Here is a 57,671-nt window from a genome sequence, read left to right as displayed (position 1 = left end):
AAGAAAATTTTGAGAAAGTATGGCGCAAAAAAGCACTACCCGAGAGGTAATGCTATCTACATGGGAAATGGCTATTTCTCCAAGTACGGTCTTGCTACTACGGAAAAGATATATGCAGCAATATATACGATTAGTATGATGATGTATTTGTCCATGGTGCCCCAATAAAAGATTGTATACTATATACGTAGTAAAAGAGCTATAAAGATTACATAAAATTGCTTAAAATCATTGATTTTGAGACAATTTTATGATAAAACAGGTTGATTTATAGGGTTTAACATCTTTTTAAGGTGACAACCGCCATATTTCATTCCGAAAAATAGGAATACATTCTCTCTAGTAAAAAATTACAATTGTACTAATCGTTTTTCAATTGATTTCGTTTGAAATAATGAAATGCCAGCTTTGAAATTAACATGAGTGCAGCGTAAGTAATAAGTAGGTATATGTATGAGGTCATATAAGAACAACGGTTCTTGTTTGCTTCATCTTATGGCTTTAGTATGTAGAACGTCGAAAAGTGTCAAAAAAATCGTTAAAACGCACCATTTGCATTCCTGTTACGATGAAATACATCTCTTACCCAACCAAATGCTAGTTTGCAAAATAAAATAGTCCCTATTCAAAATAGGGACTATCTAATATTAAATACTTCAGTCTTTATAGAAATGAATCTTCTTGTATATAAGCATCTATAACGGCTTGCTCGCCAGCTTTTCCATCTTTGGAGTTACCATGTTCCATACCCAGAACACCATCAAATCCTTTTTCATGAATCCATTTAAAGACATTTTTATAATTGATTTCTCCCGTGGTAGGCTCTTTTCGCCCGGGGTTATCACCAATTTGAATGTATGCAATTTCATCCCATGTTAATCCCATATTGTGGATAAGGTGACCTTCGGTCTTTTGCATATGGTAGATATCGAACAATATTTTACAGGCAGGACTATCAACACCTTTGCAGATCATATAGGTTTGATCTGAATTTTGAAGATAAAGGTCCGGCGAGTCTGATAAGGGCTCCAGAACCATCGTGAGACCGTGGGGTTCAAGAATTTCCGCTCCTCTTTTCAAGGCTTCAATAACATTCCCGTCTTGTACGCCAGTAGGTAGTTTTCGCTGAAAGCCACCGGGAACAACGGTCATCCATTTGGCATTTACACGTTTCGCTACTTCAACTGCCCTTTTGCATCCATCGGTAAAAATATCAATGTACTCTTGTTTTCCTTCGGCAAGAGAGTTTTTCATGTTTCCGCCTTTGTCTATAACAAAAACACCCATTGTCATACCACGTTTGGCAAGTGTTTCCCCTATTTTAGTTTGCAGGGCAACATCTCTTTTCATCATGCCGTTATCTTCAAAAGCGGTGAAACCCTGGTCTGCCATAAAGTTGATCTGGTCAATAGGGTCTTTGCCTGCCAACTCTTTGAACATACCTAAATGCGGGGCATATTTTAGATTGAATTTATGAGGTTTTATAGAGTTGTTGCTTAGATTGGAATAGGCAAAATTAGTTCCTAAGGAAATAGCGCCGCCTGTTAATGCTGTTTTTTGAATAAAATTTCTTCTTTTCATTTTTGAGTATAGGTTGGGATGAGTAATCGTAAAATAAAAAGAGCTGCCAGCAAATTCTAATTTACCAACAACTCTTTGTTTTATAGGTTTTGCTTTATATTAAAGTGACCAAGCTTTTCCGCCGGTCAATTCATTTGTATCTGCACAAGCAATATATTCACCAGGAACAGGTAAGTAAGCCAATACCTTTTCACCTACATATTCAGAGGTCTTATAACCCCAGATGGTCAATCCCCTAAGGTTATTTGCAAAAGCAAATCGGGCAATACCATCATCAAGAAGAGCTTCTTTGCCTTCGGCTACAGCTTCATGATACTGTCTGATGGACTTAAAGTTTTGAACTTCGTCTTCTTTTGTTTTCTTTAATGCTTCAGCAAGAACAGGCTCTAACTCCTCAGCAGTTAAGTCTGCCGCTTTTTCTTTGCCAGCATCTTTCAATGCTTTTTCAATAAAACGATCCATAGACATTTTTACAAAATCCTGTTGATCCTTTTCCATGACCTCATCGGCAAACCGGTCAATAAAAATGTTTACTTGTGTTTCTGAGGCAGAAGGTGTATCGGTTTTAGGAATAATTATATCCACCAATTTGGTCAATACCGCTCCTTGATCTTTAGAGAAAAATTCTGGAGTCCATTCAAGTACGGTCTCATTTTTACAACTTTGAACAATACTTAGCAAAGTTGGGGTGGCAACGGTGTAACCCAATGCCAATCCCATATTTTTGAGTGCTTTTCTTCTATCCATTATATATTTCCTTTTTTGAGTTGTTTTACAGCGTGGTCTGCTGCCCTTGCCGTAAATGCCATATAGGTTAATGACGGGTTTACACAACTTGCAGAGGTCATAAACGAGCCATCTGTTACGTAAACGTTAGGCACATCATGTATCTGGTTGTTTCCGTTTAAAACAGATGTTCTACGGTCTCTACCCATACGAGCGGTACCCATTTCGTGAATTCCAAGACCTAAACCTGTTTCACGATCATGGCCTTTAACATCTTTTACACCCGCTTTTTCTAACATGTCTATAGCAGATTGCATCATGTCCTTACGCATGTTCAATTCGTTCTCTTTAAAACCGGCATCAAATGTAACTGTAGGTAATCCCCAGTCATCTAACTTGTCATAATCAAGGACCATTCGGTTATCTTCGTAAGGCAACACCTCACCAAAACCACCTATTCCGATAGTCCATCCACCTGGTTTCAATATCGCATCTTTCAAATCTTTTCCATAAGATAGCTCGGCAACCAGCTCTTGCCAATCACCCCTACTTGCGCCACCTTGGTAACCAAAGCCACGTTTGTAGTCTTTTCTGTCCGTGTCACCACCTAAGTTTCTAAACCGTGGTATGTACACACCATTAGGTCTTCTACCTTTATAGTACTTATCGTCAAAACCATCAAATTTACCGGAAGCGCCCACACCTAAATGGTGGTCCATGATATTACGTCCCAATTGGTCAGAGTCGTTACCCATACCATTTGGGAAACGATCAGATTTTGATTGCATTAATATAGACGTTGAAGCAATGGAAGATGCACAAAGGAAGATAACCTTTGCTTTAAATTCGTAAGCCTCTTTGGTCACTCGGTCAATAACCTTAACGCCTGTAGCTCTTTTTGTTTCCGGGTCATAAATTACCTCGTGAACAATAGAGTCTGGTCGTAGTGTCATGTTACCTGTAGCTTCTGCGGCAGGTAATGTAGACGAAAGGCTACTGAAGTACCCTCCAAAAGGACACCCTCTAATACATCTATTTCTGTATTGACATTTTGTACGGCCGTCAAAGTTTTTAGTACCTGTAATATGAGCAACTCTACCAACGGTTACGGCACGACCGTCAAACTCTTCGCCAACTTTTTCTTTAAAGTGTTCTTCAACACAATTAAGCTCCATTTGTGGAAGAAAATTACTGTCCGGTAATTGCGGAAGGTTTAACGCCTCGCCACTAACACCTATATAATCTTCTACCTTGGCATACCAAGGTGCAATATCCTTATAACGAACTGGCCAATCCACAGCGATGCCATCCTTTTTGTTTGCTTCAAAATCAATGTCGCTCCAGCGGTAGCTCTGGCGGCCCCACTGTAATGAACGTCCACCTAAATGATAGCCACGCATCCAGTCAAAACGTTGGATTTCGTTGTACGGATGCTCTAGATCGTTTACGAACCACATTTTACTAGCGGCATTGGTCGTATAGCCGGTTCGGTTTTGCTTTTCTTGTTTTGCGATGTCCTCTTTTGTAGGCTTTCCTCCGTTAGGAAAATCCCAGGGGTCCATGTTCGCAGTTTCATAGTCTTCGATGTGCTTCACCATACGTCCGCGCTCCAGCACCAAGGTTTTTAGTCCGGCCTCGCACAGCTCTTTTGCTGCCCAGCCTCCACTGATACCTGTACCCACTACAATCGCGTCGTAAGACTCTTGCTCTTCGTTGTAATAAAATTTGCTCATGTACAAAATTGTTTAGTCCATAAATTTATTAAATATTAAATTAATTTTCTACATTTATTCGCTATACATCTTGTTAAGGCTGCATATTTGTATGTATTACATCTCCAAATCATTAAAATTCAATAAAATAATATCATATAATGAAAAGAAGAAACTTTATAAGAAATAGCTCTCAAGCCGGTTTGGCACTTTCTATTTTAGGTCTCGCTTCGTGCAAGGAGACTAAAAAAGAAGAAAAAATGACCAGCGCAAGCGCAGAAACTGCCGAAGCGGCTGCCGAACCGTTCTTTAAACTATCTCTAGCGCAGTGGTCTATTCATAGAATGATAAGAGAAGAAGGTGTAGATCCGTATACGTTTGCCGAAAAGGCAAAAAATTGGGGTTTTACCGGATTGGAATATGTAAGTCAATTGTATAATCCTGAACTGGCCGATGCCGATTATTCGGAAGAAGCTATGGCCGCATTTGTTGAAAAGTCGAATGCAGAGGCTAAAAAACACGGTATGGAAAACGTACTTATTATGATCGATGGTCAAGGAAATCTAGCCGTAAATGATGAAAAAGAACGTGATGAGACTGTAGAGAAGCACAAAAAATGGGTAGATGCCGCCGCAGCAATGGGCTGCCATGCTATACGTGTAAATCTTAGTGGAAGCAATGATCCACAGGAATGGATAAAAAATTCTATAGACGGATTGACCAAACTAGGTACATACGCAAAAACTAAGAATATTAACGTTTTGGTCGAGAACCACGGCGGACTGTCTTCAAACGGTGCTTTGCATGCGGAAGTTATGAAAGCGGTGACATTGGACAACTGTGGAACGCTACCGGATTTTGGCAACTTCTGTATTACCCGTAAAAAGGATAGTCGCGAGTGTGAGGTGATGTACGATATTTATCAAGGTGTAAAAGAATTGATGCCTTATGCCAAAGCGGTAAGTGCCAAGTCTCACAATTTTGATGCTCAGGGTAATGAAACCGAAATTGACTATGTGAAGATGCTTCAGATGGTAAAAGATAATGGTTATACCGGTTTTGTTGGCGTGGAATATGAAGGGAGTGAATTAAGCGAACCTGATGGTATTCTGGCCACTAAGGAGCTATTGCTTAAAGCTGCCAAAGAAATTAGCTAAACTTAAAACCATCCGTTGCCGTGAAAGTCTTTTTTAACCAACTTTTCGACTATAATTTCTATTGCAACAAAAAAATCATTGAAGCTGCCGCTGAACTGGATGTTGTGCCAGAGAAAAGCATTGCGCTGTTCTCTGAAATTTTAAACAGGCACCACATTTATAATGAGCGAATTGCTAAACGTGAACCCAAATTTAAATTTGGGCAAATGCATGATGTGAGTACTTGGGGCGATATTCATTATGAAAACCAACGGAATACTTTTGATATTACTTCTGAGGGCGAAGATTTTGAGAAGCGAATTGACTATGAAAACAGTGAAGGTCAATTACGGATATATACTATGCAAGACATGCTTTTTCATATCATAAATGAGTCTACCCACTACAGGGCGCTTATAGATGTGGACTTTAAAGCGAATGGACTGGAGTCTCTTAGAACCAATTACATTATCTATAAACAGTAACACTTGCCAATGACTCCAAAGATAAAGACGCAGCTTTCTATAATGATGTTTTTAGAATTCTTTATTTGGGGCGGTTGGTTCGTTACTTTAGGTATTTATCTTCCAAATACACTAGGTTCTACAGGAAGTGAAATAGCATTGGCATATTCAACACAATCATGGGGCGCTATTTTGGCGCCCTTTATTATTGGTCTCATTGCGGATAGGTATTTTAATGCCGAACGGATATTAGGGGTATTGCACTTAACGGGTGCAGTACTTATGTACGCCATGTATCAAGCAACAGATTTTACGGGTTTTTTTCCGTATTTATTGGTTTACATGGTTATGTACATGTCTACATTGGCCTTGGTAAATTCGGTTTCTTTTAACCAAATGAAAGATCCGGCCAAAGAGTTCTCGTTCGTGCGGGTTTTTGGAACTATCGGATGGATTACTGCCGGTCTCCTTATAAGCTTTTTTAATTGGGATTCGCAACAAGGCATTTCGGAAGGTTTTTTACGAAATACATTTCTAATGGCTTCCATATCATCGGCCTTGTTAGGAATATTTAGTTTCACTTTACCCAAAACACCACCAACGGCAGATAGGTCTCAAAAAATTAAGTTGGCAGATATTCTAGGGCTAGAAGCTTTAGCTCTATTGAAGAACCGTAATTTTTTGATTTTCTTTTTGGCGTCGGTGCTTATCTGTATTCCGCTGGCGTTCTATTATCAGCATGCCGGACAGTTTTTGGGAGAGATCGGGGTGGCCAACCCTGCGGGCAAAATGACAATTGGGCAGATTTCGGAAATTCTGTTTCTTTTGCTTTTACCTTTCTTTTTTAAACGGTTTGGTTTTAAGATGACCATTCTGGCGGCCATGTTAGCTTGGGGGCTCCGGTATCTTATGTTTGCCTATGGCGATACGGGCGAACTTGTTTTTATGCTGTTAACAGGCATTGCGTTGCACGGTATTTGCTATGATTTTTTCTTTGTTTCCGGACAGATTTATACGGATAGCAAAGCGGGAGCCAAATATAAAAGTGCAGCGCAAGGGCTCATAACTTTGGCAACCTACGGAGTAGGAATGCTAATCGGTTTTTGGGTAGCGGGAGCCATTACGGATAGTTACATTTTAGAAGACGCACGGCACGATTGGAATACAATATGGTTGTATCCGTCTGCTTTTGCGTTTCTGGTGCTACTACTGTTCGTCATTTTGTTCAAAAATGAAAAAATAGCCTATAAATCATAGTTATTTTATTAAATTCAAACTCTTAAAAAATAAGGAACACAAAAAGCCTGTAAGAAGGTTTTTTATTAATTAAAAGGATTACAAAATGCCAAAGAAAATCAGACTCGGAATTTTAGGTGGAGGTGGTGACTCCCTAATAGGTGTGTTGCATCGTGTAGCATCTCATATAAATGATAACTATCAAATTGTTGGGGCTGTATTCAACCCAGATTTTGAGCAAAATATGGCTTTTGCCAAAGAAATAGACGTACCTACAAATCGTATTTATAAGGATTTTGATACGTTGATCGAGGAAGAAATGAAATTGCCGGAAGATGAACGTATTCAAGTATGTTCTATTCTTACGCCAAATTTCCTTCACTTTCCAATGGCGTTGAAATTATTGGAAAACGGTTTTAGCGTTATTTGTGAAAAACCGATGACAACCACCTTAGAGGAAGCCAAAAAATTACAGGCGGCCCATGAAAAGGCCGGTACTGTTTTTGCCTTAACGCATACTTATACCGGTTACCCAATGGTACGCCAGATGCGTGAAATGATCAAGAACGGAGAGCTTGGTAAAATTCACAAAGTAGATGCAGTGTACTATCAAGGGTGGATAAATGAAATTATTCATGATCAAGAAAAACGTTCTTCGGTTTGGCGTTTGGATCCTAAAAAAGCGGGAATTAGCTCTTGTATAGGTGATATTGGGGTGCATGCCTTCAATATGGTAGAATACACCACAGGTTTAAAAATCAAATCTATTTTGAGTGACTTCAACTATTTGTATGAAGACAATCAGATGGATGTAGATGGAACAGTGCTTATTAGAATGAGCGACCATGTTAAAGGTGTGATTAGAAGTAGCCAAGTTGCTACCGGTGAGGAAAATGGTCTTGGGATTGCCATTTATGGCGAAAAAGGAGCTTTCAGATGGGAGCAAGAAAATCCGAACTATTTGTACGTAATGAGCGATACAAAACCAACACAGGTGTATAAGCCAGGTCACGCATATAATAGCGAACTTTCTTTAGGTGGAACAAAACTACCTCCAGGACACCCAGAAGGTATTTTTGATTCTATGGCCAATATCTACCTTGGGGTAGCAAAAGCTATTAGGGGAGAGCAATATGACAGCGGTGAATATCCAACCATGACCGATGGTGTTCGGGGCATGAATTTCATTGAAGCCACTGTGGAATCTCATAAAAATGGTAATACTTGGGTAGAGTTGGAAGACTAATGGGTCTGAAGAGTTTCTCATATATAAATAAAACAGCCCGAAAGTATTTATCTTTCGGGCTGTTTTATTTTAAATCTAATTTTGAAAGCGATAAATACTCTTATTTCACCGGCTGTATCATAAAGCTAAATGATAAATCTTCTGGTTTAATTTGATATGCTTCGTGAGGTAATAGCCCCCAACTATTATCACCGCCAACGCCCATTTGGCTATAATCAATGTTTATGTTAATGAGGTCTCTTTGAGGAATATCATAGGTGTGGCGTTGTTGCTTTTCCATGCCTTCATCAAAGTCGGAATTATATTGGTTGTGAGCACTAAAGCCGAACAGCTTTGGAGAAGAAACCTGAATTCCTTTGCCATTTGTATTTAAGAACGATACCGTGCGGATATCCGTTCTGTACCCATTTTCTTGTGGACGTATGTATTCAAAATACAGGTCCTTTACTGTTGCATCATATTTGCACACCAATGCCGAAGTTTTTCGGTCTTGGTAATTTTCATGCGGCCCTCTACCGTACCAGCTCACATTATCGTATGCCGAGTCTATGATAAAGTTGTTTCCAAAACGTGGCACAATAGGAAGGCTTTCCTTAATGTTAGAAAGGTCGGTACTCACTAAAATTTCGCCCTTGTCGTTAATCGCATAGGTCACCTTGGCCTCACCCTGTACAGAAGGCAAGCTGTACGTAGCCGTAAGCTCTAAATCGTTTTTTATTTTAAACGGATTATTACTCAATTTTACGGCATCTATAACCTTCTTGCCATCGTTGGCGTTCAGCTGAAAGCTAGTCAGTTTTTGCGTTTTTGTTGCCTCTTTCCAGACCTGCAAAATTTTGGGCATGTTGTACCCGTAGTCATTATCGGTGGGTGCTCGCCAGAAGTTGACACTTGGTCCTGTTTTAATCAGGTTGCCTTGGCCGTAATCTAATGTGGTCAAGCTACCATCAGTACCATTAAAGCCAACTTCAAAACCTTCGCCTTTAATAGTTACTGTGCCATCTACATTTGTAACCGAAAGCCCTTTGGTATCCATTTCAAAAACGTTTGGGGTGTAATCGGTAAGCTGAAATTGCTCATAAGCTAATAAGTAATCTTGAGGTATAAGGTCATCTCCATTTTTGGTAGATGCATACACATTCAAGAAATATTCGGCCTCTGAGTCCGTCAAATCAGGTAAAGCAATTTGAATAACCTGGGATTCATAAGGTGCTATCATTACATCATCGATTTTTCCTGTTTTAACTTCAACACCGTTTTTGAATAGTTTCCAAGCGAAGTTATATTCGGATAAATTGGTAAAATCATACTGGTTGGTAATTGTAATTTTACCTGATTTAGGGTCGTTGGATGTAAACTTCACATATTGATAGACCTTTTTCACCTCGTGTAAAGCAGGATGCGCAGAGCGGTCAGGGTTTACCAATCCGTTTAGACAAAAGTTATTGTCATTTTGAAGATGCGATGCGCCAAAATCACCACCAAAGGCATAAAATTCTTCCCCGTCTTCATTTTTGGTTTTCAGGCCTTGATCTACCCAATCCCAAATAAAACCACCTTGTAACACATCATACTTTTCAATTACGTCCCAATAATCCTGAAGATTGCCTACGCTGTTTCCCATGGCATGTGCATACTCACATTGGATAAGTGGTCTTTTTGGGTCGTTTTCGGCATATTCAATAGTCTGTTCAATAGTAGCGTACATTGGCGCTTGAATGTCCGTATTCGCATATTGGGTGGCTCCTTCATACTGAACAGGGCGTGTATCGTCATGTTTTTTAAGCCATTCATACGTGGCAAAGAAATTATCTCCGTTACCCGCTTCATTACCTAAGGACCAAGTAACAATAGAGGTGTAGTTTTTATCGCGTTCGTACATTCTTTCAGTGCGATCCAAGTGCATGGCCTTCCATTCCGGTCTGTATGCAGGGTGTATTTTCTTAGCCTCTTCATCAGTATCAAGACCTTGGTTGGTAGTTCCCATACCGTGGATTTCAATATTTACTTCATCAACCACATAAAAACCATATTTATCCGCCATGCGGTAGAAGAATTCATTTTTAGGGTAATGACTGCAACGTATGGCATTTAGGTTATTGCGTTTCATTACTTTCATATCCTTAAGAGTAACCTCTTTGCTGATAACATGCCCCGTAGTTTCATCATGGTCATGAAGGTTGGCTCCTTTAATAAGAACAGGTTGACCGTTAACCAAAAACTGATTGTTCTTAATCTCTATTTTTCTGAAACCTATTTTTGAACTTACCGCTTCAGAAACTTCACCTTTTTTATTTTTAAGTACGAATAACAAGGTATAGAGATTAGGTTTTTCAGCATTCCAGGTTTTGATGTTCTGTAATGATTTTTTAAAATCAATTGTGGCAGAACCATTGTTGAAACTCACTTGTTTTTCTTCGGAATAGAGTTCTTTTTCACCATCTAGGAGCTGTACGGTGGCGGTATAACCTTTTGCTCTTTTGGCAGTATTTTCAAGTTCTAGATTTACGTTCAGAAGTCCGTCTGCATAGTTATTTTCTAGATCTGCAGTTGCACGGTAGTCTTTAAGGGTTGTTGTATTGGTGGCATATAGATAAACATCTCTATCCATACCGCTCAGTCGCCAAAAATCTTGGTCCTCCATATAACTGGCATCGGACCAACGTAAAACTTGAACGGCCACGGTGTTTTTTCCAGACTGTATATATTTGGAAATATTAAATTCTGCAGGAGTTTTACTGCCTTCGCTATAGCCCACTTTTTGCCCGTTTACCCAAACATACATAGCGCCACTAACGCCTCCAAAGTGTAAATAGATGTTCTTGCCGTTCCAGTCCTCAGAAATATCAAAATCACGCTTGTAGCTTCCTACCGGGTTTTGATCATGGGGAATAAAAGGTGGGTTCTTTGGAAAAGGATAAACAATATTCGTGTAAATAGGAGTGCCATACCCTTCAAGTTCCCAGTTGGAAGGGACAGTAATTTTATCCCATGCAGATGTATCATAATCTGTATTCTGAAAATCTACAGGTCGTGACATTACATTTTCGGCATACTTAAAAAGCCAATTTCCATTTAAGGATTGATAAAAAGGAGAGTTTTCCCAGCTATCATTTTTCAATGCACTTTGGGTGGTTTCGTAACGATAGAAGGAAGCTGTTGGCGCTTCGCGATTCATCTGGAATATTTCCGGGTTCTCCCATTCCGGATTTTCCCATTTAGGAGCTTGCCCTCGTACGGAAATACATAAAAGGAAAGTAAATAGAGAAAGAGTTAAGCCTAGAAGGGGCTTTTTTGGCGTTGAGATGCACATAGTTGAGTTTGTTTACATTGATGCCGTACAAGGTAAACAAACTTTGGAATAAAGTGGGGCAAGTATCACAATATAGCATAGGGTGTTAATGAATAGATATGCCAATAGTGAAGAGCGCCCGTTGGGAAGCTAATTTTGTTTGAATTTTAAAAATTGGTCGGGGTGTTTATTTGGTGTTATCTGTCAAACACTTTTTCGAATTCTTGGCAGACAATAATCATGCTTTCGTTGGGTTTACGGTCAAAAGCCGCCAATTCCTTGGTGTAATAATCCCAATGTACTTTTTTCCAATAGGCTAAGCTCTTATCTCCCTCACCTTCCAATCGGGCATATGCCTCGTCTACACTAAAAAAAGGTTTAAGTTTTACCGTTGTGGTTCTAACAATGCATTTTGCTTCACCTTCCCAATCCGTTACAATCATAAAATCACCTATTTTAGGTAAAGGTTGCTTGCGGTATTGTAGGCCTAATAAACTAGGTGATGTGGCACGCTTAATGCCTTTTTTAACCAATGCAGCGCATTCGTTGGCATCCATTTCATTATTACAAAAGTGAACCACTTTGGGTGTGTCTACAAAAGCATGTTCTAGGTGCTTATCTAGATAATCTCCCCATAAATTCCGGGCTGAAGCGTTTTCCATATAGTTATTTCGGTTAGCTAATTTATCACTTTTACGGTGAGAAATATAAGTCAACAAGATACAAACGATGAAACTAATTTATGTGATATTTTAGAACATCAGACGGATTTCTCGGTCGTTATACTTAATTATGAAAATTTTCCGCCCTTTAATTGTTCTGCGGCATGGTTTGAAGCTCTGGCGGTAAATGCCATATAGGTCAGAGATGGATTAACGCAGCTTGACGAAGCCATAAATGCACCATCCGTTACATACACATTTGGTACAGTGTGGATTTGGTTGTTGTTATTAACTATGGAAGTCTTAGAACTGTGACCCATGCGCGCTCCGCCCATCTCATGAATGCCTAAACCGGGACCTGTAGTTTCGTCATAAGACTGAACATCCTTAAATCCTGCCGCCTTAAACATTTTAACAATCTCTTTTTTGATGTCTTCGCGCATATTATACTCATTTTCTTTAAACTCTACATCAAAATCTAATTGAGGGAGTCCCCACTTGTCTTTTTTAGTTTCGCTCAAGGTTACGCGGTTGTCATCATACGGCAAGAATTCACCAAAACCGGTAACTCCAATTTGCCAATGACCAGGTTTTAAAATGGACTCCTTAAGTTCTTTGCCATAATTCATTTCGGCAATGGAAGCGGACCAATCTTCTCTACTGGCACCACCTTGGTAGCCAAAGCCACGCAGGTATCCTTTGCGTTTGGTTTCCTCGTTGAGGTTAACAAATCTGGGTATGTAGAATCCGTTTGGCCTTCTACCCTGATAGTATTTGTCTAAATGGCCGTCTACTTTGGCGGAGGCGCCCAGTTTGTAGTGATGGTCCATTATACCACGACCAAGTGCATCTGAATCATTGCCAAGGCCGTTAGGAAAACGCTCACTTTTAGATTGCAAAAGAATGCCTACGGATGCCATTGCAGAAGCACAGAGAAAAATCACTTTTGCCTTAAATTCTATTTTCTCATTGGTTTCCGCATCAATGATTTTAACGCCCGTAGCCTTTTTGGTAGTGTCATCATAAACCACTTCATAAACGATGGAATTGGGGCGTAAGGTCATATTTCCGGTACGTTCGGCAGCAGGAAGCGTGGAGGAGTTACTGCTAAAATACCCTCCAAATGGACAGCCTCTCCAGCATCTATTCCTGTTTTGGCAGGTTCCCCTGCCTTCAAAATCGGCTTCGGGGTCAGTAATATGCGCTGCACGGCCTATGGTAATCAATCGGCCATCTTCAAATTTCTCGGCAATTGAAGCTTTAAAATCCTCTTCAACACAGTTTAAGTCCATTTTAGGTTGAAATATACCATCGGGCAATTGGGGGAGTCCTAAATTCTCACCACTTACCCCAATATATTTTTCAACTTTATCATACCAAGGTGAGATGTCTTTATAGCGCACCGGCCAGTCAACACCAATACCTTCTTTTTTATTCGCTTCAAAATCAATATCGCTCCAGCGGTAACTTTGCTTGCCCCAAGTTAAAGACCTACCGCCTACTTGGTAACCTCTGATCCAATCAAAACGTTTGGTCTCTACATAAGGGTGCTCGAGGTCGTTAACAAAAAAATGTTTTACATCTTCTTTTGGAGCCCAGCCTACTCTAGACTGTACATGGTATTTTTCTTTGTCTTCTTTTGAAAGTTCTCCTTTTAGCGGATAGTCCCACGGGTCGTCATTCATGGTTGGGTAATCTACCACGTGTTTTACCATGGGACCACGTTCGAGTACCAAGGTTTTTAATCCGTTCTCACATAATTCTTTAGCAGCCCAGCCGCCACTAATTCCAGTCCCGACAACTATAGCATCGAATATTTCTTCCTTATTCACGGTGGTATTTCTTGTTTTAAACGCGTTGTATTCCCTATATTTATAACTTCTCTAGAAGATCAGTTTTGAGATAATTATAAAATTAAATATAGGGCTTTTCTTTAAAATAATTTAAAAAAGGAATAGCCGTTACTCAATTCAAACAACAACAACATGAAGACAATTAAAGGGCCTGGCGTTTTTTTAGCGCAATTTGTAGACAGTAAAGCACCGTTCAATACGTTGGATGGAATGTGTAAATGGGCTGCAGATTTAGGCTACAAAGGTATTCAAATCCCAACTTGGGAGAGTTTTTTAATAGATTTGGACAAAGCTGCCGAAAGTCAGGATTATTGTGATGAGCTTAAAGGAAAAGTGAATTCTTATGGGCTTGAGATTACAGAACTTTCTACACATTTGCAAGGACAGTTGGTGGCTGTGCACCCTGCTTACGATTTAATGTTCGATAATTTTGCGCCAGATGCCGTAAAGAACAATCCGAAAGCACGAACGGAATGGGCCGTAGATGTGGTTAAAAAAGCGGCTACTGCAAGTAGAAGACTAGGGCTTAATGCCCATGCTACTTTCTCCGGAGCTTTACTTTGGCATACATGGCACCCATGGCCACAAAGACCTGCTGGTCTTGTAGAAATGGGTTTTGAGGAATTGGCTAAAAGATGGATGCCAATATTGAACCATTTTGATGAACAAGGTGTTGATGTTTGTTATGAAATCCACCCAGGAGAAGATTTGCACGATGGTGATACTTTTGAGCGCTTTCTTGCCGCAACGGGTAACCATAAGCGTGTAAATATCCTTTATGATCCAAGTCACTTTGTTTTGCAACAGTTGGATTATATTGAGTACATAGACCATTACCACGAGTTTATTAAATCTTTTCACGTAAAAGACTCTGAGTTTAACCCAACAGGAAAGAAAGGTGCTTTTGGAGGTTATAACGATTGGGGCGATCGTGCCGGTAGATATCGTTCTTTAGGCGATGGTCAAATCGACTTTAAAACCATTTTCTCTAAACTTACGCAGTACGGCTGCGATGTTTGGGCAGTTATGGAATGGGAATGTTGTATTAAGAGTCCTGAACAAGGTGCTCGTGAAGGCGCTATCTTTATCCAAGATCATATTATTGAAGCTACAGAAAAAACTTTTGATGATTTTGCAGGTTCGGCAATCGATAAAGAAATGCTTAAAAAAATATTGGGTACCTCTTAAAACGGTATAACAATAGAAGTGAATGACATGAAACGGTTCTTTTGTTGGTAAAACAGGAGAATCGTTTTTTTTAAATAGTAGAACAAACTAACTTAAAACAACAAGACGCATGAAAAAATTAATGGTAATCGTTTGTATGGCGATAGTAGCCTTTGGGTGTAAAGATAAAGCTGAAAAAACGCAGAAAGAAATGGAAAAGGAACGTATTGCGGAAGCCGAGGAAGCAGCTCCACCACAAGAGTGGACGGTTCTTTTTGACGGTTCTTCTTTTGATGGCTGGAAAGAATATAACAAAGAAGGTGTTTCCGATAATTGGAAGCTGGAAGATGGCGCCATGGTTTTTTACCCGCCAAAAGAGAGAGCTAAAGGAGAGGCTTTTAATCTAGTGACTGAAAAGGAATACACCGATTTTATTCTGTCTTTGGATTGGAAGATTTCCGAAGGCGGTAATAGTGGCGTATTCTGGGGAGTTAATGAAAAACCGGAGTTATCTGAAGCGTACCAAACGGGCCCCGAAGTGCAAGTTTTGGATAATGAAAAACATCCGGATGCTAAAAATGGAACTACTCATCAAGCAGGGTCTTTATATGATATGGTGGCGCCGTCCGAAGATGTAACAAATCCGGTGGGCGAATGGAATACCATGGTAATTACAATCAATCATAAAGAACAAAAAGGCAGTATTTCTTTAAACGGAACCGATATTGTAGATTTTCCTGTAGGAAATGAGATGTGGGATGTTATGGTGTCTAAATCAAAATTTGCAGACTGGGACCATTTTGGAAAGTTCACCACAGGAAAAATAGGTCTGCAAGATCATGGTGATCAGGTAGCTTTTAAAAATATAAAGATCAAGGAGCTTTAGGTTCAGGCAAAGTCCAGAATAAGGTCATTTTCAGGCTAATTTTTTTGTATACGGGCAATTTAAGTATTTTTTAAGCTTAAGTTGCCTGTGTTTGGTTTATAGAATGCCAATCTTCCAATTAGTAGCTTCAGTTATGCGAAATCAGACGCTGTACTTTCTGTAATTACGTTATATTTGCCAAAATTCATAGCAATTTATGATTCAGTCCATGACCGGTTTCGGAAAGCACGTTATACAGCTTCCAACCAAAAAGATTACCGTAGAGCTTAAATCCCTTAATAGTAAAAGTTTAGATTTAAATGCGAGAATGCCATCTGCATATCGTGAAAAGGAACTAGAACTTCGTAAAACTATTGCAAGTTCATTGATGCGGGGTAAGGTAGATTTTGGACTGTACATTGAACTTACTAGTGGTGAGACTTCGGCAGAGGTTAATGAAGCTGCAGTTAAGAACTATATGAAGCAATTAAAGGCTATCGCGGATGGCGACGATCTAAAATTGCTTGATATGGCGCTTAGAATGCCGGATTCCCTAAAAACCGAGCGCGAAGATATAGACGAAGCGGAGTACGAATCTATAAAGCTTGCGGTTCAAGAGGCGTTAAAAGAAATTAATACATTCCGTTCGGAAGAAGGTGAGGTACTGGAAAATGATTTTCTAGAACGTATTACCAATTTGCAAACTCTTTTGGAAGAAGTTAAGGCGATGGATCCGGACCGACAATCTGATGTGCGCGAAAGACTGAACAAAGCGGTTAGTGATCTTAAGACAGAATTGGATGCCAATCGTTTTGAGCAGGAGCTTATTTACTATCTTGAAAAGTATGACATAACAGAGGAAAAAGTCCGTTTGGCAAATCACCTTAATTATTTCTCCAGTACATTAAAATCTGATGACTCCAATGGTAAAAAATTAGGTTTTATAGCTCAGGAAATTGGACGCGAAATTAACACTATTGGCTCTAAGGCCAACTATGCGCCAATGCAGCAATTAGTAGTGCAGATGAAAGACGAACTGGAGAAAATAAAAGAGCAAATGCTCAACGTGCTCTAAACTATCCAATCAAACTATAAACTCATGAAAGGCGGTAAACTCATTATATTTTCGGCACCTTCTGGAAGTGGAAAGACAACCATAGTACGTCATCTTTTAAAGCAACCTGAGCTTAATCTTGCGTTTTCCGTTTCGGCCACCTCTAGACCACGTAGAGCTAAGGAAAAACAGGGCGAGCATTATTATTTCATCTCTATCTCGGAGTTTAAGAATCACATTAAACATGATGATTTTTTGGAGTGGGAAGAGGTATATCGAGATAATTTTTATGGCACTCTAAAAACGGAGATAGAACGACTTTGGGCCGAAGGTAAAAATGTGATATTTGATATTGATGTGGCGGGTGGCTTACGAATTAAACGCAAATTTCCGGATAAGACATTGGCGGTGTTTGTAAAACCACCAAGTGTAGATGAATTGAAAATCCGTCTTAAAAAGCGAAGCACGGAAAGTGAGGATAAAATTAACATGCGTATTGCTAAGGCATCAGTAGAATTGGCAACGGCCCCGCAGTTTGATAAGATTATAAAGAACTACGATTTGGATACCGCTTTGGAGGAGGCCCATCACTTAGTTGCGGATTTTGTGGGTGCTAAAATTGAAGAGTAGTTTTCTTAGATGTTTAAATTTCTTCGGTATTTTATGAAAAAAGTCGGTCTCTATTTTGGTACGTTCAACCCTGTACACATAGGGCACATGATAATTGCCAACCACATGGTGGAATTCTCCAACTTGGATGAGGTTTGGTTCGTGGTCACTCCACAGAGTCCGTTTAAAACTAAAAAAACCTTGCTAGCCGACAATCATAGATACCAAATGGTATATGAGGCTACGAAAGACTATCCTAAGTTAAAGCCCAGTAAAATAGAGTTTGGACTTCCACAACCCAACTACACAGTTAATACTTTGGTACATTTACGTGAGAAGTATGGTCCCGATTATGACTTTGCATTAATTATGGGAGAGGACAATTTAAAAGGTCTTCATAAATGGAAAAATTATGAGGTTATTTTGGATGAGTATAGTGTGTATGTATACCCAAGGATATCTGAAGGTAGGATAGAGCACCAATTTAAGGGACATACTAAGATTCATAAGGTATTGGCTCCTATAATGGAGATCTCCTCCACTTTTATCCGTAAGAATCACAAAGAAGGTAAAAATGTCCGCCCGCTACTACCTGATGCCGTTTGGAAGTATATGGATGAGATGAATTTCTATAGGTAAATTATCTCTTTAGTATTTTTCTACCGTTTTCGGAATAGATTTTTTTGAGAGTTTCGTCATTAAGATTTAGCCCGTTTAATGGCCAATGATAAGAAAATAGGTCCCAAGTATAAAAGTGTTCATCTGCACTCTCTAAAATTCTAAAAGTAGTTTGGTACATGGTTGCATCCATGCCCATATCCGTACCATACACTAATCGATTTTTATATTTTTCAAAGAAAGCTTTTGTTCGCCGGGGGACGGGAGCTACCTCGGCATAACGTGCTGAGATATCTGCATAAAGATTAGGATGTTCATCCAATAATTTGCCCAGAATACTTAAATCATGGCTGGTATTGGCCAAGTGACAGGCAATAAACGTTGTCTCTCTATTGTTTTTAACTGCGTTGGACAAAGTTGCAAGTAAATCTTCATGAGAGAGTATACCCTCTTTTGAGGTGTCTATTTTCCAAGTGTAAGCATTCATTAAGCCATCATTTTTCTCGTTCATTGGTAAATACATCCAATAGGGGTCGGCAACGTGAACGCTGATTGGCATGCCTAGTTCACCACATTTTTTTAAAAGTGGTTGTATACGAGGGTCATCTATATGGAGTCCTGGTGCTTCGGAAGGTTTGGAATAGAACAGTCCTAACCCCTTATCTCCAAGTTCACCCACCCCTTTGGCACCTTTGTCAAAACACCTTTCAAGTTCCTTGATCGCTTTTTTTGTCCATCCCTTTTGATTATACCCAGTATAGTCAAAACCACACCAAACCTCAATTTGGTCATCATATTTGGCGTACATGTCGTAGATACTGTCAAAGCGTTCTCCTGTTGAATAGGTCAGAATAATTGATTTTTCTATGTTCTGTTTTCGCATCGTAGCTACCCAATCTTTAATTTCCTTTTCCGATTTGGCATACGGATGTGAATGAAAATCTATTACTGGATATTTGGCTTTATGAACCTCGGTTTTTGGTGTGTTATAAATGCTAACGGGTCTGAAATCTTTTAGCAAGAGGTTTTCTTGGGCAGATGTGTAATTTAAGCCAAGAAAACACAAAAGCAGTAGAAGTGAACGTTTTTTCATAGTGGTATAGATTAAGGTAAATTAAAATATACTGGTATTTAATTTTCACAAAATGACTAAAATGAATGTTGTGTTGTACAATATAAGGCACTCCTGTTGTTTTATCAGGAGGAGAGATAAGCAGTAATTATGTGAAAGGTAAGATTGGGAAATGGAGCTGTAGGAAGCAGAAAGATATGAACGAAAAGGGTTATTGGTCTTGCTCTTCAATATTTTTTATGGCCCAGACATAGGCTTCATCAAGCTTATGAAATACACCAATTGGTTTTTTTATGAACATTTTTTCTAGAGTGGCTATCATTCGCCTATATTTATTCTCTGAAACAATAGCCATACCCATTAGATTAGGAAACATATCAACTATTTCCTTATAGCCCATGGGGTCCATTGAATAGGAATTTTTTCTATTTGAAATGTATACAAATGGCGTGGTCCTCCCATAGTATCGCTTTACATATCGTATGGGGCCTAGGGAATTCTCTTTGCTTACATCAGCGCCTTCAGCAAATTCGCCCACTAGAAAATTTGGATAGAACCAAAATTTCGCAAACACGAAATCATGTTCGGCAATTAACTTATGCGTGGTCGGTGCAGGTGTTTCCATATCGTATCTGAGATGTTAAGATACAATTTAAAGTTACGAAAACGACCATATTGTTATAAAAGAAACAAAAAGTAATGTTTGTATGTGGGTTACTGAATTTTAATGCGGGGTTTAATTATTTGGATTAAAAAGAGTTACGCTATACTCATGCATTTGAGCTTCAGAATCCACAATTACATTTTCAATGTTAATGATAAAGGTAGTGTCTTCGGTTAAGGCATTTGTGTTTATCTCAGGTTGCCAGACAATGGTATTGTCTCCGTAGATTCCTGTAAGTTCCTCTATTTGTAATGGAACCGTGCTTCCTCCCTCAACTTGCATTGAGATTTTCGTTTCAGAGAAATCTGCATTGGCAATAGAAAATGACCATCTAGAATAAGCTAATTGAGCTGGTAAGTATCCTTTTGGAGGCCACGCAATAAATTCGGGATTGTCTTCTGGTATAGCTCCAGGATTACCTAGTACCCACAAAGCGTTGTACCCACTGGTATTTCCTATACCTATTTCCTGTAACCTAGGCCATAATAACCATCTTCTGTGCCCTACAGGGTAGTTTTCATTACCATGATCACGAATATAGGAATCTATTGCCGCAGAGTTTTTTGTAGATGTTAGTAGCGCATTACCAGCCGCTTCTTTGCCAGCGTTCGTAAAGCATTTCCAACTTTCAGGTGGGTTATGGTTCAAAGTTGTGTTGGCGTGCATCATAAGTGCTGCTTGTTGCGACTTTGTGCTTTTTGTGGCGTTCTCTTCTATAACGTTGTTTAATCCTGCGGCTTTTCGAAAATACTGTAATCGCATGAGTATTTTCTCTGTTATTTGGTCAGGAACCGTACCGGGGTCACAGGCTTCTTCGTTGCCGGTCCAAGCAACCTCGGAACTGAGGTTACTAGAAGCTATATAATAATCTTCATATAGTTTTTTTGCTGTGGCTCGCGCACTGAGGTCAATAGTGGCGGTCAATTCTTCTTCTTGTTCTTCTTGGGTAAGGCTTGTGCTGTCTTTGCTACAAGAAAGGAACAAAGAAATGCAGCAGATTACAGGTGCTAAATAATTTGTGAAACGCATTAGATAAAGATTTGGGTATCTTTTTACTAACGGCTAAATCTATGGAAAGGTATTTTTTTTCGATGAAGTGAAGAGAACGGGAGCATGATTCCTAGCTGCAAATAGAAGAAGGTCTTGAAATTATACCTTGGTATTGGCGTGTTGATCGTAAGTTTCAAGAAGATTCATTGTTGCCACTAAAAGATCTTTGGTTTCTAATAAGAGACTAAAGTATAAAGCGGTGTTCTTTGGACTGGATTCATCCGTTCGCGTGCGTTCCACTTGTTTGTGAATCTTCATGTCCACTTTTGCAAATAGCTCTTGCTTGTGTATGATAAGCTCCGTTAACTTTAAGAAATCCTTCGTTTCAAAAATTGTCTCTATTTCTGTAAATAGCTCATTTAGGTAACCATCAGTTTCTTTTAAATCTTTAATCTGATTGAACCTAAGTTTCTTGTGGTTGTTGTGAACATGTTTGTGACCGGCCTTGGCAATGTATTCCAAGGATTGAGTCATGTCTTGCAGGTAACTGAGAATTGAAATATAAAAGTTACTGGTGCTAACGCTAGATTCGTCCAGGTTTTTGATAAAGTAAAAAATATTATCGCGTAAATCTTCTACCTCTTTATCAAACTTACTAATGCCTTTCTTACTTCTTTTAAGGGTGTCTATATCGTGTTTTGCTAAGCCGTCTATACTTTGGGTATAGATTTTATTGGCTCTTTTTATAGCTAGCGAAATATTAGCGGCACTTTCATCAATAACACCAATAATAGAATTGCTTTCCGCTCTTTCTAGCTTCTGCTCCAACTTGGTCTCTTTCATTTTTTTAGTATGTGAAAGATAATTTTTCCCTATTAAGAAAAAAGCGATGAGTAATAGAACTCCAATGGCGTAAATACCTCCTAAATGTATGATATATGCGATAATGGCTGCGGCGGTGAAGGCACTCATAGCCGTAAAAAACCATCCACCAATAACATTCAGAACTCCAGCTACACGATACACGGCACTTTCTGCTCCCCATGCCCTATCTGCCAAGGAAGTGCCCATGGCAACCATAAATGTTACGTACGTTGTTGATAATGGAAGTTTCATTGAAGTAGCTAAAGAAATTAGGACACTGGCAACCATTAGGTTTACAGAGGCTCTAACTAAATCGAAAGCAGGTAAGTCCTGAACCCTACTCTTAGGTACATAGACATACGGTTTTTCAAAACGAGTATCCATTCTTTTCAAAATTGAAGCCGGAATAAGACCTGCGATATTTTCCGAGGCGTTTATTGAAAACTTAACAATTTGTCTGGAAAGGAAATTAGGCTGAAAACGTTCATCGCCTTCGTCCTGTCTAGATAAATCTACACTGGTTTTGACTACATTTTTGGCTTTTGACGAAAACCAAAGTGTCACAACCATAATAAGACCTGAGAGTAGTAACAAGTACTGAGGTGTTTGTACTGCCGAAGCAAGACCTTCCATGGTATATTTGTCTGCATCAATGCCAGACGTACTCCATGACGTATAGGATTCCATTGCGGCCAACGGAACACCAATAAAGTTAACTAGGTCATTACCGGCAAAGGCCATGGCAAGAGCAAATGTTCCCATTACTATGACCATGGTATATATGTTGATTTTAGTCAATGTAGAAATCAACCAAGAGACTAAGGTCCACACCACAAAATTGCTCAAAATGAATAAGAATTGCTTGTTAGCAATCAGTTCAAGAACCTCCGGACTAAAGATTGAGGCACTTTTAAGGCCTTTTACCAGAATAAAGTAAATGATTGAAGTTAAAGCAAAACCACCAAAAAGTGCTCCTACCCATTTTGGTTTTTCTTCAAATTTAAAGGAAATCAATAACCGGGAAATGAATTGAACAAGGGCGCCAACACTGAAAGCGACAACTACAGAAAGTAGAATACCTAGAATAATTTCAGTAGCCTTATCCGAGTTTATGTAGGTCCATAAATCAGCAACACCACCGTCGTGACCCATTATTTTAACCATGGAAATTGCAACGGCAGCTCCCAATAGCTCAAAAACGATAGATACGGTGGTTGAAGTAGGCATTCCTAACGTATTGAAAAAATCCAATAGTAGGATGTCCGTAATCATTACGGCCATAAAAATGATCATGATTTCGGCAAAGACGAATTGTTCGGGATTAAAAATACCTTTTCTCGCAACTTCCATCATCCCACTTGAGGATATAGCTCCAAAAGCAATACCTACACTCGCAACAATCATAACTGTCCTAAACGAAACAGCTTTTGATCCAATTGCAGAGTTTAGAAAATTAACCGCATCATTGCTCACCCCAACCACTAAATCGGTAATGGCAAGTACGGCCAGCGCAATAATCATGAAAAGGTAAATGTTCTCGCCCATGAAATATAAAATGTGCACAAAAATGGTATTATAATTTATGAATCACGTTAAAATAAGGTTATGAAGTAACTGTGTCCATGAGCTCAGTTGGTTCAATTAATCTTAAAAAACTAGTTAAGGGATATTGTCCATTAAACGATGATTACATGCAATTTTTAAGGGTATTAGCGTAGAAAATTAAGATATTCATTGCACATATAAGAATCTAGAATTGTCTTTTTTAGGAATTAATAGTGTGGTTTAAACAATATTTTGCTGATTTCATCGTTTTCAATGTAAATTTAATGTTAAGTAATAGTTCATTTAACGTAAATTTTATATCTTTGAAATAACAAACAGGTACATAAACACATCAAAATCAACACACATGAAAAATTCATTTATACTTTTTGCCCTTGCATTAACAATGACAGTAGGGTACGCACAAAAAGAAAAAGAAGTAAAGTTAAACAAAGACACTAATTTGTTGGAAGCTACGTATTTCCATGATAATGGAGAAGTTAGTCAGAAGGGAACTTTTGATTTAGCTGGGAAATTGCATGGTCAATGGATCAGCTTTGACGAAATGGGGGAGAAAGTATCAAAAGGAAATTACGATAAAGGTGTAAGGACTGGAAAATGGTATTTTTATAATGATGGAACCGTGAAGGAGGTGGAGTTTGATAATAATGTTATTGCTAATGTTATTAATAAGGAGAAAAAATCTGCCGTGGTTTCCAAAGAATAACACATTTATTGTATAGAAAAAGGGAGGTTTCACTAAGTGAAACCTCCCTTTTTTGTTTTAAATTATTTTGTGAAACTACTACTGGTCTATACTGGTGAGCGCTGTCTCTCCGTTTTGCAACGTATTGTCATCTACAAAAGTCATATCAGATAAGCTTAGTGTCTTAGCATGAAGGCCTTGAGATATTTCAATGGTATTAGCCGCTGTAACTTCAACAGGAATCTCTTGTGGCTCATAACCAGAAAATGCTACTTTAAGAATGTAGTTGCCCGGTTCAACATTTAAAATTTCAAAATTTCCTCTAAAGTTGGTCTGGGTTTTGAATTTTGTATCCTTTATTTGAACATCTGCGAACAATAAAGGTTCATTATTCATTTCCATGTCAAAAATAGTGCCTCTAATGGCGCCTTCTTCTTGAGCGAATAGATTTAATGAACATACAAAAGCAAGAAAAAAAAGTGTGATTTTCATTGGTTCTAATTTTCTTGGCAAAGAAAACCTTGTTGTGTTAAGTTATGGTTATCTGAAGTTTAACTGTTGATTTCCTTAAGGTTAAATAATAGGAGGTTCTTTGGGTTCAAAAAGCATCGGGAAATGGAAAAAATGTAACTTGCGGAACTTAAAAAGTTGTTATGAACTGGGAAAACTTATTGTCTCTTAAACGCCAAGGAGATACACATAAAAGACTGCGAAAAGAACAGGATGAAACAAGGTTGGGTTTTGAAGTAGATTATGACCGTATCATATTTTCCAGCGCATTTAGAAGTCTACAAGATAAGACTCAGGTTATTCCTCTTTCTAAAACAGACTTTGTACATACCAGGTTAACCCATAGTTTGGAAGTTTCCGTAGTAGGAAGAAGTCTTGGCCGCATAGCAGGAAAGAAAATTTTGGAGAAGCATCCTTTTTTAAGTGAGTCATACGGTTATAGGTTCAATGATTTTGGAGCTATTGTAGCTGCCGCAGCCTTGGCCCATGATATTGGGAACCCCCCTTTTGGTCATAGTGGCGAAAAAGCAATAGGGGAGTATTTCATTACTGGAAACGGACAAAAATACCAATCAGTTCTTTCTCCAAAGGAGTATCAAGATATCGTTGAATTTGAGGGGAATGCCAATGGATTTAGACTTCTATCTCAATCTAGAGAAGGGGTTACTGGCGGTCTGCGATTGAGTTACGCTACACTTGGGGCTTTTATGAAGTATCCTAAAGAGTCTCTTCCAAAGAAGCCTTCAAAACATATCTCCGATAAGAAGTTTGGTTTTTTTCAAACTGAGAAAGACGCTTTTACAGAAATAGCTAAGGACTTGGGTCTTATACAAACTAGGGATGGTGAAGATATTTCTTTTGCAAGGCATCCGCTAACATTTTTGGTAGAAGCCGCAGATGATATTTGCTATACCATAATAGATTTTGAAGATGGAATTAACCTTGGCCTTATTTCTGAGGATTATGCACTTGAGTATTTAATAAAGTTGGTGAAGGATACAATAAATACCAAAAAGTATAATTCATTAAAATATAAAGAAGATAGGCTTAGTTATTTGAGAGCACTTGCTATAAATACTTTAATAAGGGATGCGATTGATGTATTTGTTGAAAATGAAAATAAAATACTTAACGGTACTTTTGATAGCAGTTTATTAGATCAGAGTGCGTTTAAAGCACAAATTGAAGATATTATTTCCTTGAGCGTTCAAAAAATTTATCGGTCTCAAGAAGTTATAGAAAAGGAAATTGCCGGATACAAGATTATTTCGGACATATTGAACGTTTATACAAATGCCCTTATACGGAAGAAGGAAAATAGAGCTTCAAATTATGACTCGCTAATGCTTAAAACACTTCCAGAGTTGTACAGGGACACCGATAGATCTATTTATAATATTTTATTGAATACATGTTGTTATGTAGCAAGTCTTTCGGATAGTGCGGCAGTGCATATTCACAATAAGATTATGGGTAAACAACTTTAAAAAGCATAGGATACGCCAACGCCGAGCAACTGTTTAAATTGTATGCGGGGAATTCCGGCATCTACAATGGTGCCGCTAGCATCTGTCTGTTCGTCAAAAAGGATGTCATCATCATAGATAATATGCGTGCCAATGGTAGTCACTACATATTTGTTGACCTTTAAGTCAAAATTTAGCTCCCAGTCTACATCTATGTTGCCAAACTTTTGCAAGTAATCCGTATACAGGGTTAACCTATGTTTTAGGATCATGTTTTTATAGATTTCCTTTTCGTATTGATTTGTCACTAGAAAACCAAATTCAAGAAATATTTTTTCGCCTTCTTCAATTACATTTCCATCTTCATCCAAAACAGCCTTTTTAACACCAAATGCACCTTTGTTAGCCAGTTCTTCATCTAAAACGAATGTTGCTTTTTGCGTTATTGGAGAGATGTATAGATTAAATTTCTGGTCTTTGGTAATGTAAGATGTACCAGCACCTAAAAAGGAATACCCAGGGGCCATAAAACGAGAAATTGGTGATGATCTGTCCGGATATTTATAACCATTTGAAAACTGGGTGTTGAAGTTTGCCTTCGCGGAATAGTACCAATTGCTAATCGTGTCCCGCTGAAGCCCGAATGTAGAACTAAAACGAATGGCGTCATCTGTTTTTCTAAGCTTTTGTTCATCTTGAATGTTGAGGCCGTACCGCATCTCCATATAGTTGTCCCATTGAATATACCGAAACTTATAATTTCGTTCAAAACGAGCATTTCCAAGGGCCGATATGGAGTTGTTACCCCCAGCGTTCCAGTTCACAAAAGCTACTTCACTAAAATTTGCTCCAAGCTTATTTACTTTGGTCCAAAAAGACGGAACCCTAAATCGGTTAGGTTTTTCATCTAGGGCATTGGTCCTTTTGAATGAAATAACAGGATTCATCAAGTCTACGCTACGCGGAATAAATTTTATTTTCTCTTGTGTCTTTCGGATAACCACTGTGTCTACCACGGTAGTATCTATTACCATTACCATGGTGTCAATTTCCATTTCCCTTCCCGGTGGTAGGGAGTCTTGGTTTTGCCCAAAAATTGGTGAAATGCATAAGCTAAAAAAAAGAATAAACAGCTGCGGTACGGTTGGGGAATTATTCATTTAATAGCATTTTTATTTGTTCTGTTATACTTACGGGGTCTATTTTGGTTTGTTGGTGTAATTCTTCTACGGTTCCATGTTCAATGAAAATGTCATTAATACCTAGAATATGTATGTTTTGAGAATATCCTAGTTCGTTGGCCAGTTCTAAAATGGCAGATCCAAAACCACCCATTTTACTACCATCTTCAATAGTAACTATGTGCTTAAATCGCTTAAATATATTTATAAGTAGTTTCTTATCCAACGGTTTAACAAATCGCATATCAAAATGTGCTATTTTTTCATTTTCCAATATACCTTCAATCACCTCTGAAACCGTATTTCCAATATGGCCTATCGTTAATATGGCAAGCTCCGTTCCTGTTTTTAATTCCCTAGCTTTTCCAATCTCAATTTTTTCAAAGGGAGTCTGCCATTTTTCTTGAACACCTCTTCCTCTGGGGTATCTAATGGCTATAGGATGCTTTAAACCTAATTGCGCCGTGTACATGATGTTACGAAGTTCGCTTTCGTTCATTGGAGCAAAAATACACAGGTTGGGTATACATCTTAAATAGGCAATGTCATAAACACCGTGATGCGTGGCTCCGTCTTGACCCACCATGCCGGCTCTGTCCAAACAAAAAATAACCGGAAGGTTTTGAATGGCTACATCATGTATGACTTGGTCATAAGCGCGTTGTAGAAAAGTAGAGTAAATGGTGCAGAAAGGTATTAAACCTTCTGTAGCCATGCCTGCTGCCAATGTTACGGCATGCTGCTCGGCAATACCAACATCAAAAGCCCTATCAGGTATTTGCTGCATCATATATTTCAATGAGCTTCCCGTGGGCATTGCTGGGGTAATACCAACAATATTTTTATTTTTAAGCGCCAGCTCTACCAATGTATGTCCAAAAACATCTTGATATTTTTGAGGTTGATTGGCTACCTCCGGTTTCTTCTGTAATTCACCGGTGAGTTTGTCAAATTTACCCGGTGCATGATAGGTAACCTGATTTTCTTCGGCTTTTTTCAGTCCTTTGCCCTTGGTGGTAATAACATGTAACAATTTTGGTCCGGCTACCAACTTTAAATGATTTAGTTCACTGATCAAGGATTCTAGGTCGTGCCCATCTAAAGGACCGGTATAATGAAAGTTGAGACATTCAAATATGTTCTCATCTTTTGCCGTTCCTTTTTTTACATTGGTCAGGTATTTTTTTAATGCTCCCACACTTGGGTCTATTCCTATAGCGTTATCGTTTAGAATAACCAGAACGTTGGAATTTGTAGAACCAAGATGGTTCAATGCCTCAAAAGCCATGCCACTTGCAATGGAAGCATCTCCAATTACAGCAATGTGTTGCCTGTTATTTTGGCCGTTTAATTGTGAGGCCATTGCCATACCTAGAATTGCAGAAATAGAAGTAGAACTATGGCCTGTGCCAAAGGCGTCGTAACTACTTTCATTTCGTTTTGGGAATCCGCTGATGCCCCCTAATTGCCTATTGGTATCAAAAATTTCTTTTCTACCGGTCAATATTTTATGTCCGTATGCTTGGTGGCCAACGTCCCAAATAAGTTTATCGTCTGGAGTATTGAACACGTAGTGCAATGCAATTGTAAGTTCTACTACGCCAAGGCTAGCTCCTAAATGACCCTCCTTGGCAGCAACAATATCAATTATAAATTCCCGTAACTCCCGGGCAAGTTGAGGTAGCTGATTTAAGGCCAGCTTACGTAAATCTTCAGGATAAGTGATATGGTCTAAAAATGATTCCAAACTTGAAGTATAAGTTGCAAAAATAGGTGTTTAACCGTGCTATGCCAATTCTTTTTATCTCGTTGAAAAAATCAACCAAAAAATGCTTATATTGTTGAAACCTAACCATTGCATACCACTTTATGTTTCCCCTTTACAAGGTGAGTAATACTCTGTACGATGATAAAAAGTCTTCTTCAGAACCAATTACCGTCATTTTTCTTCATGGTAATTCTTTAAGCTCTTTAGTTTGGAGCAATCAATTATCTTCAACATTATTTGAGAAAGTTCCTTTGGTGGCTCTAGATCTTCCGGGTCATGGAAAATCTCCGGAGTATGATTCTTACGCTTTTGCCAATCTACTTAAAGGGTTAAGAGAAAATATTGAAATTTACGAAAGGGTTATAGTTGTGGGCCATTCGTTAGGTGGACATTTGGCCATCCAACTTTTACCTAAGCTGACCAATTGTCTGGGGCTTTTTATAGTAGGGACACCTCCTCTTAATAAGCCTGTTAATCCAGAGGAAGCTTTCTTGCCCGATCCACGAATGGGGTTATTTTTTCAGAGAGACCTTGGTGCTTCTGATATAGAAGCCATGATACAAGTCATGGTAAAGAATACAGATGATGGAGTGTTGAATTATAAAAAACTTATACAAACAACCGATCCTAAAATTCGTGAAGCCCTTGCCTTGGCCTTGGTGAATGGTGAGCTGGCAAATGAGGTTGATATTCTCAGTAAAAGTAACATACCTGTTGCTGTAGCTATTGGGGCTACTGATAAATTGGTCAACACGGAATATGTGAAGGGATTGTCAATACCTTTTCTCTGGAGAGGAGCGGTACAAATAATCGAAAATAGTGCCCATATACCCCAATTAGATGCATCTTTTGAATTTAGCGGACTTCTTTTGGAATTTATAAATTCGGTAGAGAATGAATAAACACCGCGAGCATATGAGGGTGTTTCGTAATGAGGTACATAGAGACGTTTCTAAGTATGAATATGAAGCTATTCCTTATTCTTCATTAGAGGGTTTTCCGTTAAATTCTAAGCAATGCTTATATATTGCGCATTGGGCAAAACAAGGTATAGAATATGAAAGGGGCCTAAAGGAGTTAACAGGATATACTTTAAGTGAATTTAATACTGAAGACTTGGTACACTACATTCACCCAGAAGAAAGAGAATTGATAAATAGGCTTACTCAAGAAGCGGTAAAATATGTGGTTAAGACTGATTTAAGAAAGGGGCATGCCCATTTATTTCTCTCCTTTCGTTTTCGGAAAAAAGACGGTACTTATATAAAAATATTGCGCCAGTCTTCTTCTTTTGAATTGGATAATCAGGGAAGAATGGTAAGTAATTTTTCACTTCTTACCGATATTTCGTTCATAGATAGTGGCAATCGTGTGGAGTGGCATTTTGATGCCTATGGAGTAAATCTAGATGAATTTAAAAGGCGTATTTATGCAGTTTACGCTAAGTTTTTTACGCGTCGGGAGAAAGAGGTTGTCAACTTAATTAGTAAAGGGTATACAAGTGCTCAAATAGCCGAAGCTTTATTTATTAGTATGCATACGGTAGCAACCCATAGGAAGAAGATATTTAGAAAGGCCAGTGTCAATAGTGTACCAGATTTGATTTTCTTTTGTAAGAAGAACGGAATCCTTTAACCGTTCGGTAATATGTCATATCTGAAAATACCCTCTACAGGGTATTTTTTTTTGAGCACAACCCTGTTATGTTTGACTAAGCTGCCCCGCGTTTTACTTGAGGTACTCTTTTTCTAAGGGTATCGTGACTTTTAATGCCTTTATTTGGCTAAAAACGTCAACCAAACAGAGTACAATGAGTTTAAATTTGGAGTCCTACGAAAAAACTTTTAGTACTGATGCTACTATCGATTATAAGGCCGTGGATAAGCACATCAAAAAACTAGAGGAGCTAGATCGCTATCTACCTAAAATGCAATCCTACATTCTGGTGCAGAATACCGTAGATCAGAAGTACGAGTATATATGTGATAATTATGAAAAGCTCTTAGGATACAAAAAAAAGAATGCTTTGGAAAAAGGAATGTCGTTTCATTTCTCTAACATTCATCCTGAGGATGTTCCAAATTGGTTGTTGATTCTAGATGACCTCATGATTTTTACCATGAGTAATGTTCCTAAGGAAGAACGTATTCATTGTGTATATTCATGGAACTACAGACTAAAAAATAAGAAAGGGAAGTACGTAAATATTCAGGTGCACCAAACCCCATTATATTTTGATAGTAAGGGGAAACCTATTTTAGGCTTTTCTCAGAACACGGTAATGGGTAATGTAAAAAAGCAACCTATGGTTGGCGTTTGTAAAAAGCTAAACCATCAGAATGAATATGAAACCCTGTTTTATAAAAACTATTCGGAAACCCTTTTGATTGACTGTTTAAGCAATCGCGAGTTTGATATTGTAAGGTTGTTGGCCAAAGGGTACACCACAAAAGAAATTTCGGATAAATTGAATATTAGCACGCACACTACGGCTACGCATAGAAAGAATATTTTATCAAAACTCAAATTCAAATCATCTATTGAGATTGTTAATTATTGTAATCAAAATCACCTATTTTGATGAATTTTCAGCTTAAAATAAATAGAAATACCCACTATTGGGTATTTTGTACAAATGTCTAAATTACTAGTTTTGAGTATCTAAAAAACGTTTTTGTAACGCGATGGGATGATTTAAAATCCATAAAGCCAAGTTTAGGGACTTGAGTAAAAAATAATTAACCAGACCAAACCAACTAAAAAAATGAAAAAGACCACCTTCTCCAAGTACTAACATCGCACTATTCTTAGATTTAAGCACATTCACGGCAAGTTTTTATATGCTGATGCTTTATGTACTTCGCTTTTCGCTAATCAAATTACAAGTCATATTTGGACTAGGGGAAAGAAGGTATAGAGTCTGATATTTATGAAGTAGGTGACGCCGATGTGTACGAATATCAAAAAGTGATTTTTGACTCTGAGAGTTTGCGGTTGACTTATGAAGAATATGATTCCCAAGGAGAAGTAATTTATGAAGCTTTATTCTATTTTGATAAAAATTAAGAAATAGTTTTTTTATAGGTCTCGTTCTTTTCGGGGGAACTGGGCGGGGCCTTTTTTTAAAATAAGTACATCTAAGGTTGTCTTAAAAGTGATACTTTTGAATATCATTTTTAAGACTTTTGTATGTTACAGCCCTTTGATGATACTTATTATATGAAAAAAGCGCTTCAAGAAGCTGAAGCCGCTTATGAAAAGGGTGAGGTGCCTATTGGAGCCGTTATTGTAATTCAGGACCGGGTCATTGCTCGGGCCCATAATCTTACAGAGCAACTTAATGATGTTACCGCCCATGCAGAAATGCAGGCCATTACCGCGGCCGCTAATTTTTTAGGGGGTAAATATTTACAGAACTGTACGCTTTATGTTACGCTAGAGCCTTGCCAGATGTGTGCAGGAGCCCTTTATTGGAGTCAGATTTCAAAAATAGTCTATGCGGCAAAAGACCCTCAAAGAGGCTATGGGGTTATGGGAACAAAATTGCATCCAAAGACGGAAGTGGTTGGTGGTTTGTTAGAGGCTGAAGCAAGTGAGTTATTAAAACGATTTTTTATTGAAAGAAGAAATCTGAACTAGTAGGTATTGGATATGAAAAACCCTGACGATTTTCGTCAGGGTTGCTAATGTCGATAGCTTTATATATTAGCCTACAACCTGAACCTGTGCGGCTACAATGCCTTTACGGCCTTCTTCTTCTGCATATTCTACTTTGTCACCCTCATTAAGAATTGTACCGTTTAGCGCCGTTGCGTGTACAAAAATGTCCTTTCCTGTGTCATCGTTTGTAATAAACCCAAATCCCTTGGATTCATTGAAAAATTTTACTGTGCCAGTCATGATTAATAGAAATTAGTTGATAAAAGTTTCCAACTAAATTATAAATTTTTTAATTAGGCAAAGTCAAAATGAAGTATTTTTTGTAATTAAGATTGTTGATTATCAGGCTTTTCAGATTCTCGCTCTCTCATCTTTTTAATGTTTTCCTCGGTCAGCATGTAGTCTTTCATTTTTTTTCCTCTGCTATAAACGAAAAGAAATAAAGGCATAGCCACTAGGAACAGTCCCAGCGTACCGGAACCTATAAATTTATGGCTTAACGGAAGGTTTTCCTCTTGAATGTTGAAGCCATAGATGATCGCTGCAAAACAGCCTATTGTAATTATAGAAACAAGATATTTCATAGTAGGGGCAAAATTACAAAACCTTTTAGACCTTATCTGGTAAAATTAATGAGTTCTCTTCGGTAGGCGGTCAAGAGTTTGGATTTTGATACAAAACCAACGTATTTTCCTTCTTTGATGACCGGTAGGTTCCAAGCACCACTATTTTGAAATTTTTCCATTACTTTTTGCATGCTGTCCTTCCCATAAAAAATATGCTCTGGGGCGTTGTGCATAAAGGTTTCCACTTTTGTGGTTTCGTAGAGCGAAGTATCAAACATAAATTCTCTAATGTCGTCCAAAAGAACAATACCTACTAAAGACTGATTCTTATCGACAACGGGAAAAATATTTCTAGCGGACTTAGCAACGGACTTATGTAGCATGTCTCCTAAATTCATATCCGGGTTTACGGTTTTAAAATCCGTTTCAATTACATCGTCTAATTTCATCAATGTTAATACCGATTGGTCTTTATTGTGAGTTAGTAGGTCTCCGTTTTTGGCTAGCTCTCGTGTGTATATAGTATAATCAATGGCATTCTTTGTTATAAGATATGAAATGGAAGCTGTAATCATTAAGGGTACGAACAACTCGTAACCTCCTGTTATTTCAGCAATAAGGAATATGGCTGTCAAAGGGGCGTGCAGCACGCCGGAGATAAGACCGGCCATACCAATTAGCGTAAAATTGCTCTCGGAAACTGAAAACCCTAGTCCAGAATGGTTCACGATCTTAGCCATTACATTGCCCAATGCACTACCCATGACCATGGTGGGAATAAAGATTCCTCCGGCACCACCGGCTGCTAATGTGGTGGTCATCGCCACTGCTTTAAATATGGTTATACCGATTAGTAATGCTATAACTACCCAAATATTCTGGGTGAATTTGTCGAACGGGGTTTTGCCCAATGCCTTAATGTGATCGCCATGCAGGAGGTCATTTATAAAACTAAAGCCTTCCCCGTACAAAGGTGGAATGAAATAAAGCATAATACCTATGGCAACACCACCTACCAGTAGTTTATATTTTGGAGTTTTTAAACGAGAAAACAATTTTTGAATGCCAAAGTACATTCGGGTAAAGTAGATGGAAGCGAAAGCTGTTCCTATACCTAGTATAATATAAAAGAAGGTATCCTTTACTTCAAAATTCTGGGTCAGGGTAAAGTTAAAAAGTACTTCATTACCTAAAAAGAAATAAGAAGTAAGCACACCGGAAATAGAGGCCAACAAAAGTGGAAGCATGGAAAGCATGGTAAAATCCAAACTAAAAACTTCAACTGCAAAAATAATAGCTGCAATAGGTGATTGAAATATAGATGAGATGGCTCCGGCAGAAGCACAGGCAATTAGCAGTGACCTTGTTTTGGCATTAATATGAAAGAAACGCCCCAGGTTGGAGCTTATGGCTGCTCCAGAAGCCACAGCAGGACCTAACAATCCTGTAGAACCACCAAAACCAATGGTTAATGGGGCGGTAATAAGTTGGGTGTAAATGTGCTTTGGTTTTATTACTCCTTTCTTCTTAGAGAGTGAAAAAAGAATAGAAGAGACTGCATGTTGTAGCTGCTCTTTGTGAATGAATTTTACATATAGATAGACCAGAGTAAGACCTATTATCGGTAAAATAAAGTAAAGTCCGTTGTTGGAAATAAGAATTCCCTTTTCCAACGAAACTTCAATAAAGTACACAATGTTCTTTAAGGTTACGGATACCAGACCTGCCAAAAGACCAACCAACACACTCATAAGCTGGGTAAAGGTCTTGTTGGAGATATTTTTATATCGCCACTTTAAGAATTTAGTAGATAGTCTTTTTAGTTTAGTGGGCATTAGAAAGATTTGCTATGCTATCTAAAAGTATAAAAAAAATCCCGCTGTTAAGCGGGATTAGCTTTCTAAGCTTTAATATCCAGTTTTAGATTTAGTTCTCTAAGTTGTTCTTGGTCAATGGCTGCGGGAGCATCTATCATAACATCACGACCACTATTGTTCTTTGGGAAAGCAATGAAATCCCGTATGGTTTCCTGACCTCCAAGAATAGATACCAATCGGTCTAAACCAAAAGCTATGCCGCCATGTGGTGGTGCTCCATATTGAAAAGCATCCATAAGAAAGCCAAATTGTTCTTGTGCTTCTTCGGGAGTGAATCCTAGGTGCTTGAACATTACGCTCTGTACCTCTTTATCGTGAATACGAATAGAACCGCCCCCTATTTCGTTACCGTTCAGTACCAAATCATAGGCATTGGCACGTACAGCTCCCGGGTCGGTTTCCAGTAATTCTAGTTGACCTGGTTTTGGAGAAGTGAATGGATGGTGCATGGCATGATAATTTCCGGTTTCTTCATCAAGTTCCAACAAAGGAAAATCTATAACCCATAACGGAGCGAATTCATCTGCTTTTCTTAAGCCTAGTCTTTCGGCAAGTTCCATTCTTAGGGCACTTAGTTGAGCACGGGTTTTATTGGCATCACCGGAAAGCACACAAATTAAATCTCCGGGTTTGGCCTCCGTAGCTTCTGCCCATTTTGTTAGGTCTTCTTGATCGTAAAATTTGTCTACGGTAGATTTAAAACTTCCGTCTTCATTATATTTTGCATAGACCATTCCTTTAGCACCAACTTGAGGTCTCTTAACCCAATTTACCAAGGCATCTAATTCCTTACGCGTATAACTTGCTCCACCAGGAACCGCGATACCAACTACCAATTCTGCGGAGTTGAATACATTAAATTCTTTATGTTGAGCAACTTCATTCAGTTCTCCAAACTCCATTCCAAAGCGAATATCCGGTTTGTCGTTTCCGTAGATGCGCATGGCATCATCATATGTAATTCTAGGGAAAGCAGATATTTCTACTCCCTTTATTTCTTTTAGTAAATGTTTGGTAAGACCTTCAAAAGCATCAAGAATATCTTCCTGTTCCACAAAAGCCATTTCACAGTCAATCTGGGTGAACTCCGGTTGTCTGTCCGCTCTTAGGTCTTCATCGCGAAAACACTTAACGATCTGAAAGTATTTGTCCATGCCTCCAACCATAAGCAATTGCTTAAAAGTTTGTGGAGATTGCGGCAAAGCGTAAAACTGACCTTCATTCATACGGCTCGGTACAACAAAATCACGAGCTCCTTCCGGAGTTGATTTTATGAGGTATGGAGTTTCAACTTCGATAAAATTTTGGTCGCTAAGATACTTTCGCACTTCCATGGAAACCTTACTTCTAAAAATAAGATTGCTCTTTACTGGGTTTCTACGAATATCCAAATAGCGATATTTCATTCTAAGGTCTTCACCACCGTCCGTTTCATTTTCTATGGTGAAAGGAGGTGTTTTGGATTCATTTAAAACAATTACCTCGTCAACCAAAACTTCAATGTTACCAGTGGCAAGATTTGGATTTTTTGATGACCTTTCAATAACTTCTCCCGTCACTTGTACAACAAATTCCCTGCCTAAATGTCTTGCCTGTTCCAGTAATTTTGAAGACGTACGATCTTCATCAAAAACCAACTGGGTAATACCGTAACGATCACGAAGGTCTACCCAGACCACAAAACCTTTATCACGGGTTTTTTGGACCCATCCAGATAGGGTTACTTTGGTATTAATATGCGATTCACGTAATTCTCCGCAAGTATGGCTTCTGTACATGTATGTGTTGATTTAAAAGAGCAAATGTAAGAAGATATGATGGTAACGGCTAAAAAATTCTATCTGTCATTTTTGTAAGATTGTATTTCAAGAAAAGTTACTAAATATGCTAAAATTTAACACATATTTTAGATTTGTAACAATTCTTGGTTATCTTGCTTTTAAAATAACTAATTCAAAACTTTGAAAATGAAACAAACTTTACTGAGAAAGTTGTATTTCCTTGCGTTTTTGACACTGCCGATTACGGTATTTGCTCAAGGAACGATTTCGGGGACTATAACAGATGCTACTGATTTGCCACTTCCTGGGGCGAGCATTGTAGTAAAAGGAACAACAAACGGAACAACATCTGATTTTGACGGTAATTATGAAATTTCTGTTGATGAGTTTCCGGTAACACTTGTATTTTCTTCACTGGGGTATGCTTCAAGAGAAGCAAAAGTAACAAGTGCATCTCCATTAAACATGGTTCTAGAAGAATCAGCCATGGGGTTAGAAGAAGTTGTGGTCTCTGGGTTGGCTACCACGGTAAAAAGAAAAAACTTAGCGAATGCGGTGGCAACAGTTTCTGCTGCCGAACTAGCAGGGGTAACCCCACCAAAAACTCTGGATGGTGCTTTGGCGGGTAAATTCACGGGCGCCGTTGTAAGTGCAAATTCTGGTGCGCCGGGTGGTGGTATGTCCATAAAATTTAGAGGAATTACTTCCATTAACGGAAATTCACAACCATTGTATATTGTAGATGGGGTGTATGTAGACAACAGTAGTATTGCATCTGGTGGTCTAAACGATGTTTCCGGAGCTGCTGCCGGTGGTAGTGCATCCAACCAAGATAACGCTACCAATAGGATTGCAGATTTGAATCCAGATGATATTGCCAATATAGAAATCCTTAAAGGTGCTTCTGCTGCAGCAATATATGGTTCTAGAGGAGCTGCAGGTGTAGTAATAATTACTACTAAAAAAGGTAAGTCTGGAAAGACAAAGGTGAGTTTGTCCCAAGGTTTCGGTTTTAATAAAATTATTAGACTACAAGGTCAAAGAGATTGGTCGGAAGCTTTGGCGGAGGAACAGTATGGAGAAGGTGCTCTTTACGCTGCGGCAGCGTCTGCAGGAAAACTTAGAGATTATGAGAAAGAAATCTTTGGAGAAGAGGGGCTCATTTCCAATACCAATGTTAGTGCTTCTGGTGGAAGTGATAAAACTACCTTTTATGCAGGTATTTCAAATAATGACGAAGATGGTATCGTTAAAAATACGGGCTATAAAAAGAGTTCCTTTAGATTGAATGTAGAGCATAAATTCAATGAGAATATTAAATTAGGACTAAATACGAATTATATTAGTTCTTCGGCAGATAGAGGTTTTTTCAACAACGATAATACGGGAACAACCATTGGGGTGGCATTGACAAATACACGTCCTTGGGATTTCCTTGAGCCTGATGCAAACGGAAACTATCCTGATCACCCAAATAATTCTTCAAATCCATTACAGACAAGAGATTTGTTTACTAATAATGAGCGTGTAAATAGATTTATACTAGGTGGAAATTTAGATGTGAATATTTTTAGAAAAGATAACTCAAGTCTTAAATTTATTGCAAGGGTAGGTGTAGATACTTATAATATGGAAGCAAAGGTAATCTTTCCCAAAGAGCTTCAGTTCCAACGTCCTGACCAAGGAGGTGTAAACGGAGTATCAGGTATTACCAATACGAATAATAAGAATGCTAACTATTCTGGTTTTTTGGTGCATAACTATTTTACGGATAACGACTTGTCCTTTAATACACAAGCGGGTGTTACCAACGAACAGTTTTCCAGAAATACGGTAAGTGTTGTTGCCACTGATTTAATTGCATCGGAAACTAACTTAGACCAAAGCGCTAACCAAAAGGTAAATCAAACTAGGTTGGAACAAGAAGATTTTGGCTTTTTTGTTCAAGAGACCATTAATTATCAAGATAAGTTTATTGGAGCTTTGGGTGTCCGTGGTGATAAGTCTACAAACAATGCGGATATTAATGAATTATTCTTTTATCCAAAGGCATCTTTGGCCGTTAACTTAAATAGTTTTGATTTTTGGAGTGATGATGCTTTAGTAAATCGGTTGAAGCTTAGGGCAGCTTACGGTGAGGCTGGTACCTTTGCAAGATTTGGCTCTCTTTATACGGTTTATGAAAGTACTTTGATAGATGGTAATGTGGGTATTGTTGTGCCCCTTACACAAGGTAATCCGGATATTTTACCTGAAAGACAAAAAGAATTGGAACTGGGGATTGATTTAGGGATGTTTAAAAACCGTTTAGGTCTTGAGTTGACGTATTATAAAAAGAATGTAGATGACTTGTTGCTTTTAGCCAATACAGAGCCTTCTTCTGGTTTTTCTACAAAATGGGAAAATGCAGGTGAATTAGAGAATAATGGTATTGAAGTTGCTTTAAATGCAGCAATTATTGATAAAGAAGATTTTACATGGGATGCTACATTAAATTGGTGGACCAATGAATCCGAAATGATTCGTATGGATGTTCCAGCTTACGATACCGGAGGATTTGGTACTGGTCTAGGAACCTTTAGAATTGAAGAAGGTAAAAGTGTAACTCAAATTGTAGGTACTAATTTAGATGGGGAAGTTGTGCAATTAGGAGACGCCGCACCTGATTTTCAAACATCTCTTACTAATAGTTTAAAATATAAAAACTTTGCTCTTTCTTTCTTATGGCACTGGAAAAAAGGAGGAGATAACATCAACCTGTCCAAGTTATTATCTGATTTTGGAGGAACTAGTGCAGACTATGATGAAATTTCAATTGATCCAAATGGAGTTATTCCAAATGGGGTTTACCGGGTTGACAATGGTATTTTTGCAGGTAACGCTACTCCGTTTGTTGAGGATGCTTCTTATCTTAGGTTACGTGAACTAGGGTTCTATTATACCGTGCCGGAACAGAATATTCAACAATGGTTTAAAGGGGTTGTATCTGGAGTAAAAGTTGGCCTTTCGGGTAACAACCTAATCAATATTTTTGACTATAACAGTTATGACCCCGAAGTATCAAACTTTGGAGGCACTGGTCTTTCGTCTGGTGTAGAGGTAACACCGTTTCCTTCATCTAAGAGGTACATGATGCATATATCCGTGCAATTTTAATTTAAAAAATTAGCAAAATGAAAATTATAAAACAACTAAAAATAGTAACCATTATTGCGGCTATTTTACTAGTAACAGCATGTGAGCTAGATGGTGGTGAAAGTTTAAATGGGGCAAGTACGTCGTCTATATCCGATGATTTGTCCAGAGGAGAGTTGCCTCAGGCACTTACAGGAGTGCTTTCTGATATGCGTGTAGGTCTTTCTACCAATACAGATGTGCTCAGTATAGTAGGTAGGGAGTATTATTACTTTACATCTTCTGACCCAAGATATGAAGGAGACGTTGTGGTAGGAAACTTAAACAATAATACATTCTACGTAACTACCCCATGGGGAGCTAGGTATGCAACCATAAAGAATGCAAACTTAATGTTGGAAGGTTTGGATAATACTACATCGGATTTATCTGCCGCCGAAATATCTGCAACCAGAGGCGCTCTAAATACGTTCAAAGCTTATGAATTGTTAATGCTTAGCAACAATCAACATGACAATGGTATTCGTATTGATGTTACTGATTCTGAAAGTCTAGGAGAATTTGTTGATCGAGCAGGGGCTTTGGCCGCTATAGCTGATTTACTTGCTTCGTCTGCAACAGATTTAGGTTCCGGAGGAGATGCTTTTCCTTTCGAGATTCCAGCAGGATTCAATGATTTAAGGAAAACTGATGCTACCACTGGCGATATTTTGGCGGTGACACCTGCGGATATGCTGGAGTTTAACCGTGCTTTATTAGCTAGAGTAGAGGCTTATAGAGGTAACTATCCGGCTGTTTTAGCTGCTCTGGAAGATTCATTTTTTGAACTTAATGGTGATTTGAGAAAAGGAATTTATCACACATTTTCTTTAAGTGGAGCCGATCTTCCCAACCCTCTTTTTATAGCCCTGAACCAAGAGGCTAACGTTAGGGTAGCGCACGCCAGCTTTATTACAGACGCGGAAGATGGTGACGCTAGATTAAGTAAAGCTATCGAAAGAGAAGAGAATCGTGAGGCTTCAGACCTTGTAGGAACGCATGATGTAGCTATTTATTCAAGCCTTACTGATAATGTCCCTCTAATTAGAAACGAAGAGCTTATTTTATTATATGCAGAGGCAAACATGGCTACGAATCCTACGGAAGCCGTTGCCGCTCTAGATGTTTTAAGGGGTGCAGCTGGTCTACCAGCGTATTCGGGAGCTACAACAGCGGCGGCGTTGGAAGATGAATTGTTATACAACAGAAGATATTCCTTGTTTGCAGAAGGACATAGATGGATTGATATGAGAAGATTTGGTAGACTGGCAGAATTACCAAATGACAGAACAACCGACAATGTGCCAGCGGCTATTCCGGTACCTGCGAACGAGAATAAATAATTAAATTTTATTTACAAAAAACAAAAAACCCCACCAATCGGCGGGGTTTTTCTATGCAATAAAACTCAGTTTTTAAACAGAGGCTTCTAAACTATTTTCTGTTGTTCCTGGTCGTTCTTTTTTTCTTCCCCATACCGCAATCTTAATTCTATAGGTAATATTGAATAATACGGGAACGATTATCAATGTTAGGAAGGTTGCAACGATCAATCCAAAGATAACTGTCCATGCCAATGGACCCCAGAACACCACATTATCACCACCCATATAAATTTTTGCATCAAACTCTGAGAAGAGCGAGAAGAAATCTATATTTAGACCAATAGCCAAAGGAATAAGCCCTAAGACTGTTGTGATCGCAGTAAGGATTACAGGTCGTAACCTAGCTTTACCTCCTTTGGTAATGATTTCAGTAACCTCTTCCAAGGAAATTAGATCTTTATCGTTAAGGCCCAATTCTACTTTCTTCCGATCAATAAGTATTTGGGTATAATCAAGTAACACAACCCCATTGTTTACTACAATACCAGCGAGTGAGATAATTCCCATCATGGTCATCATAATAACAAAAGACCATCCGGTAGCAATCAATCCGCCAAACACTCCTATGAAGCTTAAAAAGATGGCAATCATAATAATAAGAGGTTTGGAGATACCTCCGAATTGGAAAATTAAAATCAACATAATTAATCCCAATCCAGAAAAGAATGCCCCTACCAAGAACTGCATTTGCTTGTTTTGCTCTTCAATCTGACCGGTAAAGTCAATTTTTACATCTTCCGGAAGTCCCTTAAAGTTTTCCATCTCCTTTTGGATTTCCGCTACAATGGCACCCGCATCACTAAATCCGGGTTTCAGTTGAGAATATACGGTTACCACTCTTTTTTTGTCCTTGTGCTTTATGGCGCTAAAGCCGGAAGAATTTCTCTGTTTGGCTACTGCCGAAACCGGAATTTCCTTTATTTGGCCGTTTGCAGGATCTCTAAAAATGATGTTCTGATTGAACAGGGCGTTTTTGTTATACCTGATATCTTCATTAAAACGAACGTTAATGTCGTAATCCTCTCCATCAAGTTTATAAACACCTGCTTTTTCACCAAAAAGCGAACGTCTCAATTGGAGTCCCACTTGACTTACGGAAACACCAAGTTCACCTGCTTTCTCCCTGTCCACAACCACTTGCATTGAGGGCTTGCTCTTGTTTACATCAATTTTCAACTCCTCAATACCTGCAATGTTTTTGGTATTTATAAAGTTTCGTACATCTTCAGCGGTGTTGATCAATTCCGTATAGTCTTTACCCTCTAATTCTATGTTAATAGGGTAACCTGCCGGAGGCCCGTTGGCCTCTTTTTCTACCGATATGGCTACACCTGGGTATATTCCTGTGAGTGCTTCTTGTATCTCTCCACGAAGCACTTCGGTATCGCGTCCATTTCTGTATTTGAACTCTCGCATAGATAAGGTTACCTTTCCACGGTGCGGCATTTCTGCTGCGGAACCACCATCCGTTTGTGGGTTTCCTGCGCCTTCTCCCACTTGGGAAACAGCAGATTCAACCAAATAGTTATAATCACCATTGGTATATTTATCTTGATTGGCAACGGCGAATACCCTAGCTTCAATTTCTTTTGTCAGCTTATTGGTCTTAGCTATTGCCGTTCCCTGCGGATATTCAATATAGGCATAGATTTCATTTGGTTTGTTGTCAGGGAAAAATTCAACTTTAGTCCTGCCGCTACCCAATGATGCTCCAAAAGCCATGAAGACCCCAATAAGTAAGAGAAAGGTAATTCCAAAATACCAGTATACGTTCTTGCCCCTAAGTGAGTGAGCAATTCTTCTCTCGTACCAATTCTCAAAACGCACCATAGCACCATTTTGGAAGCTAATGGCCCATTTTTTTAGAGCATATTTATATATCCAGAACATGATGGCCGTTAAGATCATCACGGACCCTAAACCATTCATTGCTCCTCCAAAAATTAATATAAAGAGTCCAAAACCACCTAATATGATGCTAATACGGATTAACTGCTTTACGGTAAGTTCTTTTTCGCCAATTTCCATAAACTGTGAAACCAACATAGAGTTCATGAAAATTGCAACAAAAAGCGAAGAACCAAGTACTACGGACAAGGTAATAGGGAAGTAAATCATGAACTGCCCAAAAATACCTGGCCATAAACCTAAGGGTACGAATGCCGCTACTGTAGTTAATGTTGAGATGATAATAGGAAAAGCAATTTCACCAATCCCCTTTTTAGCAGCTTCTGTGCGGGACATACCTTCACTCATTAAGCGGTACACATTTTCCACTACCACAATACCGTTGTCTACCATCATACCCAGACCCATAATCATCCCGAACAGTATCATAGTATTTAAGGTATAGCCCAGGTTGTTCAATATCATGAACGACATGAACATGGACATAGGAATGGCAAAGCCTACGAAAAGGGCATTTCTAAATCCTAAAAAGAACATGAGGACCGTAACTACTAGGATGATTCCAAAGATGATGTTATTCACCAGGTCATCTACCTGGTTAAGGGTTCTTCCAGAAGAATCGTTGGCAATGGTGATGTTCAAATCTGCCGGAAAATAGTTTTCTTGCTCCTTCTTAACGATTTCCCTAACCTTGGTAGTCGCTTCGATCATGTTTTTTCCCGAACGCTTTTTAATATCGAGCATAACTACACTTTTACCAAATTCACGGGCAAAAGTGGTTTTTTCTTCTTCCGAGAAAGTGACTTCGGCAATGTCCTTCAAATAGACTGCTCCGTTTTCTGATTTTACAACAAAATCATTCAGTTCTTTTGGGTCTGTTACCTCGCCCAAAATACGAATGGTACGCCGTTGGCCACCAGATAGAATGTTTCCTGCAGACATGGTAGAATTACCATTGCTTACGGCATTAATAACGTCTTGAAAGCTGACTTTAGAAGCCATCATTTTATAGACGTCTACCGCAATCTCTACCTCCTTTTCTTGAGCACCACGAATACTAACTTCTTTAATTTCCGGAAGGTCTTCAATCTCGTCTTGCAAATACTCGGCAAACTCTTTTAGCTTTTCAACAGGATAATCCCCCGTGAAATTTACGTTCATGATAGGGAACGATTCCGAAAGGTTGAGGTCAAACACATCTGGCTCAACCTTGGCGTTGTTGAAAGTAGGCCAATCTTCACTGGCCTTTTCGCTATCAACTTCGTCCTTTATTTTCTGTTTTGCCTGTTCAACAGATAATTCCTCATCAAACTCAACCGTAATAATTGAATAATCCTCTTGAGAAGTTGAGGTTATCTCTACCACGTTGCTCACGTTTTTTAAACGGTCTTCAAGGGGGTCGGTAAGTAATCTTTCTACATCTTCGGCAGTGTTACCTGGGTATATGGTGCTGATGTAAATCTTGGTCTCTACAATCTCTGGGAAATCCTCGCGAGGCATCGCGAAATATGATTTTAGCCCTAGCCATAGAAATATAGCGATCATTACATAAATGACCGATGGGTTGTCTATAGCCCAGGACGATAGGCTAAACTCTTTACTAGCGTTTTTCTGCTGTTTACTGCTCATCGGTCTCGTTATTTAAAATTTGAACCTTCTGGCCATCTTTAACGCTTCTAGCACCTTCTTCTATGATATGGTCTCCATCATTTATTCCTGATAGTACTTCAATCTGGCTACCCTGCGTTTTACCGGTTTGAATGATACTTTTCTTCAGGATAGCTTCATTCTCACCACCGTCTAATTCAGCAATAAAAACATATTGGTCTCCTTCTGCATTTTCTGATATAATACTTTGTGGAATAACTATGGCATCCTCACTTGTATAATCATTAATGTTCACCTTTGCCGTAAGGTTGGGCTTTATATTTCCTTTTTTATTGGGAACGGGAATTTCAATGGTGAAAGCTCTATTGCTAGGGTTAATGAAATTGCCGGTCTGCCTAACTTTTGTAGTTACGGTATCTCCTAAAACTGGAAAATATACTTTAGCCTCTTTCCCAACTTTAATTCCGTCTAAGTAGGTTTCGGGAACATCTACCTCAATATACATATCGGAGAGGTTTACAATACGAAAGACCTCCGAACCGGGACCTGGTGAAACAACGGTACCTTGATCTTTGATCACATCATCTATAATTCCTGAAAAAGGCGCTCTTATAGTAGATTTTCCTAATTGGCTCTCTGCTTGCTTTATGGCATCTTCGGCAGCTTCATAATTGGTTTTTGCGGATAAGTACTCTATTTCAGAGCCTATTTTTTGGTCCCAAAGACGTTTTCTGCGCTCAAAAGTGGTTTTGCTTAATGCAGCTTGTGTTTTTAGTTGAGACAATTGACTGCTCATACCGCCGTCATCTATAGTTGCAAGAATCTGACCTGCACTTACTTTTTGGCCTTCTTTTACATAAACCCGTTGTAATGTACCTGACATTTCTGGGTAAACAAGAACATTCTGCTTTGTTTTGACATTTCCTTGAAGTTCCAAGAAGTGATCAAACTGTGCCGCTTTGGCCGTTACCGTTGTGACTAAAGGTAATTTTTCATCCCGGCTCATGGTAGATATGACAGAATCCAACTTATGTAGTTCTGCTTCAATGGATTTTTGTTGTTCTGAAAGCTCACTTTTTTTAGCTCGGATACTTTCTAAATCTCCTTGTGAAATGATGTCGCTAACAGATGCTTCCTTCTCGCCGCAAGCGGAAAAAAGTAGAGCCGTAGTTGCTAAGTATAGTATTTTTTTCATCGTAATAAGTTTATTTGTTATTTATCCTAACTACTTAAGATTTGAATTGGGTTCGTTTATAATGACCTCTAACTCGGTTTTTTTATTGATGACTTCTACCATAGATTGTAGGTAGCCTTGTTGGGCATCATAAAGTTGGGTCTGTGCCTGGCGAAGTTCAAAGCTACTAGCAATACCTTCGGAATATTTAATCTGGTTTTTATTTTCAATACGCTCCGCTAGACCTAAGTTTTGTTTAGAGGTTTTGTACTCTTCAATAGAAAGAATATAGTTGCTTTTGGCCTGTTCTAGTTGAAGGCGTATTTGTTCCTCGGCTTCGGAAAGTTGTGTTTTGGCCTTTTCCATGGCAATTTTTGCCCTAGCAGTACCGGCACTACGTTTTCCTGAACTGAACAATGGAATGGTAAGGTCAACTCCTAAAATTGAAGAATCAAACCACTCTTGTTCGTCTTTAAAAAAGCTAAAATCATCTGAGAAAGCCGAAGACCCATAGTTTACAAAAGTACTTAAGGTTGGCAAAGCTCTACTTCTTGCTAGTTTCCATTCAAAGAACCTTTGCTCCGTTAGGTTCAAGGCTAATTTGTAGTCTACATTGTTAGCCATATTAAAATCCGTCTCCATAAGGGCGAAGTCAATTTGAGTCTTCACAAGATTATCCAGATCCTCTTCCAATTGGGTAGGTGCATCAATGGCAATACCCATTACAAGGTTCAGCATTTGACGCGTTATATTTTCCAGTCGGACCGTATTCTTCAACTGACTCTCAATAGAAGACAATGTTATTTGTAATTGCTCAACGCTTTCTTCATCTCCAAGTCCGTTTTCATACAGCTTATTGGTTTCAAAAAGGTTTTTCTCCAAATTGGCTTTGTTTTTTTCCAAAATAGCTACGCTTTCTTGCGCTAACAATACGTTTCCATACGCTTCAACAACAGATTTTCTAACCTCCTGGTCCGTTTTTTCATCATTGTTGGCGCTATAACTTAAGAATGCTTTAGTTGCTTGAACACCAACAATATATGAGCCGTCAAAAATCTTTTGGGTTAAGGTGGCCGTTGCGGTGGCAGATTGAGCTTGACTAAAGACAACTTCTTCAAAAGTTCCCGGTGCACCGCCAAATACCTCGGCGGGAATTACCGTTACAGGCTGCTTTAATTGATTTTGGTAACTAACTGATCCGTTAATTTGTGGTAGACCATCTGCAATGGTTTCCCATTTTTGTTTTTGTGCGTCTATTAAATCTCGTTCAGCGTTAATAGCGCTGTAATTATTTTCAAGAGCAAAAGCAATAGCTTCCTCTAACGTAAAACTATAAGTCTTTTCCGGTGGGTCTTGAGCAACTGCAAGCACCGTTGTAAGTAAAGCGATGGTTGTTATAAATAGGTTTTTCATTTATTCGTGATTTGAATTGATAATTTCATTTAGCACTTTTCTTCCACTTGGGGTTACAATGCCCCGTATATGATATTCGAGATAATCATCCATTAATGTTTTTATAGGGAATTTTTCTATGGGAAAAAGTTGAGGGTCCTTTATACTTGTAACCCCAGAAAAGTATATGCGCGAAACAAAGCTGATATTTAGATTATCACGGTAGTAGCCTTGATTTATACCTCTCTGCATGTTATCCTTTACACATTCCTGCATAAGCTCAAATTGACGTTGATTAATAGTTTTGTAAATTTTGGGGTAATATTTTTGTAATTGATATTGAGGAGATGATTTTTCGTCCTTTAAGTTTACCATTACAAATTTCTTTATCTCATAAAGTTCTTCTATTGGGTTTTTGTTTAAGGTGCATATCCGGGTGATTCCTGCACTTATGTTCTGCGAGAGGTGGTCCATACAATTTTCCACCAATTTTGTTTTGTTCTCAAAATGGGTGTATATCGTTTTTTTGGATATGCCCATTTCATTGGCTAAATCATCCATTGTAATGCTCTTAAACCCGTAGGTTAAGAACATATCTGTTGCCTTATCTAAAATTTTTTCCTTCATAGAGTGGGCAAAGATAGGGTTGGAAACTTTAAAAACACAAAAAGTTTCCTAAGTTTTACAATTATTTAACACATCCTTATGATGGTGAATCTCCTTTTTCGTTACGCTTTTCTTCTACATATTTTTCATAAGCTTTTTCTCCTTCGTCTTTCCAGAAGGCATCATAGTGTTTCCATTTAGAGAAATCATCGTTGCATATTCCTCTTCGTCTTGAGTTGAACGGCTTTTTGGATTGGCGTTTCTTCCGTTTCTTTTTTCCGCCACCGCCTTCACCAAAACACCCAAAAATTATTTTGCAAAGAATTAGAAGTCCGCCGGCTTGCAAATAGGTAAGGGTAGTGAGTCCAAAAATCTCTGGCATAAGCCAGTTCCATAAGTACATGAAAATGTAGGCGAAGAGAAGCAGAAAGGCTATGCCCGCTATGATAATGAGAATTATCTTGGCCGCTTTTTTTAGGTATTTTTCGGCTTTACTTTTTACTTTGTGTTCTATATACTCTTCCATGATTGAATGTTTTTAATTACTATTTTGTTTTTTTATTTCCAGTTCTTTTAAAAGTATAGCTAAGGCCCTATGTCTACGGGACATTAATGTGCCTTGCGGTATGCCGCTTTCATTAGATAGTTCTTGATAGGTATAGCCTTCAAAATCAATAGCTACTATAATATTGCGGTAATTTGGTTTTAATTGGGCAATGGCTTTTTTCAGTTCGCCCATCATTTCATCGGAATAGGAGTTGTCTGATTTTCCATAAAGTAGTTCGGAAAACTCGATCAATCTGTTTTCCATTTCGTCTTCTAAACTAACTCCCGGTTTTTCCGTTCGCATCAAATCCACAATTTTATTACGAATAGAGTGGTACACGAATCCGGCAATGTTGGTGATGGGCAAAGCACTATCTGACCTGGAAAATAATTTTAACGCTACATCTTGGACAATATCATCGGCATCTCTATCGGTTGCGTCATCTATTCTAGATTTTGCATAGGCCTTTAGCGAACGATATTCTTCGTCAAAGAAGGTTTTTAGGTTATTATAATTTTCGTTTTCCGAAGTCATTAAAGGGCTTTTTGAAGCTAATCTTCGATAGTAAAGACGATGATTTTCAAATCTATTGCATTTTTCCGAGTTATTTTTTTACAAAATGTGCTAAACGCGGTTTCTTTATTTAATTGGTCTTATTTTTGAAAAAATTTCTTGAATGCATTCCATCGAATTTTATCGTTCTGAGTTTATCTCGTTTTTAGAACAAAAGGCAATTAAAAAAGAGCCCGAAAACCTATATGCCCCTATCACCTATATTTTAGGATTAGGCGGTAAACGATTACGACCGGTTCTTACCTTACTATCTGCCGAAATATTTGAAACCGATTATAAAAAGGCATTGGACGCAGCTTTGGCGGTAGAGACTTTTCATAATTTCTCTTTGGTACATGATGATATTATGGATGATGCGCCCTTGCGTAGGGGTAAATCTACGGTTCATGAAAAATGGGATATAAATACAGGTATCCTTTCGGGAGATGCTATGCTTATTACAGCATATCAGTTATTTGAAAACTATGATGGAGAAACGTTTAAAGACTTGGCCAAGCTTTTTAGTAAAACGGCATTAGAGGTCTGTGAAGGTCAGCAATATGATATTGATTTTGAAGAACGGGATGATGTTACTTTGCCGGAATATCTAAAAATGATTGAATATAAAACAGCCGTGCTTGTTGCCGCAGCTTTGCAAATGGGAGCTATTATTGCCCATGCTTCCGAAAAGGAGCAAACTGAAATTTACAATTTTGGATTGAATCTTGGAATTGCCTTTCAGTTGCAAGATGACTATCTTGATGCATTTGGTGATCCTAAAACCTTTGGGAAGCAAGTAGGCGGTGATATTATTGAAAATAAAAAAACGTATTTGTATTTAAACGCCTTAGAACTGGGGTCTTCAGTGCAAAATAAAGAATTGTTGGATATGTATTCCATTCAGCCCAAAGACCCTTCTGCTAAAATTGAAATAATAAAAGAGATTTTTGTTGAAAGCGGTGCTGCGCAACACACACAAAAAGCTATTGAAACCTATACACAAAAAGCATTTAAACTACTTAAAACACTCAATATTTCTGAAGATAAGAAGAGAATTCTACAAGACTTTGGAGAGGGATTAATGCGTAGAAGAGTTTAGATTAACCTGTTAAAAAGTGCTTTTATGAAAGGCATGGTTGGACACGCGGAAATAAATTTTAGGTCTTCTAGGAACGTAGTTTTCTCATCTAGAAATTTAAAAATCAATTGAGGCTCACATTTGTTAAAAAGCGATTCAAAAATTTGATACCCTTGGTCATTGGTCTTAGCAAGTACATCTAGAAACAGTAGGTCATAAAACCAAAATCTATTTTTAAAACTTAATTTGTTTAATGGTTTGCCTGTCTTTAGATAGTCGATCAATACCGGAATTTTCTTTGCGGTACTCATAAAGGTGTAGCCAGTACTGGGTTTTGCCCAACCTCCGGCAGTGCCAATGAATCGTATGTTTTCCGTGTGGTGTTCGTTAAAATCATAGCTGGTCATGGGGATGCTTCCCTGTTCCGTTTCGGTGATTTGGAAAGTGCCGCATTGTAGTTTTTTTTCTAAATAATCAACCAAGGCATTTTCGTAGGCTTCCTTGGGCAAACGATGCTCAGAGAATAGTGTGTATTCTACTAAGGCTTCATTTTTAGAAAAAGGTAGAACGTACATGAAGCGCGTATTTCCTTTCTGTGGAATTGAAAAATCCATATAGGTAACCTCACCTGGATTAAAAACAGGTTTTTCTGTTTTTACGGTCCATCCTAAAAAATGCTGTTGTAATACAGGGTATTTTTTTTGATGGGTGGCCATTTTATAATCGAAGATGCTATTGAACACCTGTGCAGCCGTGTAGCTATTGTTTGTTGTCTCTACGGTTACGGCAGGGCCATTCTCAGTTACGTTAATAACTGCTTGTTGCCGAAATGTAAGATTTGCTTTGGTTTTTAACCTTTCAAAATATGCTTTATAAAAATCCGCTCCTCTTACCATTTTGTAAGAATATGGGGCAATAGCGAAATCCCTTGCGAATTTTTGTCCACCAAAATAAATATGATTCCAGTTTTTTGAAACTATAGCATCAAACTTGCCTTCTCCCTTTTCCCAAAAGCACCATGTGCGGTCGTTTGATGATTTTGAATCCTTGTCAAGTAACAGAATCGATTTGCTAGTAAAAAAACTGTCTTCCACCATGGCATCCGCAAGCATTAAGCCAGCCGCTCCGGCGCCTATAATAATGTAGTCAAAATGAGTTGTGTGCTCCAAAATCAGTATAGAATCGTTATGATTTCAAAAGTAGCGATTCTATGCAAGTCTAGTACAATTAATCAATTCGGTACCTTAAACCAAAGAAACCACGAATACCTTGGTTAGGTCCGTATACATAAGATGGGTCAAAGGTTAATGCATTAGGGTTGTTGGGTGTGGCTACTGCATCGCCATTGGCGTCAAAAGTGACATTTCTATCAAAAGGGTCGTTGGCTCTTGCTATTATAAAAGGATTTCCACGGTTGGGTGTCCAATCTAATAGGTTTTTGACTCCACCATAAAACTCAAAATTTTCTAGTCCCTTCCAAGTAAATTGAATGTTCTGTATGCTCCAAACTGGAGAATAGTCGCTTCGCGGGTCGCTTTCGCCCAAAGTTGGTAGGCGCATGGGGCCATAAAGATTGCCCGAATAATCTACTGATAGATTTAGTTTTCTAAATTCGTAGGAAGCGTTCCAGGTTCCGGTATAGCTCTCTGTTAATATTTGTCTTTGCGTAATGCCATTTTCTGTTTGACTTACATCCTGAATAGTAGCTCCTATTAGAAATTTAAATCCGTTGGGAAATACAAAATCAATATTGGCGCTGGCGCCTTTTGAAACGGATTTACCATCTAGATTGTCGTAAATTATTTGGTTTGGGTTGGTATCGTAATCAGGTAAAATGGCGTTCGTAAAATGCGTGTAGAAAAGAGACGCATCCAAACTTATAAAAGTACCATTATCCGCATATATTTTTTTTAGATAATTCACATTGGCATTGTAAGACTGCTCTGGGTCTAGTTCTTCGGTAACGATTACGTCTCTTGCACCGGTAAGCGCGGCGTGTTCCTCTGTAAATAGATTTACTACCCTAAAACCAGTACCTGCATTAAAACGTAGGATATCGTTATCCGTAATTTTATATCTATAGGCCATTCTTGGTGTATAGATGCTACCGTGCCTTTCGTCATAATCATAGCGCATTCCCAACAGCAATGAGTGCTGAGTGGCCAAAGCAATTTCATCTTGTACAAAAAGACTAGGTATTACTACCTCGTCCGCAGAAACCGTAGCTGTGGTGTTATCATCATAATAATTATATCGGAGCGCTGTGCCGACCAAAAAGTCGTGTTTCTTTATTTTCTTATCCCATGTAAATTGTGCAAAACCAATTCGCTGATCAGCTATATAAGGGGTGTCTCCGTAAACGGAATTTTGACTATGGTCATTATATGAAAACGAGAACAGGACCTTTTCTGCTATAGGCAATTGATATTTGCCCAGTATTTCCCAGCGGCTGGTATAAATACTCTCTCCGTAGATTTCGTCTCCACCCCTAAACTCTGGTGTCCATTGCATTTCTCCACCCCAGCGATCTTCATAAAAATAACGGCCGGCAAGAGAGAACAAACGGCTTTCCTTACGTTGAAAATCCCATTTTTGAAACACGGAAATACGGTCCTGCAAAGTGAGGTCCGTAAAATTATCGCCATTGTTATCTATCGGGTTGCTATAATTAAAGTAATTGACACCTAGCAGTACGTTCGTTTTTTCGCCAATCTTCATCTTTGCTCCAACATCAACATTGAGCTCTCCCCAACCGGTTACAAAGGAGTCAGCAAAAAAAGTCGGGGCATCTAAAGCGTTCTTTGTGATAATATTTATCAGGCCGCCAACCGCTTCACTTCCGTACAGACTGGATGCAGGGCCTTTTACGATTTCTATTTGCTCTATTAGAGAATTAGGAATACCGGATAAACCGTATACGGTACCCAATCCGCTAACAATGGGCATTCCATCTATCAACACCAAAGTATAAGGACCTTCTAGTCCATTAATATGAATATCACCTGTATTACAGACATTACAGTTAATTTGAGGACGTACACCGTTTACGTTTTGTAATGCTTCAAAAATGCTTGCAGTAGGATTTTTTTTAAGAAAAGTTGGACTATACACTTCTACGGGTACGGGGCTTTCAGACCTACTAACCGCCTTTAATGTTCCACTAACCACCATTTCCTCTAATTGCTCAGATGCTTGAATTAGTTCAATATTAAGTGTCTTGTTTTGGTTTTTATCAAAGGTGATTTTTTTTGAAAAATTTTGATAGCCGATGGCGGAAACTTTCAAAATATAGGTGCCAGCTGGAATTTTTTCCAAAGTAAAAAATCCATCTTCATTTGCCGATGTTCCGTATGTACTTCCTTTTAAGTAGAGATTTGCAAATGGAACCGGACCTTCGTGATCTGTGATTTTTCCCTCTATACCATTGTTTTGGCCGTTTGCTATACCAGAAAAAAGTAGTGTTACTAGTAAAAGTAAGGTATAAGATATATTAATTTTCATTTACTTAAATAAAAGTTTAGACAAAACTAAATATTTGTTTTTAGATATAAAAATGTATTTTTGTCTGATTGAAATTTTATGACACTCTCAGAAGAAGATTATATAAAGGCGATTTACCACCTGGGCAAAGGAGAAAATAACATTGTTTCTACGAACGAGGTGGCGGAACAGATGAGTACAAAACCATCGTCAGTAACCGATATGGTAAAGAAACTATCGGAAAAAGGCGTTGCTAATTACAAGAAGTATAAAGGGGTCTGTCTAACGGAATACGGACAAAAAGTGGCGTTGACACTGGTACGGAAACATCGTTTGTGGGAAGTTTTTTTAGTAGATAAATTAAATTTTGCTTGGGACGAGGTTCATGAGGTGGCGGAGCAATTAGAGCACATTAAAAGTGAAAAGCTTACGGATAGCTTAGATAAGCTTCTTGGGTATCCTCAGGTGGATCCACATGGTGATCCTATTCCATCTAAAAACGGGGAGTTTAAAAAAGCTGTGAAGAAATTGCTGAGCGAGATACCTGTTGGAGCAAGTGGTACCTGTGTTGGGGTAAAGGATTCATCGGCACCATTTCTTAAGTTTTTGGATAAGAATAAAATAGCTTTGGGAGATACCATACTTGTGTTGGAGAAGGAAGAGTTTGATGGCTCGCTGCATATTCAGGTCAAAGGGAAGGATATTCGCATCTCGGACCAGATTGCAGCAAATTTATATCTTAAAATAACGGAATAATATGCAAGAGATAATTAATTATTTTGAATCCATAGATCCGGTTTTGGCGGCATTTTACGCCACACTGTTTACTTGGGGGTTAACTGCAGCAGGTGCTGCATTGGTTTTTTTCTTTAAAGGAATGAACCGTGCCCTTTTGGATGGTATGCTCGGTTTTACCGGTGGGGTTATGGTAGCGGCAAGTTTTTGGAGCCTCTTGGCACCAGGTATAGAAATGAGCCCAGGCGAGGGATTTGTTAAAGTAATCCCCGCCGCTGTAGGTTTCCTTTTGGGTTCTCTCTTTATTTTTGGGTTGGATAAGGTGCTTCCGCATTTGCATATCAACTTTAAGGAGAGTGAAAAGGAAGGTATTAAAACGCCTTGGCATAGGACTACGCTTTTAACATTGGCTATCACGTTACATAATATTCCAGAAGGACTGGCCGTTGGCGTACTCTTTGGTGGGGTAGCTGCGGGTTTTGAGGGGGCTAGTATCGGTGGTGCCGTAGCATTGGCTTTAGGAATAGGTTTACAAAATTTTCCGGAAGGTTTTGCTGTTGCCATGCCATTAAGAAGACAAGGTCTTAGTAGGTCAAAGAGTTTTATGTATGGGCAGGCATCTGCATTGGTGGAGCCCATAGCCGCAGTTTTAGGGGCTTGGGCAGTTTTGACATTTCAACCTATATTACCTTATGCATTATCATTTGCTGCAGGAGCAATGATTTTTGTTGTGGTGGAAGAGGTGATACCGGAAACGCAGCAAGATAAATATACGGATATTGCCACTATGGGCTTTATAGGCGGATTTATAATTATGATGATCTTGGATGTAGGTCTAGGATAGCCTAAATATAGGAGTTTAGGAAGATTGTTTTACCTATAAAGGGAGGAGATTTAATGCTTGTTATCTCTTCAATTATGTTAAAAGTAGGAATAATTGTACAATATTTTTTAACTTTAAGGTGTACAAGATAATTCGGAGAGCTCCGTTTTATATAAAGGACCGATGCTTTATTTGATATTGTTGGTCCATGAAAATCCAATCCTATGATAGCCCCCCAAAATCATGAAAATGAAGCAGAACGGCTAGCACTTCTACAATCTTACTCTATTCTTGACACAGAATTAGAAGAGGATTATGACAATTTGGTGCTGTTAGCTTCTGAAATATGCGGAACTCCTATATCTGTCATTACACTTTTGGATAAGGACCGGCAATGGTTTAAAGCGCGACATGGATTGGATGTTAGCGAAACCGAGAGACAATATTCCTTTTGTGGCCACACTATTCATGAAGCAGATAATATTCTTGTTGTAGAGGATGCACGTGAAGACGAACGTTTTTTTGACAACCCCATAGTGGTTGGCGAACCAAGAGTTATTTTTTATGCAGGTGTTACCTTAAAGGGGGCGAGTGGTATGCCACTAGGGACACTTTGTGTGATTGATAATAAACCTAAGAAAATTACCGAGAGTCAGCTTGCAGCACTCAAAATCCTTTCTGATCAGGTAATGAATCTTTTGGAGCTACGGAAAAGTAAAATGAACCTTGAAAGCGCTAATAATGAACTAAAACTAGCTAACCGTGAGTTGGATAATTTTGCGGCTGTAGCCGCTCATGATTTAAAATCGCCTTTAAATAATATTATATCCTTATCTAATTGCCTTCGTGATTTTTATGCTCCCAAAATGGATGATGAGGGAAAGCAAATTGTGGAATTTATACGAAGCTCTTCTGAAACCCTGAAAAAACTTATTACCGGATTACTTGATTATAGCAAATCCGGTCAATTTAATATAGACGATAAGACCACAATTATGTTGAGTGATCTACAGAGGACTATTAAAGAGCTTTTTGGGGGTCGAAAGGAATGTACTATACATATAAATAGCGATTTAGATTCTATTTATGCGAACAAAGTTGCCGTTGAGCAAATTTTGATAAACCTAATTGCCAACGCTATAAAGTACAATGATAAGCCTAGTATTGAAATAGAACTTGAAATAAAGGAGCAAGATAGCTTTTACGAGTTTTTTGTAAAAGATAATGGGCCGGGCATACATAAAGATGACCAAGAGAAAATTTTTAAAATCTTTGAGGTAATTTCGGAGAAAGACCGATATGGAGACAAGGGGACCGGAATTGGATTAGCTACGGTGAAAAAGGTGGTTGAAGGTCTTGGAGGAAAGGTTACCGTTACATCAGAGCTTGGCGAAGGCGCTACATTTGCCTTCACAATTAAAAGCCCCATTGTAGTTGAATCAACTATGGTATAATCATATTTGTTTGCTGCTGATTCGTTCGGTAAAGTGAGTTACCTGTTTATCTCTTCAATTAAATTTGCCACTAAAGCTGTCCAGCCTGTTTGGTGAGAAGCTCCCACACCACGACCATTGTTTCCATCAAAATATTCATAAAACAAAATTAAATCTTTAAAATATTTGTCAGTATAAAACTTTTCTTCCAATAAATTTACAGGACGCTTTCCTTCAGAGTCCTGTTGAAAAATACCGATTAGTCTTTTGCTAATCTCGAAAGCTATCTCTTTTAGGTTCAGTTTATTATCACTTCCTGTTGGATAAGCGTATTTTAAATTATCGCCAAAATAATTATGATATTCTTTAAATGTACTGATGAAAAGATAGTTCATTGGCATCCAAATAGGTCCTCTCCAATTGGAATTTCCACCGAATAAATCCGTTGAAGATTCTGCAGGTTCATAGTTTATTCCGTACATATCCCCATTTATTTCAACTTCATATTTATTTTCATGCTCTTTGGATAATGAGCGAATGCCATGCTCTGCCAAAAACTCTGATTCATCAAGAATGCTCTGCATTAAAATGTCAAGTCTTTCTCTGGGTACAAGCGATAGTAAAACATCATTTTCAGGACCATATTCTTCAATAACCTGGTATTTCTGACGTTCCATACGGTACGTACGGTACCACTCCATACTCGATTTAAATCGTGGTAATTTCTCCAAACAACCTTTTCTAATATTCAATACCGCGGTCAAAGAAAGCAATCCGGAAATAGACCGTACTTTAATCGGTATTTTTTCACCATTGGGTAGGATTAGCTTATCATAGAAAAACCCTTCTTTTTCATCCCAAGAACTCATAGAGTCTTCGGTTATTTTGTTTAGGGCTTCGGCTAT

General features: G+C 38.5%; 48 protein-coding genes (1 of these 48 running past the window's edge). 22 read left to right on the top strand and 26 right to left on the bottom strand.

The genetic code is table 11. The features are described from left to right. Positions 1-9: 9 nt before the first annotated feature. Positions 10-168: a hypothetical protein gene (locus tag P0077_RS07335; RefSeq protein ID WP_276168475.1), complete on the top strand. Its 159-nt coding sequence runs from the start codon at positions 10-12 to the stop codon at positions 166-168. A gap of 495 nt (positions 169-663) precedes the next feature. Here the strand turns inward: P0077_RS07335 and P0077_RS07330 are convergent, their stop codons facing one another. The 3 genes from P0077_RS07330 to P0077_RS07320 form a co-directional block, all read right to left on the bottom strand. Further along, on the bottom strand, positions 664-1,581 hold the full coding sequence (locus P0077_RS07330) for a hydroxypyruvate isomerase family protein (RefSeq protein ID WP_276168474.1): 918 nt from the start codon (positions 1,579-1,581) through the stop codon (positions 664-666). Between the two features lie 99 nt (positions 1,582-1,680). Next, positions 1,681-2,328: a gluconate 2-dehydrogenase subunit 3 family protein gene (locus tag P0077_RS07325; protein WP_276168473.1), complete on the bottom strand. Its 648-nt coding sequence runs from the start codon at positions 2,326-2,328 to the stop codon at positions 1,681-1,683. Continuing rightward, entirely contained in the window at positions 2,328-4,040 is a 1,713-nt protein-coding gene (locus P0077_RS07320; RefSeq protein WP_276168472.1) for a GMC oxidoreductase, read from the bottom strand. The genes P0077_RS07325 and P0077_RS07320 overlap by 1 nt, the downstream gene beginning before the upstream one ends. 140 nt (positions 4,041-4,180) lie before the next feature. Here P0077_RS07320 and P0077_RS07315 point away from each other — a divergent pair, with 140 nt between their 5' ends. From P0077_RS07315 to P0077_RS07300, 4 genes are all read left to right on the top strand, one after another. Next, on the top strand, positions 4,181-5,176 hold the full coding sequence (locus P0077_RS07315; RefSeq protein ID WP_276168471.1) for a sugar phosphate isomerase/epimerase family protein: 996 nt from the start codon (positions 4,181-4,183) through the stop codon (positions 5,174-5,176). 20 nt (positions 5,177-5,196) lie between these two features. Next, positions 5,197-5,640 carry a damage-inducible protein DinB gene (locus P0077_RS07310; protein ID WP_276168470.1) on the top strand — a complete coding sequence of 148 codons (444 nt, stop codon included), beginning with the start codon at positions 5,197-5,199 and terminating at the stop codon, positions 5,638-5,640. 9 nt (positions 5,641-5,649) lie between these two features. Further along, entirely contained in the window at positions 5,650-6,876 is a 1,227-nt protein-coding gene (locus tag P0077_RS07305; protein WP_276168469.1) for an MFS transporter, read from the top strand. 85 nt (positions 6,877-6,961) lie between these two features. After that, positions 6,962-8,101: a Gfo/Idh/MocA family protein gene (locus P0077_RS07300; protein ID WP_276168468.1), complete on the top strand. Its 1,140-nt coding sequence runs from the start codon at positions 6,962-6,964 to the stop codon at positions 8,099-8,101. A gap of 100 nt (positions 8,102-8,201) precedes the next feature. Here the strand turns inward: P0077_RS07300 and lacZ are convergent, their stop codons facing one another. The 3 genes from lacZ to P0077_RS07285 form a co-directional block, all read right to left on the bottom strand. Further along, positions 8,202-11,414 carry a beta-galactosidase, LacZ type gene (lacZ, locus tag P0077_RS07295; RefSeq protein WP_276168467.1) on the bottom strand — a complete coding sequence of 1,071 codons (3,213 nt, stop codon included), beginning with the start codon at positions 11,412-11,414 and terminating at the stop codon, positions 8,202-8,204. Between the two features lie 176 nt (positions 11,415-11,590). Further along, positions 11,591-12,055: an ASCH domain-containing protein gene (locus P0077_RS07290; RefSeq protein WP_276168466.1), complete on the bottom strand. Its 465-nt coding sequence runs from the start codon at positions 12,053-12,055 to the stop codon at positions 11,591-11,593. A 128-nt stretch (positions 12,056-12,183) separates the two neighbouring features. Continuing rightward, entirely contained in the window at positions 12,184-13,887 is a 1,704-nt protein-coding gene (locus tag P0077_RS07285; RefSeq protein WP_276168465.1) for a GMC oxidoreductase, read from the bottom strand. Between the two features lie 153 nt (positions 13,888-14,040). Here P0077_RS07285 and P0077_RS07280 point away from each other — a divergent pair, with 153 nt between their 5' ends. The 5 genes from P0077_RS07280 to nadD all read left to right on the top strand — a co-directional run bounded on the left by P0077_RS07280 (position 14,041) and on the right by nadD (position 18,242). Beyond that, entirely contained in the window at positions 14,041-15,096 is a 1,056-nt protein-coding gene (locus P0077_RS07280) for a sugar phosphate isomerase/epimerase family protein (RefSeq protein ID WP_215940800.1), read from the top strand. 109 nt (positions 15,097-15,205) lie between these two features. Further along, a complete protein-coding gene (locus P0077_RS07275; protein WP_276168464.1) occupies positions 15,206-15,961 on the top strand; it encodes a 3-keto-disaccharide hydrolase in 756 nt (251 codons plus the stop codon). Between the two features lie 196 nt (positions 15,962-16,157). After that, complete coding sequence (locus P0077_RS07270; protein ID WP_276168463.1) at positions 16,158-17,015, top strand: YicC/YloC family endoribonuclease; 858 nt, start codon at positions 16,158-16,160, stop codon at positions 17,013-17,015. 24 nt (positions 17,016-17,039) lie between these two features. Then, entirely contained in the window at positions 17,040-17,624 is a 585-nt protein-coding gene (gmk, locus tag P0077_RS07265) for a guanylate kinase (protein WP_276168462.1), read from the top strand. 33 nt (positions 17,625-17,657) lie between these two features. Then, a complete protein-coding gene (nadD, locus tag P0077_RS07260) occupies positions 17,658-18,242 on the top strand; it encodes a nicotinate (nicotinamide) nucleotide adenylyltransferase (protein WP_276168461.1) in 585 nt (194 codons plus the stop codon). Position 18,243: 1 nt separating this feature from the next. On the opposite strand, the gene P0077_RS07255 is transcribed toward nadD, so the two are convergent. From P0077_RS07255 to P0077_RS07240, 4 genes are all read right to left on the bottom strand, one after another. Continuing rightward, positions 18,244-19,314, bottom strand: coding sequence for an amidohydrolase family protein (locus tag P0077_RS07255; RefSeq protein ID WP_276168460.1), 1,071 nt, complete (start codon positions 19,312-19,314; stop codon positions 18,244-18,246). 190 nt (positions 19,315-19,504) lie between these two features. Further along, on the bottom strand, positions 19,505-19,918 hold the full coding sequence (locus tag P0077_RS07250; RefSeq protein WP_276168459.1) for a hypothetical protein: 414 nt from the start codon (positions 19,916-19,918) through the stop codon (positions 19,505-19,507). A gap of 111 nt (positions 19,919-20,029) precedes the next feature. After that, a complete protein-coding gene (locus tag P0077_RS07245) occupies positions 20,030-20,986 on the bottom strand; it encodes a CAP domain-containing protein (RefSeq protein ID WP_276168458.1) in 957 nt (318 codons plus the stop codon). A gap of 120 nt (positions 20,987-21,106) precedes the next feature. Next, on the bottom strand, positions 21,107-23,356 hold the full coding sequence (locus tag P0077_RS07240; RefSeq protein WP_276168457.1) for an inorganic phosphate transporter: 2,250 nt from the start codon (positions 23,354-23,356) through the stop codon (positions 21,107-21,109). 367 nt (positions 23,357-23,723) lie between these two features. On the opposite strand from P0077_RS07240, the gene P0077_RS07235 reads away from it, so the two are divergent. Then, on the top strand, positions 23,724-24,083 hold the full coding sequence (locus P0077_RS07235) for a toxin-antitoxin system YwqK family antitoxin (RefSeq protein ID WP_276168456.1): 360 nt from the start codon (positions 23,724-23,726) through the stop codon (positions 24,081-24,083). A 78-nt stretch (positions 24,084-24,161) separates the two neighbouring features. Here the strand turns inward: P0077_RS07235 and P0077_RS07230 are convergent, their stop codons facing one another. Next, the gene (locus P0077_RS07230) at positions 24,162-24,554 is read right to left on the bottom strand and encodes a carboxypeptidase-like regulatory domain-containing protein (protein ID WP_276168455.1); all 393 of its coding nucleotides are present in this window, start codon (positions 24,552-24,554) and stop codon (positions 24,162-24,164) included. Positions 24,555-24,715: 161 nt separating this feature from the next. Between P0077_RS07230 and P0077_RS07225 the strand changes: the two genes are divergently transcribed. Further along, complete coding sequence (locus P0077_RS07225; RefSeq protein WP_276168454.1) at positions 24,716-26,059, top strand: deoxyguanosinetriphosphate triphosphohydrolase; 1,344 nt, start codon at positions 24,716-24,718, stop codon at positions 26,057-26,059. Here P0077_RS07225 and P0077_RS07220 read toward each other — a convergent pair. Then, a complete protein-coding gene (locus P0077_RS07220) occupies positions 26,056-27,198 on the bottom strand; it encodes a DUF3078 domain-containing protein (RefSeq protein ID WP_276168453.1) in 1,143 nt (380 codons plus the stop codon). The two genes, P0077_RS07225 and P0077_RS07220, sit on opposite strands and share 4 nt — an antisense overlap. Next, positions 27,191-28,966 carry a 1-deoxy-D-xylulose-5-phosphate synthase gene (dxs, locus tag P0077_RS07215; RefSeq protein ID WP_276168452.1) on the bottom strand — a complete coding sequence of 592 codons (1,776 nt, stop codon included), beginning with the start codon at positions 28,964-28,966 and terminating at the stop codon, positions 27,191-27,193. The genes P0077_RS07220 and dxs overlap by 8 nt, the downstream gene beginning before the upstream one ends. A 140-nt stretch (positions 28,967-29,106) precedes the next feature. On the opposite strand from dxs, the gene P0077_RS07210 reads away from it, so the two are divergent. The 4 genes from P0077_RS07210 to P0077_RS07195 all read left to right on the top strand — a co-directional run bounded on the left by P0077_RS07210 (position 29,107) and on the right by P0077_RS07195 (position 32,626). Then, positions 29,107-29,889 (top strand): alpha/beta fold hydrolase, encoded by a 783-nt coding sequence (locus tag P0077_RS07210; RefSeq protein WP_276168451.1) that lies wholly within the window; start codon positions 29,107-29,109, stop codon positions 29,887-29,889. Next, a complete protein-coding gene (locus tag P0077_RS07205; protein WP_276168450.1) occupies positions 29,882-30,622 on the top strand; it encodes a helix-turn-helix transcriptional regulator in 741 nt (246 codons plus the stop codon). Before P0077_RS07210 ends, P0077_RS07205 begins: the two co-directional genes overlap by 8 nt. Before the next feature lie 175 nt (positions 30,623-30,797). After that, positions 30,798-31,568 carry a LuxR C-terminal-related transcriptional regulator gene (locus P0077_RS07200; protein WP_276168449.1) on the top strand — a complete coding sequence of 257 codons (771 nt, stop codon included), beginning with the start codon at positions 30,798-30,800 and terminating at the stop codon, positions 31,566-31,568. A 608-nt stretch (positions 31,569-32,176) separates the two neighbouring features. Next, a complete protein-coding gene (locus P0077_RS07195; RefSeq protein ID WP_276168448.1) occupies positions 32,177-32,626 on the top strand; it encodes a nucleoside deaminase in 450 nt (149 codons plus the stop codon). A 66-nt stretch (positions 32,627-32,692) separates the two neighbouring features. Here P0077_RS07195 and P0077_RS07190 read toward each other — a convergent pair whose 3' ends face one another. The 4 genes from P0077_RS07190 to aspS form a co-directional block, all read right to left on the bottom strand. Then, on the bottom strand, positions 32,693-32,887 hold the full coding sequence (locus tag P0077_RS07190) for a cold-shock protein (protein WP_194525144.1): 195 nt from the start codon (positions 32,885-32,887) through the stop codon (positions 32,693-32,695). An 86-nt stretch (positions 32,888-32,973) separates the two neighbouring features. Beyond that, on the bottom strand, positions 32,974-33,231 hold the full coding sequence (locus P0077_RS07185) for a hypothetical protein (RefSeq protein ID WP_276168447.1): 258 nt from the start codon (positions 33,229-33,231) through the stop codon (positions 32,974-32,976). Positions 33,232-33,263: 32 nt separating this feature from the next. Beyond that, positions 33,264-35,048: a chloride channel protein gene (locus tag P0077_RS07180; protein ID WP_276168446.1), complete on the bottom strand. Its 1,785-nt coding sequence runs from the start codon at positions 35,046-35,048 to the stop codon at positions 33,264-33,266. Positions 35,049-35,113: 65 nt separating this feature from the next. Next, a complete protein-coding gene (gene aspS / locus P0077_RS07175) occupies positions 35,114-36,868 on the bottom strand; it encodes an aspartate--tRNA ligase (RefSeq protein WP_276168445.1) in 1,755 nt (584 codons plus the stop codon). A gap of 189 nt (positions 36,869-37,057) precedes the next feature. Between aspS and P0077_RS07170 the strand changes: the two genes are divergently transcribed. Beyond that, positions 37,058-40,027: a SusC/RagA family TonB-linked outer membrane protein gene (locus tag P0077_RS07170; RefSeq protein WP_276168444.1), complete on the top strand. Its 2,970-nt coding sequence runs from the start codon at positions 37,058-37,060 to the stop codon at positions 40,025-40,027. A gap of 17 nt (positions 40,028-40,044) precedes the next feature. Beyond that, complete coding sequence (locus P0077_RS07165; RefSeq protein ID WP_276168443.1) at positions 40,045-41,388, top strand: RagB/SusD family nutrient uptake outer membrane protein; 1,344 nt, start codon at positions 40,045-40,047, stop codon at positions 41,386-41,388. A gap of 72 nt (positions 41,389-41,460) precedes the next feature. On the opposite strand, the gene P0077_RS07160 is transcribed toward P0077_RS07165, so the two are convergent. The 6 genes from P0077_RS07160 to P0077_RS07135 form a co-directional block, all read right to left on the bottom strand. Beyond that, positions 41,461-44,967, bottom strand: a complete 3,507-nt coding sequence (locus P0077_RS07160) for an efflux RND transporter permease subunit (RefSeq protein ID WP_276168442.1) — start codon at positions 44,965-44,967, stop codon at positions 41,461-41,463. Next, the gene (locus tag P0077_RS07155) at positions 44,957-46,141 is read right to left on the bottom strand and encodes an efflux RND transporter periplasmic adaptor subunit (RefSeq protein ID WP_276168441.1); all 1,185 of its coding nucleotides are present in this window, start codon (positions 46,139-46,141) and stop codon (positions 44,957-44,959) included. Before P0077_RS07155 ends, P0077_RS07160 begins: the two co-directional genes overlap by 11 nt. Positions 46,142-46,171: 30 nt before the next feature. Beyond that, positions 46,172-47,533, bottom strand: a complete 1,362-nt coding sequence (locus P0077_RS07150) for a TolC family protein (protein WP_276168440.1) — start codon at positions 47,531-47,533, stop codon at positions 46,172-46,174. Then, the gene (locus tag P0077_RS07145) at positions 47,534-48,139 is read right to left on the bottom strand and encodes a TetR/AcrR family transcriptional regulator (RefSeq protein ID WP_276168439.1); all 606 of its coding nucleotides are present in this window, start codon (positions 48,137-48,139) and stop codon (positions 47,534-47,536) included. A gap of 76 nt (positions 48,140-48,215) precedes the next feature. Continuing rightward, entirely contained in the window at positions 48,216-48,644 is a 429-nt protein-coding gene (locus P0077_RS07140; protein ID WP_276168438.1) for a hypothetical protein, read from the bottom strand. A gap of 12 nt (positions 48,645-48,656) precedes the next feature. After that, positions 48,657-49,199: an RNA polymerase sigma factor gene (locus P0077_RS07135; protein ID WP_276168437.1), complete on the bottom strand. Its 543-nt coding sequence runs from the start codon at positions 49,197-49,199 to the stop codon at positions 48,657-48,659. A 142-nt stretch (positions 49,200-49,341) separates the two neighbouring features. Here P0077_RS07135 and P0077_RS07130 point away from each other — a divergent pair, with 142 nt between their 5' ends. After that, complete coding sequence (locus P0077_RS07130) at positions 49,342-50,316, top strand: polyprenyl synthetase family protein (protein WP_276168436.1); 975 nt, start codon at positions 49,342-49,344, stop codon at positions 50,314-50,316. Here P0077_RS07130 and P0077_RS07125 read toward each other — a convergent pair. Together P0077_RS07125 and P0077_RS07120 are read right to left on the bottom strand one after the other, a co-directional pair. Next, entirely contained in the window at positions 50,313-51,464 is a 1,152-nt protein-coding gene (locus P0077_RS07125; RefSeq protein WP_349292977.1) for a lycopene cyclase family protein, read from the bottom strand. The two genes, P0077_RS07130 and P0077_RS07125, sit on opposite strands and share 4 nt — an antisense overlap. Before the next feature lie 58 nt (positions 51,465-51,522). Continuing rightward, on the bottom strand, positions 51,523-53,796 hold the full coding sequence (locus P0077_RS07120; protein ID WP_276168435.1) for a TonB-dependent receptor: 2,274 nt from the start codon (positions 53,794-53,796) through the stop codon (positions 51,523-51,525). Positions 53,797-53,874: 78 nt separating this feature from the next. On the opposite strand from P0077_RS07120, the gene P0077_RS07115 reads away from it, so the two are divergent. From P0077_RS07115 to P0077_RS07105, 3 genes are all read left to right on the top strand, one after another. Next, positions 53,875-54,531, top strand: a complete 657-nt coding sequence (locus P0077_RS07115) for a metal-dependent transcriptional regulator (protein ID WP_276168434.1) — start codon at positions 53,875-53,877, stop codon at positions 54,529-54,531. 1 nt (position 54,532) lies between these two features. Then, a complete protein-coding gene (locus tag P0077_RS07110; protein WP_276168433.1) occupies positions 54,533-55,354 on the top strand; it encodes a ZIP family metal transporter in 822 nt (273 codons plus the stop codon). Positions 55,355-55,557: 203 nt separating this feature from the next. Next, positions 55,558-56,787 carry a sensor histidine kinase gene (locus tag P0077_RS07105; RefSeq protein ID WP_276168432.1) on the top strand — a complete coding sequence of 410 codons (1,230 nt, stop codon included), beginning with the start codon at positions 55,558-55,560 and terminating at the stop codon, positions 56,785-56,787. A 38-nt stretch (positions 56,788-56,825) separates the two neighbouring features. Here the strand turns inward: P0077_RS07105 and P0077_RS07100 are convergent, their stop codons facing one another. After that, positions 56,826-57,671: the end of an MGH1-like glycoside hydrolase domain-containing protein gene (locus P0077_RS07100; RefSeq protein WP_276168431.1), read on the bottom strand. It continues 1,788 nt past the right edge of the window; only the last 846 of its 2,634 coding nucleotides appear in the window; the start codon falls outside the window, past its right edge — the gene reads right to left on this strand; it ends in the stop codon at positions 56,826-56,828.

The organism is Zobellia alginiliquefaciens (genome assembly GCF_029323795.1).
Classification (GTDB): domain Bacteria; phylum Bacteroidota; class Bacteroidia; order Flavobacteriales; family Flavobacteriaceae; genus Zobellia; species Zobellia alginiliquefaciens.
This window is presented reverse-complemented; position numbering and strand designations above follow the sequence as displayed.

Bases quoted from the DNA above. Each gene is read 5' to 3' on its own strand.
- P0077_RS07325 (WP_276168473.1), bottom strand. From the start codon at position 2,328: ATGGATAGAAGAAAAGCACTCAAAAATATGGGATTGGCATTGGGTTAC.
- P0077_RS07170 (WP_276168444.1), top strand. From the start codon at position 37,058: ATGAAACAAACTTTACTGAGAAAGTTGTATTTCCTTGCGTTTTTGACA.
- P0077_RS07235 (WP_276168456.1), top strand. From the start codon at position 23,724: ATGAAAAATTCATTTATACTTTTTGCCCTTGCATTAACAATGACAGTA.
- aspS (WP_276168445.1), bottom strand. From the start codon at position 36,868: ATGTACAGAAGCCATACTTGCGGAGAATTACGTGAATCGCATATTAAT.
- P0077_RS07190 (WP_194525144.1), bottom strand. From the start codon at position 32,887: ATGACTGGCACAGTAAAATTTTTCAATGAATCCAAGGGATTTGGGTTT.
- P0077_RS07315 (WP_276168471.1), top strand. From the start codon at position 4,181: ATGAAAAGAAGAAACTTTATAAGAAATAGCTCTCAAGCCGGTTTGGCA.
- P0077_RS07185 (WP_276168447.1), bottom strand. From the start codon at position 33,231: ATGAAATATCTTGTTTCTATAATTACAATAGGCTGTTTTGCAGCGATC.
- P0077_RS07200 (WP_276168449.1), top strand. From the start codon at position 30,798: ATGAGTTTAAATTTGGAGTCCTACGAAAAAACTTTTAGTACTGATGCT.
- P0077_RS07255 (WP_276168460.1), bottom strand. From the start codon at position 19,314: ATGAAAAAACGTTCACTTCTACTGCTTTTGTGTTTTCTTGGCTTAAAT.
- P0077_RS07205 (WP_276168450.1), top strand. From the start codon at position 29,882: ATGAATAAACACCGCGAGCATATGAGGGTGTTTCGTAATGAGGTACAT.
- P0077_RS07135 (WP_276168437.1), bottom strand. From the start codon at position 49,199: ATGACTTCGGAAAACGAAAATTATAATAACCTAAAAACCTTCTTTGAC.
- P0077_RS07225 (WP_276168454.1), top strand. From the start codon at position 24,716: ATGAACTGGGAAAACTTATTGTCTCTTAAACGCCAAGGAGATACACAT.
- P0077_RS07150 (WP_276168440.1), bottom strand. From the start codon at position 47,533: ATGAAAAACCTATTTATAACAACCATCGCTTTACTTACAACGGTGCTT.
- P0077_RS07120 (WP_276168435.1), bottom strand. From the start codon at position 53,796: ATGAAAATTAATATATCTTATACCTTACTTTTACTAGTAACACTACTT.
- P0077_RS07180 (WP_276168446.1), bottom strand. From the start codon at position 35,048: ATGCCCACTAAACTAAAAAGACTATCTACTAAATTCTTAAAGTGGCGA.
- P0077_RS07275 (WP_276168464.1), top strand. From the start codon at position 15,206: ATGAAAAAATTAATGGTAATCGTTTGTATGGCGATAGTAGCCTTTGGG.
- P0077_RS07140 (WP_276168438.1), bottom strand. From the start codon at position 48,644: ATGGAAGAGTATATAGAACACAAAGTAAAAAGTAAAGCCGAAAAATAC.
- P0077_RS07305 (WP_276168469.1), top strand. From the start codon at position 5,650: ATGACTCCAAAGATAAAGACGCAGCTTTCTATAATGATGTTTTTAGAA.
- P0077_RS07320 (WP_276168472.1), bottom strand. From the start codon at position 4,040: ATGAGCAAATTTTATTACAACGAAGAGCAAGAGTCTTACGACGCGATT.
- P0077_RS07330 (WP_276168474.1), bottom strand. From the start codon at position 1,581: ATGAAAAGAAGAAATTTTATTCAAAAAACAGCATTAACAGGCGGCGCT.
- P0077_RS07280 (WP_215940800.1), top strand. From the start codon at position 14,041: ATGAAGACAATTAAAGGGCCTGGCGTTTTTTTAGCGCAATTTGTAGAC.
- P0077_RS07220 (WP_276168453.1), bottom strand. From the start codon at position 27,198: ATGAATAATTCCCCAACCGTACCGCAGCTGTTTATTCTTTTTTTTAGC.
- P0077_RS07245 (WP_276168458.1), bottom strand. From the start codon at position 20,986: ATGCGTTTCACAAATTATTTAGCACCTGTAATCTGCTGCATTTCTTTG.
- P0077_RS07155 (WP_276168441.1), bottom strand. From the start codon at position 46,141: ATGAAAAAAATACTATACTTAGCAACTACGGCTCTACTTTTTTCCGCT.
- P0077_RS07145 (WP_276168439.1), bottom strand. From the start codon at position 48,139: ATGAAGGAAAAAATTTTAGATAAGGCAACAGATATGTTCTTAACCTAC.
- P0077_RS07110 (WP_276168433.1), top strand. From the start codon at position 54,533: ATGCAAGAGATAATTAATTATTTTGAATCCATAGATCCGGTTTTGGCG.
- lacZ (WP_276168467.1), bottom strand. From the start codon at position 11,414: ATGTGCATCTCAACGCCAAAAAAGCCCCTTCTAGGCTTAACTCTTTCT.
- P0077_RS07240 (WP_276168457.1), bottom strand. From the start codon at position 23,356: ATGGGCGAGAACATTTACCTTTTCATGATTATTGCGCTGGCCGTACTT.
- P0077_RS07290 (WP_276168466.1), bottom strand. From the start codon at position 12,055: ATGGAAAACGCTTCAGCCCGGAATTTATGGGGAGATTATCTAGATAAG.
- P0077_RS07195 (WP_276168448.1), top strand. From the start codon at position 32,177: ATGTTACAGCCCTTTGATGATACTTATTATATGAAAAAAGCGCTTCAA.
- P0077_RS07115 (WP_276168434.1), top strand. From the start codon at position 53,875: ATGACACTCTCAGAAGAAGATTATATAAAGGCGATTTACCACCTGGGC.
- P0077_RS07165 (WP_276168443.1), top strand. From the start codon at position 40,045: ATGAAAATTATAAAACAACTAAAAATAGTAACCATTATTGCGGCTATT.
- P0077_RS07270 (WP_276168463.1), top strand. From the start codon at position 16,158: ATGATTCAGTCCATGACCGGTTTCGGAAAGCACGTTATACAGCTTCCA.
- gmk (WP_276168462.1), top strand. From the start codon at position 17,040: ATGAAAGGCGGTAAACTCATTATATTTTCGGCACCTTCTGGAAGTGGA.
- P0077_RS07160 (WP_276168442.1), bottom strand. From the start codon at position 44,967: ATGAGCAGTAAACAGCAGAAAAACGCTAGTAAAGAGTTTAGCCTATCG.
- P0077_RS07130 (WP_276168436.1), top strand. From the start codon at position 49,342: ATGCATTCCATCGAATTTTATCGTTCTGAGTTTATCTCGTTTTTAGAA.
- nadD (WP_276168461.1), top strand. From the start codon at position 17,658: ATGAAAAAAGTCGGTCTCTATTTTGGTACGTTCAACCCTGTACACATA.
- P0077_RS07250 (WP_276168459.1), bottom strand. From the start codon at position 19,918: ATGGAAACACCTGCACCGACCACGCATAAGTTAATTGCCGAACATGAT.
- P0077_RS07230 (WP_276168455.1), bottom strand. From the start codon at position 24,554: ATGAAAATCACACTTTTTTTTCTTGCTTTTGTATGTTCATTAAATCTA.
- P0077_RS07300 (WP_276168468.1), top strand. From the start codon at position 6,962: ATGCCAAAGAAAATCAGACTCGGAATTTTAGGTGGAGGTGGTGACTCC.
- P0077_RS07105 (WP_276168432.1), top strand. From the start codon at position 55,558: ATGATAGCCCCCCAAAATCATGAAAATGAAGCAGAACGGCTAGCACTT.